The organism is Candidatus Viridilinea mediisalina (assembly GCF_002532535.1).
Taxonomy (GTDB): Bacteria; Chloroflexota; Chloroflexia; order Chloroflexales; family Chloroflexaceae; genus Viridilinea; species Viridilinea mediisalina.
In genome coordinates this window covers 1-56,705 of the sequence record NZ_NQWI01000015.1, presented here as the reverse complement: position 1 = coordinate 56,705, position 56,705 = coordinate 1, and the positions used below count along the sequence as shown (strand labels likewise).

The window sequence follows — 56,705 nt, the reverse complement described above, 5'->3', positions numbered from 1 at the left end:
CTGCTCATCAAAGCGGGCGCGCAACACCTCCTGCTTCTTGCGATCAATCTCCTTCGCCTGATCGGGCGCACCCACAGCGAGCAACAACCGCTGAATGCTATCAAAGGCCCGATAGGTATCATCAAGCGTAAAGCCATGCTGATGCGCCCAGCGATTACGAATATCGCGGCACTCATGGATCAACGTGCGGTCGGCATTCCCCAACTGCCGCCGAAAAACCTGATCCCAATGGCCAATCATCACCCCAAGAATAGCCGTCGTATCCCAATTACTACTACGCCCACCCTGGCGCTCACTCAAATGCCCACGCACCGTCTCATCCCACGTATCGCCGTAGGCACTCTGCAACTCGCGTTCAAAGAAGGGCCGAAGGCCAGCATTCAGTAACTCAAGGGCTTTGCCGACGCGCTCGTGGTTGGAGGTGGCCATGGAGGACTCCTTATTTTATAATGGAAGAAAGATTACATTGTTTTTGATATCTGATTCAGTGCCGATTTGAACAATCATGCTCAAAATAATCCTCGTTGAATACGAATACGCTCATGTAAAGTGGTTTGCGGAGTCTGTGTGCGAATCTGATCCACTAAAGCTAGACGCTGTTTAATATCCTGATCAAGCTCTTCTTGATGGTCAGCATAGTAGGCAAGTGCAGAGTAGATCTGTCCGAGTGAAAGATAGGGAAACTGAAAGTGTAGCTCTTCGGCACTCCAGCCATTTGCCTGTTTTTCAAGTACCAATTCGATAACCTTCATTGTAGTACCTACAATAAGAGGCGTCTGTTCTTGGGTAAGCACGATATGTTCATAGCGGGTTTCTACTATGATCATGGCGAAAATCCTTTCAGGTTGACAATTATACATGTCATGATTGATGATGATTCGTTTGTTTTACGTAAAACTTCTTCGCACTAATAAAAGACGTAAACGCTGTTCAAAACAACTCCGCTTGCACGGTGCCTCCCCGCCGCGCTTCCGCCGCGAGGTGGGCGATCTCTGTCCAACTGATGATGAGGCTGTTGTAGGCCAGGGCTTCGCTGGCCCATTTTTTGCGCTCGCAGGTGGTGTAGAGCCGGTAGGCGAGGTCGCGGGCGATGGCGGCGGTGTCGCTTGGCAGTGCCGCCAGCAGCGCGGCGGCCCCCGTTTCGCCCCCTTTGTCGAGTGCGTGAACCAGGTGTTGCGTTGCGTGCCAGACGGTGATGCGCCGCTCGTGCGCGATGTTCCAGGTGGCCGGGAGTTCGCTGCGGCTGATTAGGCGCACGTTGCCGCTCCGTGCGACGATGATGCCCGCTTCGACCATGCCCGCTACGGAGCTGTTTTTGGCTTTGCTGAGGGTTTCGGCGACACCGTACTGCCCCTCTTCAAATTGGTACTGCTCGAACCACGCAATGGCCCAGCGCGTCTCGTTGTCGTAGTCGCCCTCTTGTTCGGCCAATACTTCGTCGAGTGCGGCGTTGATCAGTTGGAGCGCCGTGCGGACGCGCATGGGGGTGCCGTCCGCCTCCAAGACCGCGTTGTGGCGCGAGTAGATCGCCATGCCAGGGCCAATCGAGGCTTGGGCGAGGTCTACCGGCGCGATGTTGGCGCGCTGGAGCGCCCGCAACGCATCCGGTAGTTCGCGGCGGAGCGCACGGATAAATGCTAAACGGCTGGTACTCGGGGCATCACTGGGTCGCGGGCGACAGACGAGGACGATGGAGGTGGCGAGGGCGTTGCTGCCGATGCCGCGCATGCGATTGCTTAATTCGGTACGCATCGGCCATGTGCCATTGATCGCCAAGCCCGCTTGTACCAAACCCTCCAGCATGGTCTCCCAGCCGGTCGAAGAGGATACGCCATTGCCTGCCTGTTCGCCATCCGGCACCTCATCTTCGCTCTCGGCCTGCTTGAAGGCGTAGTAGACGGTGAGCGGATAAGCGGGGTTCTGCACTGCTCGGATGCGCTCAAAGACCTTGCGGAGCCCCGCTTCAAAGAAGTGTTGTGCTGCCTCGCGCCCGCCGTGGCGGAAGGGTTCGGCGACCAGTTCGGCGGCCTTGGGCACCAGCATGGTGCTAAAGAGTTCCGGGTAGACCCCGCGCAATGCGCCACGGAGCCAGACGTAGAAGAAGTCGCTGAGATCGGCGTAGGGTACGTTGTCGTAGTAGGGTGGATCGGTGGAGATGATAACTGTTTGATTATTTGATGCAACTTCAGCGGCATCTTTTTGATTTACTTTGCCCATTTTTGTTGCTGGGGTTTGATCTAGGGCTTTGATTAAATTACCAAGACTTATATTATAATCTCCAGCCGCGTTTGCAAATAAACTGTTCTCACCAAAATCCCACAACATGGAAATAGCATGACGAGTAAAAAGATGTCTAACCTGTGTTTTTGTATTTTCCCAACAACACAAAGCATTAGAAATGTCGCTAAGTCTACTCACACCCAACGCCAAATAGGTCGCCACCGCATCAGCATAGGCACTGGCCGTAGCGGCGTCCAGTCCGGCTTCCTCGGCATCGTGCCGCACCCGCTCGCGCGCTTCGCCCACGAGATCGCTGAAGGTCGTCAGGGCCACGAGTTGGCGTGGGGTGAAGAGATCACGATGCATCGTCAAGCCATAATTTTGCACCCGAAAGCCGAGCGCCTGCTCAGGCAAATCCGTCTCTGGGGCCCAGGCGGGCGTGGCACTGGCCGCGATCTGCTCATGGGCGGCATTGGGCGGCAGGTAGATGCGCTCGCGTTTGCCCTCAGCGACAATCGCCAGCATCTGAGCGCCCATGCGCCCGGCGCGGCCCTCGCTACGCACATAATCGAGGCCCACCGGCGTCTCACAGCAGAGACAGCGCGCCCCCTTGCGCCCAACCGTCGCCTCGGGCGGTGTGGCGCTATCCGCTTGGATCGTGAAACGCACGCGGGGCGGCGTAGTGCGCTCGATCACCGGCGCAACCCACGCCTCCTTGCCCTTCTTTTTCGACAAGGCAAACGAGCGCACCAGCGGCATCTGGGCGCCACAGGCCGGATTGGGGCATGTGACCGTGCGCGCCCAGAGCCACGCAATCACCGTCGCCTCGCCGCCGCCATAGGCTTTGGGTAGCGCCACTTTGGGATAGAGGTGGCCAATCCGCCGCTCGGCCTCAGCACGCATCCACTGACCATAGGAGCGCACATCGGCGGCTAGGCCGGCAGGGCCTTTGTAGGAAATAGAGGGGAGGAAATAGGAAGTAGGGGTTGGGCCTCCTGGCTTATGTTCGCCTACTTGCCCTCTCCCTCTTCGCGACGACGGCGGCGCATCGTCGTCAGGATACGCCCCACCTCGTTCATCAAGCGATGCAGTTCCTCCGTCTCCTTCACCGGAAACCATCCTATCTGCTCGCAGAGCATCAGTAGCGTCTCCAATTCCGCCAGCGAGCCCTGGGCCACAGCTAGAAACTGCGCCTTCTCCCGACTCGATTCGCGTGCCCATCCCTCCGCAATGTTCGCCGGAACGGAGACTGCTGCCCGTGTAATCTGCGAACGCATTCCGTAGGTCTCCTCGCGTGGCAGATGGGGAACGAGGCGATAGACCTCCCGTGCTATGCTCATCGCCTTCTGCCACACAATTAACTCCTTGAAATGCATCATCTTCCCCCCTATTTCCTAACCCCTCCCCCCTATTTCCTCTCTCCTCTTTCCTATTTCCTAACCCCTCCCCCCTATTTCCTCTCTCCTCTTTCCTATTTCCTCCCCCCTCCCCCCTATTTCCTCTCTCCTCTTTCCTATTTCCTAACCCCACGGGTGGCAGATTCGCAAACGTGGGTGGCAGTTCAATCAGCGCCTTATTGATCAAGACGGCAACGGGGTTGAGGTCGCTGGCGTGGGCTTCAAGGCCGAGGCGCTGGGCCTCCAGCGGAATGGAGCCACCACCAGCAAAGGGATCATAGACGGGCGGCGGATTGCCGTTGGTGGCCGCAAGGATGAGGCGGTGGGCGGTCGCAAGCACCCGCTCATCGTTACTACTCTCCCACTGCACCAGCAGCTTAATGAAACGGAAGAGGCGCTGGCGGCGCTGTTCGGCAAGGGGCAACCTGGCCCAATCGGGCAAGGCGGGGGCCGGGAGGAGATCAATCTCGGCCAACAGCGCCTCCGGCACACCCTCTTGGTCGGGATCATCAATGAGTGACGCAAAGAGCACCGCGCGGCATGCGGCCAACGGGCGGCGCGCCCACCAGAGGTGCAGCGTCGAAGGGTGACCATGGCGGATTGACTTTTCGCGGGCCGAGGCCGCGTTAATATCATCCAGCGGCAGCGCAACCTCAATGAGCTTCTTGGTGGGCATGGTGAATCCTATGGTGGATTGTAGATTTTAGATTTTAGATTTTAGATTTTAGATTGTACCATTTTTTCCCTTAGGGATGGTTTCAGGATACTTGACCGTTTGCGCCATAGGTAGTGCCGACTTTAGTCGGCTTCCCATCGCTGCCAAAGACCTCAGCCGACTAAAGTCGGCACTACGATGCCCGCCCATGGACTATTCAGCATGACAGGCTGCTGGGATACGTAACAATTTCTGCTTCCCTAAAGCCGGCACTCCAACGTGTGCCCACTAGCTTTTCAGACAGCCTCTTATACCAACTACCCTTGAACATGCCGCATAATCAAGAACGCGAAAGCCCATTGGAACGCCATGTTCGGCAATCTGCAATCTACAATCTACAATCTACAATCTACAATCTCCTCCCCCATAGCCCACAAATCATCCCAGTTGTAATTGACACTCTCAGCAAACGCTTCTGGCTCACGGGTAAAGGGGCGGCGCACGTAGCGCAGGGTCGGGCTGCCGCCTGCGGTTGGGGCTGGAATGGCAACGAGAGCGAGGATGAACTCGTCTGGTTTGTTGAGTGCCGTGAGAATCTCGTTGCGGCTTACGGTGACGGTGCTTGCTCCCACGCTACGCCCCTTCACTTCGATGAAGCGGAGCTGACCAGTCGCAGGGATACGTGATTCGATGTCGTAGCCTACTTTAGCTCCACTCACGTCGCGGGGCTGAAAACCAAGCGCCTGCTCGCTCTGCATGACCAGAGCCATGGCGCTGAGTTCGATCCGCCGCCGCGCTTCGGGGCTGCTGCCGTCGGGGCTGGTTGTTGCGGTGCCTAACCATTGGGTAATCAGGCCAACCGGAATGATCAACGCTCGTGCCAGCAGCGTTGGCGCACTAGCGACAACGTGGCGCTCTTGCTCCAATTCCGCTTGACGCTGGCGCAGGCGCTCCTGAAGTTCATCCGCCCGCCGTTCGGCTACCAGCGCATGCATGCGTGGACGCTTGCCCGCCCGCTCTTGTTCACGGTACTTCACCGCCTGACTGTTCCAGTAGATAATCTCCTTGGTGAGCCGCTCTTGCACCGCCTGCAATGTCTTCGTGACCAGCGCATCGCGGCGTTGACGCACGGTGGCAAGGTGATCCGCAGCCATGGAGGCTTGAAGCGTATGTATCGTAGCCTCTAGCTTGTGCGCATCGAAAGCCGGAGATTGAGCCAAAAGCAGCGCCTGCTCCGACGGCGTGGCACTACGGTAGTCCAGATGCGGCGCATAGCCTGCGGGGCGGGCCGCGCCCGTCGTGTCAACTTCTACACATTGGAGTTGCTGCGCCACGATGCGCTGCTCGCCATTGGGCAATGGACGGGCCTCCTGGATGCGATGTTCCATAATCAAGAGCATCCGTGGCAGCGTGGAAGTGTCGGCTGGATCGATCAGCAAAGCCCCCTGCTGCAACAGATCACCCGAGCGGGCGAGTAGCGCCGCTAGGGTCGCTTCGAGCAGGGGATGGCCTGGTGCAAGCAGGGCAGCCTCGGGCTGGCCCCGTACCAAGCGCAACTCCTTGCTAAAGGTCACCCGTGCGTACCGTTGGGCTACCGGACTCTTACCCACTGCGTCTGGTTGGCGTAACAGCGGCGGCACATAGGTCAACTCATAGCGCCCCCGCTCCCGCTCATAGTACCTGCCGCCCAACTGCTGAAAGGCCGTCAGAAAGAACGCACCGATAAAATAGGGTTGAAGGCGGCGCGCTTCGGCCCGTTCCAAATCCTCACGCAGGGCAAATACCTGAGCCACATCCAGACTCGCGTGGGCCAACGCTCGTTGCTGCAACAATGCACGCAGTTGCTCACGATCCAGCGTCGTCTCTACCGTCTGGCTCAAGCGTGCCCGCACCTCAGGCTGATCGCCATAGCGCACCGCCTCAACCAGCAGATCGCGCAGTGGGCGGTTCTGGAAACTCAGACGGCCCAACACATCAAAGACCTGGCCACCAAGTGCGCTGCGTTCAACCTCCAGCTTTTGCAGCAAACGGGCATAGACCTCACCCTCGCGGGTTTCGTGGGCCACAAGGTTCCAGAGATGGCACACCTCAGTCTGACCAATGCGATGGATGCGCCCAAAACGCTGCTCCAGCCGGTTGGGATTCCAGGGCAGATCGTAATTGACCATCAGGTGGGCATGTTGCAGATTGATCCCCTCGCCAGCCGCATCGGTAGCCACCAGAATCTGCACGGCAGGATCAAACGCAAAAGCCTCCTCAACCGCTTGGCGTTCACGGCGATCCATCGTGCCGCAGATGCTCACCACCGCCTCAGCGCGGCCCAACAGCGTCGTGATGCGCTCAGTGAGGTAGTGCAGCGTTGCAAGATGTTCGGTAAAGACAACCAACTTTGGGCGTTGGTGGCCAGCCGTAGCAGGCGTGGGGATCACGAGTTCGCTAACCAGCGCACGCAACTGCTCCCACTTCTTATCCGTGCCACTGCGGCAAAGTTGGGCCGCAAGCGCCTCCAGATCGGCGAGTAGCGCAAGCTCACGCAGCAACTCATCAATCGTCCGCGCAGCGGTCGCTTGGTCGAGGAACTGCGCTTCTGGGCTCTCGAATTCATACTCGTTCGCCTCATCAAGCTCTTCGTCATCAAGTGGCACCGTGGATTGCTGGAAACTCAGCAGCGGATGGGGGCTGTCATGGCTATGCCCCGTCCCAAGCAAACGCGCTTCGGCCAGACGCTGCTCCAAGCGCTTACGGCGGCGATGCAGCGACTGGAAGATCGCAGCGGGCGACGAGGCGAGCCGGCGTTGCAGCATAGTCAGCGCAAAGCCAATCGTTCCCCGCTGCCCACGTTCGAGCGCATCAGCCCGATTGAACTCTTGACGCACATAGTGCGACACCTGTTCGTAGAGCTCCTGTTCTTCTGCCGAAAGCGCATAGGGCACGGTTGTGGCAATCCGTTCCGGGAAGAGCGGCCTACCCTCAAAGGTAAGCAACTGCTCCTTGGTCAGCCGCCGCATCAAATCGGAGACATCGGCAGTATGCACGCCATCACGAAAGCGCCCCGCAAAGCGGTCGGGATCGAGCAACGCCAGAAAGAGCTGAAAATCCTCCTCCTTGCCATTATGGGGCGTCGCGGTCAGCAGCAAGAGGTGGCGCGTACTGGCACCCAAGCGTTGTGCGGCGCGGTAGCGGCGGGTATAGCGCACCTCACCCCCAAAGAAGGAAGCCGCAAGCTTATGCGCCTCATCAAAGATCACCAAGTCCCATGCAACGGCACAGAGCTGCGCTTGGAACGCCTCATTGCGCGCCAACTGATCCAAGCGCACAATCCAGAACTGCGGTCGAGTCGGCGTACTCGGCATGGCCGCAACATCCACAGAAGCAGCGTCAATCAATGCAAACGGCAACTGAAAGCGCAATGCTAACTCCGTTTGCCACTGCGCCACAAGGGCACCAGGCGCAACGATCAGACAATGCTGCACATCGCCACGGATGTGCAACTCCTTGGTAAAGAGCCCCGCCATAATCGTCTTACCCGCACCGGGATCATCGGCAAGCAGATAGCGCAACGGCTGACGTGGCAGCAACTCCTCATAGACCGCCGTAAGCTGATGGGGCAGCGGATCAACCAGCGACATACTCACCGCAAGCAGAGGGTCGCAGAGGTGCGCACGGCGGATGCGCTGGGCCTCAACCGCCAAGCGAAACGCCTCGCCATCGTTGGATAGCAAGTCGCGGGTAGTAATATGGCACCAATTACTATTGAACATTTCACATAATCATTTGGTACATGGCCAATGCCGTCTCTTCTCCGTAGGGGCAAAGAAATTTCTCAAGAAACTTTTTCAAGTGGTGATGCGTATATACCATAGAGTGTGAGACTCATCCGACAACGCCCAGTAACTTGCGCACATTTGGTCTGTTGGCAACCAAGCCGCTAGAACGGGCCAAAAACCCTCATGGGGGAGGTTTTGCCTTCTTCGTTGCAATCATCGCTAATAGCAGACAAAGGAGCAGCATGATGCGTGCCAATTACGTGCTGATTGATTATGAAAATGTACAACCAACTGAATTCTTAATACTAGACCATGAAAACTTCTATGTACGCCTTTTCCTTGGCGTCAATCAAAATAAAATCCCCTTTGAAGTGGCAGTAGCACTTCAAAAGATGGGTACACGAGCAGAATACATAAAAAGTTGCAAAAAGGGATCAAATGCCCTTGATTTTTACATTGCATTCTATGTGGGCCAGATAGCCACACAAGAACCAGATGCCTATTTTCATATCATCTCCAGTGACACTGGGTTTGATTCACTTATTCAACACCTACGCGACAAGAAGATACTTGCCCAAAGGTTCTCGTGCATTAAGGACATCCCTGTATTGCGTAGCCTATCGGCATCTTCGCTCAATGAACGTGTTGACGTTATAAAGACACGTTTTAATCAACCGAGGATAACACTTCCTCGAACAATAAAAACGTTGTCGAACACAATATATCATACCTTCGCAAAGAATCTCTCATCAGAAGAGGTTATTGACATCATTAGAGAATTGCACAAGCAGAATTTCATTGTCTTGAAAGAGAACAAGATAGAGTATAACCGCTCTGCGTCGTACTAAGAGCCCTATGCCCATGAACTAAGGGAAGCAGAAATTTTTAAGTACCCCAGCAGCCTGTCATGCTGAATAGTCCATGAGCGGTCATCGTAGTGCCGACGTTAGTCGGCTGAGGTCTTTGGCAGCGATGGGAAGCCGACTAATGGTCTTCCAGTAAATAATCCGCTAACCAGACCTCGCAAATCTGGCATATCTATCAGGTCTAGCCCGTGCCGCGACACCGGATTAATTTCTGGAACACCATAAGTCGGCACTACCTACGGCCTCTCAGGGTGGCAACGCAACGGAGCAATCAACAACATCCGCTTCCCTAAACCTGCCAGGTGTGCGCCGTGGAGATACTTGCCATACCACAAAGTCGCTGTACGGCGCCTCCCCGCGTCCCCGCGTCCCCGCGTCCCCGCGTCCCCCTTGCCATCCAACCAAAAATACTGTACCATATCCTCAGCGTAGCCTCATGCAAGAATAACGCACAGCTTTTGTTACAAATCATGCAAAAGGGGTTGCTTGACAGCGCAGCGGGCTTGTCATAAGGTTGGTTGAGTGCGTAGGCGCAAAGCTTGCGAATTCTTAACTCAAGCGCCAGATTGAAGTCGCTTGGGCTAAGATGGGGGGGAGTAAGTGAGGTGCGTTTTCGCTGATTGTAGTGGGATGACAACTATTCAAAAGAGTTTGTTTATATAAGCCACTTTTATTGACACCCCCCGCCATTCATGGTACTATTCCCACACATCCATGGATAGTCTTGAATGAGTTTAACGGCTACGAACTTTGCTGTTTAAGCAAAAAGCGCCGGGGCCGAAATGCCTCGGTTCCCCTGTGAACAACCCGCTTGCCCGCTTGCGCACTCTGTTGAGCGCTCCGCTCCTGGAAAGGTACCGATGCGAACCCTTATTTTCACGGGCAAAGGCGGCGTCGGCAAAACTAGTGTCGCCGCAGCTACTGCGTTGCGCGCTGCCGACTTGGGCATTCGTACACTGGTTATGAGTACGGATCCAGCCCACAGCCTAGCCGACTCGCTGGATCTTGAGGGGCCACTCGGCCCCGAGCCGGTGCAGATTGCCCCCAATTTGCACGCCCTTGAGGTGAGCATCCACCACGACATTGAGTCCAACTGGGGGATCGTGCGTGAGCACTTCGCCCAACTCATGGCGGAACAAGGCGTCGAGGGTATCTTGGCCGATGAGATGAGCATCCTCCCTGGGATGGAGGAGGCGTTTCCGCTCATCCGGATCAAGACGCACAAGGATCAGGGCGATTACGACCTGCTTGTGATTGACTGTGCCCCGACTGGTGAGACGCTACGCCTCCTATCGGCCCCCGAAACCTTCAAGTGGGCAATTAATATGCTCCGTGGGGCCGAGAAGTTTGTGATTAAGCCCCTGCTTCGCCCCATGGGTAAGCTCAACCCGGCCCTCGGCAAGATGATTGCACCAACCGAGGTCTATGATGCGGTTGATGATATGTTTGCCCAGATGGTTGGTGTCACTGAGGCACTGACCAATCCGCTTGAAACGTCGGTGCGCTTGGTCATGAACCCCGAAAAGATGGTCATCAAAGAGAGCCAGCGTGCTCTTACCTACCTCTCGATGTATGGGATGACTGTTGATACGGTGGTGGTTAACAAGATTCTGCCCGTGGATCAAGATAGCGGCTATCTGAACCACTGGAAGGATGTGCAACAGCGCTATTTGCAGGATGTTGAACACTCCTTCACCCCGTTGCCGATCTACCACGTACCCTACTATGCAGAAGAGGTCGTGGGCCTTGATAAGTTGCGGGCGATGAGCCGTGATATTTATGGTGATGCAGATCCGACGGAGATTGTCTACAAAGAGTCGCCGATGGATCTGGCCAAGCTTGATGATGGAACCTACCGCATCAAGATTAAGCTGCCCTTCGCTGATGTGAACCAGCTCGACCTGTTCCAGAATGGCGATGAGTTGGTCATTCAGATTGGCGATTTCCGGCGCATCATGACACTGCCTGTCAGTTTGGCAGGCCAGGAGGCCGGTCAGGCGGAGATGGAGGGCGATTGGTTGATCGTGCCCTTCTATGCCGTGGATCGGGTGAGTACGTAGTCGGTGTGTACCTATGGGGTCTACCGGGGTATTTTGCCCCGTTAACCTAAATATTGGTTCGTCTAGGTTAAGGAGGTGTACGGATGGCCGTCACACGAGGTTGGTTCTCAGAGTCGGCTGGGCAGGTGGCGCAGATTGGCGACATCATGTTCCAGGGACACTGGCAGTGGGTGTCGAACGCCCTGCAGGCCACGTCGGCTGCGGTCGAGACCATCAATCGCAACGCCTACCCGGGCATCGCCCGCAGCGGCAGCGGCGAGGGTAGCTTCAGCACCCCCGACGTGGGCTTCCGCCCGAAGCGCATTCGCTCGCGCTTCAACCGCTAGGTAGGAAGGTAACAGGTTTCAGGTCGCAGGCTCAAGCTCCTTCGCTGGAATCTGCGACCTGGAACCTGAAACCTTAAAGCCTGGAAAGTCTCCTGATGATCAGCCTGCTCTACCACAGCCATACTGTTGTTCCAGCCCACCTTGCTGAGTTAGAGGCTCTGGGTCTCATGGAGCCCGATGAGCAGATCCTGGTCGCTCTTGATGGTGTCCTGCTTGATGGCGACGGTCGTCGCTTGAGTGGCCCAACGCTCTATGACTATTGTTTGATTAGCAGCCTACGCCTGATCCTCTGGGCCCGTGACTACGGTCGCCATGTCTGCTATGCCTTTCCCCTTGCTGAGTTGACTACCATTGAGGGTGCCGGGATTGATCCGCTCCATGCCCAGCTCGACCTCTCGTTTACTGCGCCGGAAGAAGAAGAACAACACTTTACGTTAGCCCTTTTGCCCCTCGCAAGTCTCCACCCTGCTGTACAGTTGCTTCAGCTTGCCCGTGATACCGCTCGTGCGCTCGTTGGCCAAGAACTTGATGCCTATGAGGCTGGCGCTGAGATTTTGGCTGTGCTGAGTGAGCAGATCTATGGCGATGCTGATGGCTTGCGTCCCAATGAAACGCCCTATCGCTGGCCGGGTGCCTCGACAGCCCAAACGATTGTTGCCCCCGCGCCTGCTTTTAATGTTGATCCTAATAGTTTGCCTCCTGGTCAGGTTTATACTGCAAGTCGCATTGCTCGCTCTGCTTGGGATACCCTGCGCCGCTCGATCCGTGAAGCTGATCTCTCGATGCCTTTTGATGTGAATAGTGGTAGTCTGCGTGAGTTGACCGATGCGGTGCGGGCGATTAATGATCTTGTCCATACGGTTGCGAGTAATCCGAGCGCACAGCAGATGGCAATGGCCTTTCTCAATCGGCAGGGCGGGCAGCCCGGCTTCGGCGGTGGTTTTCCACCCGCTGATCCCGCTGCAGCACCGGCTGATTATGCGTATAATGAAGCAGCGGATGCTGAACAGCCTGAACGCGCTGAACCACCGCCTCCCGCCGCTTCGAGTTATCACGAAATTCCGCTGCGCCGACGTGGTGATGCGCCCGCGCCTGAGGCTGCTCAAGAAGCGGTGGCCTCTCCCTCTCCCTCCACTGGTGCCCGTCAACCCCCTGACCCGGAATCGTCCGATTCTGAACATATTCCTGACCGCCGCGAAATTCCACTGCGTCGCCGTAGTGGATCAACTGTTACCTCGAAGCCCTTCACCCATAACCAGTTCAAAGCCTCGATGAGTGGTTCGGGTGACGCTGGGGCCGATGACCGATCACCGCTGTAAGGACGGACGACCGCCACCCGTAGCCGTTGTGTACGAGGATCGCGCTGGTGGTCACTGTAGACCCGCAGGTAACCCTACACTCCAGCGTAGCCTTACCTTGGGGTTACCAGCTATCGCCACTAGATAGGGAACGACTATGAGTACTCGCCCGTATCTCGGGATCAACGTCAATGCGGCCAGCGTCGATGAGATGCTTCACCGTGGCCTGATCGAGGAGGGCGAGACGCTGCTCGCGCTCTTTGATGGGGTGCTGCTTGATGAGCGGCGTCGCCGCGTCGGGGGCTTCTCGCTCTCCGATTTTGTCGCCCTTACCGACCGCCGGGTCATTACGTGGGCCCGTGGCTTCTTTAACGATACTGTTGATGGCTTTGAGTGGAAGGATATGGACGTTGTTCAGGCCGAGACGTGGGATCCTTGGCATGGCCGCGTTGTCCTTGCCTTCCGCCTCCCTGCTGTTGCGCCCCGCAAGCGCCGTATTGCGGTGAATGGTTCCTATGAAGAGCCTGGTAGCAGTGAGCGAGTGGTCACCAATACCTTCGATTTCATGCCCGCCGATGATGTCAACACCTTCTCCCATATGGTTGAGGTGATTGGCGATCAGATCATGGCTGGTGTGACGGGTGAGCCGCTGGTTGAGGCCTTTTTTGCTGAGTTTCCGCCCGTTGAGCGTGAACAGCTTCAGCCCTTCTTTAATCCGCCTGAGCCGCCTGCTCCTGAGCCGGAGCCGGAGCCTGTCGTTGAAGAGAAGCCGCGTAAGCGCCGCTGGTGGCCCTTTGGCAGTGCTGAGGATGAGCCCCAAGAGCAGGAACAGGTGGTTACCCCCGGTAATCTGATTGCTGCCTATGAGCATCAGCGCGTGGGTGTCCCTGCCGGCAGTGGCATCTCGCCGCTCGCTATGCCTACCCCTGCGAGTTCGTTGGCCCATATGTCTGAGCAGCCCAGTATGTACCAGGTGAGCCGTTCACTGCGCTTGGCTCTTGAGGTGCCGCGCAAGATGATGCGTGGTGTCCGCCGGGCTACCGATGCGGTCAGTGGGGCTACCGAGATGGTTGGGAATATGCAAGACCCGCGGGTTCGCCGCAATGCGATGCGTGGTATCTACCATGCGGCTTCGCAACACGAGGCCCAGGGGGGGCCCTTTGCCCCCGTGGTGCCGGTGGTGCGGGCGGCGGTGCGCCTCGCAGAACCCGATGAGGACACTTCGAACCAGAAGCAGTCCAAGCGTGTCTCGGTGCGCTCCAATGTGCGCCGTGGGAACGCTGAGGCCCCTGCTCCGGTTGAGCCGATGGGCGCATCCTTCAATGCAGCAGCCCACGCTGAACGCCCTGATCCCCAGGTGCGTCGCTCCGTCTCGGTGCGTCGCGCACCGCCCTCAAAGATTGTCACTGCCACTGGCGAAACGGTGGAACCCCCCGCCGCACCCGAACCCCAGGTGCGCCGCTCCGTCTCGGTGCGCCGGGTTGAACCCGCTGCACCTGCCGCCGCACCCAGTGACGCCTCTGAACCCCAGGTGCGCCGCACGATTGCGGTGCGTCGCGTTGAACCCGCTGCGCCTGCCGCTGAACCCACTGACACGCCTGAACCCCAGGTGGGGCGCACGATTGCGATGCGCCGCCGCGAAGTTCCGGTTGAAGCTCCGGTTGCCTCCGAAGCGAGCGCAGAGGCTGCCAGTGAACTGGCCGAGGTTGAGCCGAGCGCAGTGCCCGCCACAACTGAACCTGTCGCCACTGAAGAGCCCGCAGAGGGGCAGCGTGGTGCGCCGGTACGCCGGATTGCTGTTGGACGCCCGGATCGTGTCTCTAGTGAAGCGGAACCCGCTGGCGCACCGAAGGTCGTTAGCTACAATGGTAATGGTATGCACCAGTCCGATGATCAGGCGTAGAAGCCGTCAGCGGGCGTGGCATGCCTTGCCCTGAGTACTCAACCTATGACGCGTGTCATTATCTATTCGGGTAAGGGTGGTACGGGGAAGACGACCATTTCGGCGGCTACGGCTGCGCTTTTGGCACAGTCGGGGCGCCGTACCCTTGTCCTCTCTAGCGATCCGGCTCACTCGCTCGCCGATGCCCTTGGGGTGGCGGTGAGCCGCGATCGCCCGACAACGATTGCGCCCGGCCTCTATGCCCTCGAAGTTGATACGATCTATGAGTGGCGCCATAACCTTGGTGGCTTTCAGCAGTTTGTCGCTTCGACCTACTCGAGCCGTGGGATTGATCGCTCGACTGCCGCTGAGTTGGCGAATCAGCCCGGCCTTGATGAAATCCTTGCACTCCAACGGGTCATGAGTGAGGCCCAGAGCGGTCGCTGGGATGCGATTGTGCTCGATACTGCGCCCACAGGCAATACGTTGCGCCTCTTGGCCTACCCTGAGATGATTATCGGTGGCGATGCGGGCAAGAAATTCTTCCGTGTCTATCGTGGCCTTGCCAACTTTGCGCGCCCCTTTAAGCGCGATCTGCCCGATGATCGCTTCTTCGATGAGGTCGGTGGCTTGCTTGAGCGCATGGAGCAATTGGCCAACTTCTTGCTTAGTCCCGATATTTCTCTGCGTTTGGTGCTCAACCCTGAAAAGTTGCCCCTGCTCGAAACCCGACGGGCCTACACCTTCCTCAATCTCTATGGCATGATGGTTGATGCCGTGATGGTCAATAAAATCCTGCCGCAGCGTGAGGATCTGGGCCCCTACTTTGACTATTGGGTGAGTCTGCAACGCGACTATCTGGAAGATATTGAGCATAGCTTTGCGCCCACGCCCATCTTCCGCACAGTTCTGCAAGGCGGTGAGCCGATTGGTCTGCCGGCCCTGAGTTCGGTGGGTCAGTCCACCTTTGGCCTTGCTGATCCCGGCGCGATGCTCTTTGATGAGCGCCCGATTTGGCTTGAACAGTGGAATGATGAGGGTCAACCCGGTCAGTATGACCTCTGCCTCAAGCTGCCCTTCATGGATGAAGAGCAGACGATGGATTTGACCCGCAGTGGGCCAGATTTGACATTGACCGTAGGACGAATTCAGCGTACTATTGCGCTGCCACGTATTCTCTACAATTGCACAATGGGCGATCATCGCTACGAAGATAATGTCCTGCGCTTGGAATTCCGCGAAGGTGTGGAATTGAACGATGATGATTCGCAGGTCAATGCGACCGACGAATTCAGGGTTGAGGCCGCTTAATATGAATTTGCTGATCTTTTCGGGCTTTAGTCAAATCCTCCAGAGTGCTGCGGCACTCGCTTCAGCATGCCACGCAGCCCGTCGCGGTCAGCGTGTCTTGCTTGTTTCAGTTGGTCCGGCCCATCTCAGCGGGGCGTTGCTGGGCCAGAATCTTGGCCCGCGCCCGCTGGAATTGGAATCCCATCTGGCCGCAGTTGAGGTGAATCCCCTTGATGAGATTGGCTCGCGTTGGGATGAGATTCGCCCTTCGCTACGCAGTGGGATTACCGCCCGGCTGCGCGATCTTGGGCCTGAAGAGATTCCCTCCTTCCCCGGCATGGATGCCATCGGAGGGCTCTTGGTGGCCGAGAAGGCGCGCCAGATGGGCCGTTTTGATCTGGTGATCCTTGACGGCCCCTCAGCCGAAGGGCTGATTCGGACCGTTTCGCTGCCCGATGTGCTGCGCTGGTTTACGCGCCTGATTGTGGGCCTCGACCGTGGCCCAGGCCGTTCGCGCTCTTCGCAGGATGCGGCGATGATCCCAGCCGCTCTGCTGCCGCCAAGTGCCTTTGCACCGCTCCAGGATCTGCGGGTTGAACTCGAAGCGCAACGCGCCCGCATTGATGCCGCTACCGGCTCGCGGGTGCGCCTTGTGGTCACGCCTGATGAATTGGCGATGCCTGGGGTTGCCTCGAGCCTCACCTCGCTGGGGCTCTATGGTATGGCGGTGGATGAGTTGATCGTGGCGGGTGAACTGGCTGATGTGCCTGAAAGTCTGCGTGAAACCTATTCGCTTGAGGCCAGTAATGTGCGCCCGCAGTTGCGGATTGGCCCCTTAGCGGCGAGTATCACCGACCGCGATACGTGGGCGTTGCGTGGGGCGCATCTCTACGATGATGGCGATGTCTGTGATCCCGCCATTAAGCCCCTGCCACCAGCGGGTGATCGTGAATTGAAGCTCTACATTCCCTTCCTTGATCCCAAGACCCTCGATATTGCCTTGACCAACGAGGAGGTTGTGGTGCAACTCGGCCCGTTGCGCCGCCATGTGCTACTCCCTGGGATTGTGACCGGCGGGCGACTACGGGCTAAGGTTGATCCGGTTGAGGTGCTTCGCCTCTGGGTCGAATAGTCGCAGCATGAACTGTGCTGCGTAAGGGAGGTGCCGGGATGGCTGGCCGCAATGATGAACTTGTGGATGCTACCCTACATGGGTCTGATGCCCTTGGCTCGCCCCTGGCTACCGCCAAGTATCGTACCTACTATGCTGAGGTTGCCGCCAAGTTGGACGGCAAGCTCAGTGCGCGTGAGCGTCGTCGTTTGGAGGCGGAACAGCGTCTGATGGATCGGGCGCGCTTTATTGAGGCCAATGGGGTGGTACACCACTACATGGATCTTGGCCCGCCTACTGGTGAGCCCTTGGTGCTTGTCCATGGCTGGGATTGCTCGGCCTATTGGTGGCACCATATCCTTGAGCCGTTGGCCGCTGCAGGCTATCGCGTGATCTGCTACGATCTCAAGGGTCACGGCTTCTCCGATAGCGATCCAAATGAAAATTATACCGTGGCGGGCTTTAGCGACGACCTCTTTGCCTTTGCGAATGCCCTCGAGTTGGCCCCGCACCACGTTGCGGCCTTCTCGCTGGGGGCCTTCGTCTCGTTGCGCTATGCCGACCTCCACCCCGAACGGGTGCGTTCGCTGGTCTTCTTCAATTTTAGCCTGATCCCCTACAACGCCCTTGCCTCAGCCATGACGCCCGGTACGCTTAACTTCGTCTTCAACAAAGTGTTGCGTCCGATTGAACGGCGGGGTCTCTGGTGGATTCCCTACATCTACGCCTTGGTGGTAATGTCCAAGAATACCGCTTCGGTTGGTGATGTAAAATTGGCAAACTTGAGTTTGCGCTGCTGTGACCCGGCAGCCGTTCGTGTTTCGGCCAAGGAATTAGCGCGCCGCGAAGTCCTTGATCTCGTTGGTGAACAGATGGCCCGCGTACAGCAGCCAACTCTCTTGGTCGCTGGCTCCGGTGATCCCATTATGCGGCCCCAAGGTGGCCGTGCATTGATGGAATTGGCGCCCAATGGGCAGTACCTTGAGGTACCGCGCTGTGGTCACCTCATTCTCTTTGAATTGCCTGAACAGGTGATCCAGATTCTGCGGCTCTTTTTACGCAGTGTGCGTTAAGCAAACCTAGAGGAAAATGACGTATGCAGCTTGTTCTTCGTGCTAATGGCCAGCAGGCGACCATCAATATGGATAATGCTGGTAGTCAGGTGTTAGCGGTTGGTCAGTACCGCTATCGCCCGGCCCAGATGGCGCGCAAGGTGCGTCGTTTGGCGAACGCCATGTGGGGCAGTGAACTCTCCAGCGATGTCCTCAATGAGCGTTTGACCTTTGAGGCACTCGATGGCGGGCGTACAAGTGGCCCCTGGGTTGATAGTGGTAGCTTCTCGCCGCGCAGCGGCTCGTTTGTGAGCTTAGGGCGTTGGGACGAAGATGGCACGATTGGGATCGCGTTGCACGAATTGGCCCACGAGATGCACATGCGCCGTGGCGGCTACGATGAATCTGATGGCGTGCTGCGCGAGGCGGTTTCGCTGCTGGCTGAACGTGAAGCCGGTCTGCAACGCCTCTTCGAGCGCGAACCCTACTATACCGCGAGTAATCTGATCAATCAGTTGATGGAGTTGAAGGCCTTTAGTCGCCAGCCTTTCAACAAGCGTTGGAATGAGTTGATGGAGCTGACCAACGATGTAGCGCTCTCCGACCTAGTCAATTTCTACCTTGATAAGAGTGACCGGATTGGGTTACAGAAGTGGCTCAAGCGCTTTACCGATGATCTCGAACTGCGCGATGCGCTCTTGGGGAAGCTGGCAGTCGTTTCGCTACGCTACAGTCTCGATTTGCGGCGCAAACTGCTTGGACGCCTCGTGCGTTGTAGCACCTCTTTGCCCGCTGATCAGGTAGCCTACGTGCTTGATTCGATTGTTACCCTTGACCGGCGCTACCCAGGCGACGATCTGGGACGCATCATTGACTTCTGTTTTGCGCCCCATACACGTCAGCGTCGTCGCTTCTTTGCTTTTGGGTAGGGCTGGCTAACATATGGTTTGCGCGCTTGGCCGCGCTTTGCAACGAGAGGATACGGTTATGTCCGCCCCACAATCGTACAGTTGGATGCCCGACTGGCTACGCAAGTTTCTCAAACTCGACTGGGAGATGCCTGCCAATCAGTCGTCGTTGCGCGAGTTTCCTCGTGCGCCCGCAACCAGTACACGCCCTACCCAAAACCTAGAGGACTACGCACCTGCCCAGACGGCGGTGGCAAGCTATGAGCCTGCCCAAGTCGCGGCTGCACCGAGCTATACGCCGCCCGCGCAGCCCGCGTGGAAGCCGGTGCGTATGGATGGGCCGATCAATTTCCGTACGTCGCAACCTAAGCCCAAGGATGCTGCCAAGGGTGAAGCGGCTGAGGAGCAGAGCGAACCGGCAGAGGTGCGGTTTGTTGGCCCGACCTCTAGGGCCGAGCCACCGACACGCCTCGATACGAATGGCAATCCGGTGCCGGTTGAGGGCTATGTGCAGCCCGTTAGCTACATGGTACGCGGCTTTGTGCGGGGTGCGCTGCCACCCCAAGGGCTCGAGCAGTTTACCCGCGAAGTGCGCGCCACCGCTACCGATGTCTGGAACTTCTATAGCTACTGGACACGCTTTCAGACCGATGACTTTGTGCGCTTTGGCCGCTCGGTGGTGACGAACATCGTTGAGAGTCTGCCGAGCCCCGCTGGTATCTCGGCACCTCACGCTGGGCGCATCCGGCGGGCGATTAAAGTCAATGCTCCCAATGGCAATGGTGGCGATAAGAAGCATAAGCCCGCTGCAGAGGAATAGTTGAGCGAGGATGCGAGGATGCGAAGGCGCGAGGACGCGAGGGCGAGAAGACGTGAGGGCGTGAGGACGCGAGGATGCGAGGGCGCGAAGACGTGAAGATGCAAGGATGTAAAGACGCGAAGCTCGCGCATCCTCGCAAGATGGTAAAGCAACCTTAAGGAGCAAGGATGGCCCAACCGATCGTCCTGCTAGGCGGCTGGCTCTCGTCGCCCAAAGACTATGTGGGTATGGCGCGTACCCTGGCCGCCCCGCCCTACAATCGTATCGTCTATATTACCGATTTTACGCGCATCGAGTGGGCGAAGGTGCGCGATCCCGATTTTACGCCGGTGCTCAATGTGTTGGCCCGTACCGTTGAATTGGCCCTGCAAGAGACCGGGGCCGAACGGATCGATCTGATCGGCCATAGTGCGGGCGGGCGTGTGGCGCGAGCCTACCTTGGTCATCTGCCCTACAATGGGATAACGTATGATGGCCAGCGCCATGTGGCCAGCCTGACAACCCTGGGCACGGCCCATACCACCTATGAAGTCTGGGTCAAAGGCTTTGGGGCGCTGATCAACGAACGCTATCCGGGTGCCTTCTACGAGCACATACGCTACACCTCGGTGGCTGGGCGGAGTGTGCTGGGGCGGCGCTTTTTTGGCAACGGAGAGCAGATGTTGGCCTTTCGCTCCTACGAAACCTCGTTTGGCGATGGGCGTCAGATGGGTGATGGGATCATCCCGACCCACTGCTGTTACTTGGAGGGGGCTGACAACCTGATGCTGGAGGGGGCGCGCCACGCACCCTATAACGCACCACGCACCTGGTATGGTGCGCCCGCCGTGATTCCCCTCTGGTTTGAGAGTGTGGCTGAGCCGCTTCCGGCTTGATGTTTTACATATACGCGTTTTGTACTATAATACAAATCCAAAGAGCGTGAGCGTCCATCTCCCAGGCGTGCCTGGGCGTTGCAGCAGAAGGAAAGACGGCAATGACGACAGAGCAGGCGCAGTTTCGCTGTAATCCGAACTGCCGCTGCATGGAAGATGATGCGGAGTTGTACCGTGCGACCGAACGGGCCTACGAGATGGTCTTTAAGGGCACGGTGGATTTCTTTGTCATTAAGGCAGCCTACGACCTAGGGCTATTCGAGGCTATGGCAAGTGGGCCACGCGCCCTCAATGATCTGGCTGAAACGACGGGCAGCGTACCGATTCGCCTAGAGCGCCTACTCATCACCATGGAGAAGGTGGGCTTGGCACAGCCGGTTGAGGGGGCTTGGGCGCTCACACCTTTTGCCGAGCAGTTCTTCACTGCGCCTGATGAGCATCGCAATATGACCATGTTGCCCTTTGTGAGCTACATGGTCGATCTGATTCAGAGTTTCTACGCCAACCTGGCCGATGTTACCCGTGGGAAGATGGATTTCACCAGCCATGTGCCGCACCCGCCGCGCACCCGCGAGGATAGCATCTTCTACGAGACGATCCATCGCAGCAATATTCACTTTGTGCTGAAGCTGCTGCGCGATCATGCCGATCTCAGTGGTGTGAAGCAGTTGATTGACGTTGGTGGTGGGATTGGCGACATTGCCGCATCGCTCTGCCAGAAGTATCCAGACCTGAACGTCAAGCTGATCAACCTGCCTTCGGCCCTTGATCTGGTGCGTGAAAACGCAGCCGAGAAGGGCTTGGAGGGGCGGCTTGAGCCGGTGGCGGTGGATATGTACCGCGAGCCCTATCCACAGGGCGATGCGGTGATGTTTGCGCGCATCCTCTACCCCATGAACCGCCAGTTCTGCACAATGATGCTGCAGAAGGCCCATGCTGCACTTGAGCCGGGCGGTAAGGTGATGATCATCGATATGGTGATTAGCGACAAGGATAAGCCCAACTACGACTACTTGACCCACTACGTCTGTGGTATTGGTATGAACTTCTCGGTGCTGGAGTTCAAGGATCACGCACTCTACAAAGAGTTGCTGCAAGAGCTTGGCTTCCGCGACATCACGGTGACTGAAGGCTACGACCACGTTCTTTACCAAGCCGTAAAGGCATAGCACGGCGTATGGTTTCTACTACTGACAAACAGGTGCCACTCGGCAAAAAGATACGGGCTCACCTTGAGCTTGCCGATCCAGTCACGTGGTTTTCGCCTGCGATTATTACCATCTGTGGTGCGTTGGCTGCCGGGGCCGCGTTCGATTGGACAAGTGGCGTCGCTTGGGCTTGGATCATGTTGGGGGCACTGATGACCGGCCCTTTGGGGACGGGCTTCAGCCAGAGTATTAACGACTACTACGACCACGAGTTGGACGCGATCAACGATCCGAAGCGTCCCATTCCTGCCGGTTTGGTTACACTTGGTGAAGCGCGGATCAATTGGATCTTTCTTGGCACGGCGACCTTTTTGGTCTCTCTAGTTTTTGGCAATCCCTGGATCGTCTTCTTGGCGGTGTTGGGGCTCTTCATCTCGGTTATCTACAGCAAGCCACCGATTAAGCTGAAGAAGAACTTCTGGTTTGGGCCAGCCTCGGTCGGTTTGGGGTATGTAACCATGAGTTGGTTGGCGGGGCACCTCATCTTTGCTTCGTTAACATGGCAATCGTTTGTGGTCGCTGTGATCAATGGCACGATTGCTGCAGGCATGCTCTTCCTCAATGACATCAAGAGTGTTGAAGGGGATCGGCGGCTTGGCTTGAAATCGCTGCCTGTGGTGATTGGCCTGCGGCCAACCTTGATCATTGCTTACACAACTATTGGAATCTCGCAAGTTCTGCTGGTAGTCTTGGCCTTTATCTGGGGGTACTACTGGGCGGTCGGCTTCTTCCTACTCTCGATCATTGCGCCGATTTACAGTCAAGTACAACTATACCAAGACCCATCACAGCGCAACTATATTCGTTATCTCGTCGCAAGCAACCCATTCATGGTCTTGACACAAGTTGTGTCGGCATTCATTGTGGGGGGCTACTTTAGGTAGAGGTGTTTCCGGGAGGTATGACAGGGAGAGGCTGGCCCTTCCTGCGCCGCCCCGCACACATCACATAAGGAGGTTGAACATGACGGAACCCACGGGTGAGGTGCGGGTGCGCAGCGTCCGCACACCGCAGAGCAGCAACGTGTTGGAGCAGGTCGCTGACGTGGCCGGTGGCGTCTTACGGGTCGGTTTTGCGGTCACCACGCTACCTTTGGCACTGTTGCCGGTTGCCAGTCAGCAGCACATTCGCACTGCCGCTCAAGAGATCATGCACGCCGTTGTCAGCCTGCCGGGCGAGTTCTCGAACATCGTGAGTGAGTCGGTTGAGAAGTGGGCGGCGGAGCAGGATCTTGGTACGCCCGAGTCCGGTAAGGCACCGAAGGACGAGCTGTCTGACAAGTAAGAGAAGGGGAAGAGAAGTATGAGCGACAACCCGAATGCGAGCGTCACACGTGACGGACCGTTCGAGATTGCGGCGGCTGTTGTGGGCGGAGTGGTGCGTACGGGTCTGACGGTGGCCTCGGTGCCGCTGGTGCTGTTGCCGCGTGGCCCGCGCCGCCGCGTGCGCCGTGCGATGGTGGAATTGACCCGTGCGGTGATTGTGCTGCCCAAAGAGCTGTCGAACCTGACCGAGCGGGTGGTGGATGACATCTTCACCGGCCCGCCACCGACGTTGAGCCTGCCCAGCCCTGATCGCTTGGGTGAGCGCGCCCGCGCCTTCACCGAGCGTTTGGCCCGCGCCGCCGATGAGTTTGGCACCAGCGTGAGCCGCGCCACTGGCCGCGCCGCCGATCAGGTCGAGAAGGCTGCTGCCAAGGTTGACGAGTGGGTCGAGAAGCCCCCGACAACCCCCAAAGCATAACGAGAACGGGATGCTGCAAAGATTGACCTCACAGGTTCTTAGACCTGTGAGGTCTTTTCGCATCCTGAGTTAGCGTGGGTGCCTACTCTATGGTATGCTAGAAACGTGGCAGCAAACGATTGGAAGAGCAGCACCCCTATGCAAATAGTCATCCTCGGCGCGGGCTACGCAGGGTTGCGTACCGCCATTGACCTTGATCGGCTGTTGCGCCAACGTGGGCGCGATGATGAGGTAATTTTGGTTGATCAGCATCCCTACCACCAATTGATCCAGGTGATCCATTTGGCTGCAACGGATGCTATCCCAGATAAGAAGGCGATCTATGAATTGGCGCCACTGTTGTGCAATAGTACGGTGCGCCTAGAGCAGGGGCGGGTGACGCGGATTGAGCCGCTTGAGCGCCAGGTGCGCTTTGAGGATGGGCGTAGCCTGGCGTATGATCGCTTGGCCATTACGCTGGGGGCCGAGACTTCCTATGCGGGGGTTGCCGGCGCCCGTGAGCATACACTGCCCTTGCATACGTTTGAGCATGCCTTGCGACTGCGTGATCATGTCGTGCAACAGTTTGCCGCTGCGGCGCAGGAGCGCGACCCAAAACAGCAGCGCATACTGCAGACGATAGCGATTGTCGGGGGGGGCTATACCGGCTGCCAGTTGGCTGGTGAGTTGGTCACTTGGGCCGATGATCTTTGCCGTGATAGTGGCGCACCCCGCTCAGAGGTGCGGGTAGCCCTGATTGAGCGCAGCAACTATCTGTTGCCCCAATTTGGCGATTGGGCTACACAGGCTGCCGAGTTGGTGCTGGATCGCCAAGGGGTGAGTGTCTACCGCAATACCCTGGTTGAGGCGGTGGAACCGCGCATGCTGCATATCCAGGGGGAGCGTGTGTTGCGGGCCGCCACGATTGTCTGGGCGGCGGGCATTGCTGGCCCGGAGCTATTGGCCGCATCGGGGTTGGCAGTAGAAGAGCATGGCCGCGTGATGGTGGATCGCTACCTGCGCGTGCATGATCAAGCCTTGATCTTTGCGGCTGGCGATTGCGCGGCTGTGCCCAATAGCCTTGATGGCGGGACGGTACCGGCAACGGCGAGCTATGCCATGCGTCAAGGGGCGCACCTCGCTACCACCCTGCTGGCTGAAGTGGAGGGACGGGCACCACGCTCCTACGAGCCGCTCCGCTTGGGCGAATTGGTCTCGTTAGGGCCCCATTATGCCGTTGGTAATCCGTTGGGCTTACCGATGACGGGCTACCCGGCGCTGTGGATGAAAAAGAGCGTTGAGCAATACTATCGCTCAATCCTCGAAGAGGCTCAGAAGTAGGCGGCAACAAGGATACATTGGTTACGAACCATGTCTATGAGCAACTAGGTTGGGAGGAGCTTTGATGATCGTCCAAGAGGAGTGGGTCTCGATACGAACAACGCCGGATGTGGTGGAACGCCACCTGACGCAACCTGCTTTGATGGTGCGCTGGCGTTCGCCTTTAATTCAACTGGACCCGATTGAGGGTGAACTAATGGCCTTAGAGAGTACGCACGATCTGCGTATTTTGCCCCTTGGTATGGTGAGTTCAAACTATAAGGTGATTGAACGTGATGATCAGCATATATTGATGAATATCAAGGGCGTGTGGGAAGGTCAAGAGCTATGGCGTTGGTTTGTTGATGGCCCACGGGTGGTGGTACAAAATCGGGTTGAGTATGAGGTAAACAATCAGGGCTTGCGCTTCTTGGTGCTGGGCCTGGGGCGCTTCATTGCGGATCTCGATATGCGTGTCCAGCTCTTCCGTCTACGTGAGTTGATTGAGGGGCCGCCCGCTTTCCGTTATACCGAGACGCGTGGCCCGCAAAAGATCAATGTGGAGGATTAAGCTGTGCCACGTATTGGGCTTGCTGCTGCCCTTGAACAGTTCCATCCGAATGAATTGCTAACCCATTGCACCCTAGCCGAGCACCACGGCTTTGAAGGGGTCATGGCGGCGGATCACTTTCAGCCCTGGGTGCCTGCACAGGGCCATAATGCGTTTGCCTATAGCTGGATGGGTGCGTTGGGCATGGTGACGCAGGGCAATTTTGGGCCAGGGGTGACCTGTCCGAGCTTCCGTACCCATCCAGCGGTAGTGGCGCAGGCAGCGGCGACGCTGGGGGCCATGTTTCCTGGGCGCTTCTGGTTGGGCCTTGGCAGTGGTGAACTGCTCAATGAGAATGTGGTTGCTGGCCCATGGCCCGATGCGCTCGTGCGCTTTGAGATGCTTCAAGAGGCGACCGAGATCATTCAGCGGCTGCTGAGTGGCAAAGCGGTGCGCTATCGTGGGCGCTATTTTTCCATGAACAAGGTGCAGCTTTGGACCTTGCCTGAGCAGCGCGTGCCGATCTACATTGCGGCAACCGGGCCGCAGACGGTGCGCTGGGCTGGTAAGGTCTGTGATGGTTTGATTACGCCTGGCGCAAGCCACGAGAAGTTGCGCGGGATTCTGGAGAACTTTGCCCAAGGCGCACGCGAAGCGGGCCGCGATCCGGCCCACATGCCAAAATTGTTGCAACTCCATGTCTCATGGGCCACAACCTATGATGAGGCGTTGCAGTCTGCCTTGGTTGAGTGGCCCAATGGGGGCATGAACTTCCCTAAGCAGGATGTGCGTGGCCCAGAAGACTTTGCGGCCATGGCGCGCCTCGTGCGACCTGAGCATTTTCAGGGGCGGGTACTCATCTCCCCCGATCTGGAAGCACATCGCGCCCACCTCCAGGGCTTCTTTGAGCTTGGCTTTGATGCGATCTATGTCCATAATGTGGGTCGCAACCAAGAGCAATGGATCAAAGCCTATGGTGAGCATGTGCTGCCGAAGCTGAAGTAGGCTTAGGGAAGGTTTCATGCCACTTTACAGTTTGGCCTCCGACGGAGTGCCGACTTTAGTCGGCTGAGGTCGCCGACAACCTCTGGATGCCGACTAAAGTCGGCACTCCAACTGTAAAGCTGAAAGGCTGTTTCTGAAACCATCCCTTAGAGAGAATACCTTGCAAATACGCAGGGTTTCTTGACGCAAAGGCGCAAGGGCGCAGAGTTTTTTGCATATGAGCGCCAAACCTTTGCGGCTTTGCGCCTTTGCGCGAGCTTATTTGCAAGGTATTGGGCTTAGAGGTTGTCTGAAAAGTCTATCAACTGACGTTGGAGTGCCGGCTTTAGCCGGCTAAAGCCGGCACTCCAACACCAACCCATAGACTTTTCAGACAGCCTCCTAGTACGCTGGAAGATGGGAGAGTACCAACGGTTCATAGGCAAATGAGCGGCTTTGGGTTAAAATAGAGTTGAGACTGAGCCTGATCAAACCTTGTGGGGAGTATATAATGGTGACAAGTAAACCTGTTCCAGGAGCGAATAGTTCGGCTGCTGCCCGTCCGAAGAAGCGCGGTATGGGTGGTTTTGGTTTTAAGTTTTTACTCATTATGTTGACGTTGGCCATGCTTGGCTTAGGGGGGATTGGCATCTTTGCGCCATCGCGCCTTGCCATTTTCCAAGAGCAAGCCTTGGGCCTGTTGCATGGTGGGATTGCAGATAGAAATGAAGAGACCTTTGTTGATGGTTGTGTGCGTGTTGCGAACTCAGATGTACCACAGGCAATTACCCGTACCAAGCGCACCGTTATCTTTGGTGATGGTACGACCTTAGAGATTACCTTTAGCGGTAGACCTACGGCAACCAATGCGTGTCGCTGAGAGGCGGTTTGAAGAGTCGGTAGGCTGAATCTAGCGTTCCTTTCAGCCGGCTAAAGCCGGCACTCCACGGCGTGGCAGGTCGTGCGGAACAGTACCGATAGCCTTTTCAGGTAGCCTCTGAGAGTATTGATGGCGCTTTTTCTCCGCTTGCAACCTGCTATGCTTACCTTGCCGCCTCGTGCAGAGGCGCAGCTTTGCTATGCGTTGGTGAGCATTGAGGCGGATGCGGGGGGCGCGGCTCTGCCGGTGAGTTGGGCAGTGGTGGCGGATGCAAGCCGCTCGATGCGTATTCCGATTGTGAGCGATGAGCAGTTCCGTGAATTGGTGCGCCAAGGTGGGGCGCAAGAGGTGCTGGTTGATGGCGTGCCGGTCTGGCAATTGACCGGGCCAGTGCCGGAAGAGGTGCGTAGAACCTCGCCAAGCGCCTTGGAGCATACGGCGCGGGCGTTGCACAGCATCATTGAACGGCTCGATCGTGAGGATCGGCTCTGTCTGGTGGCCTGTGCCGAGCATGCGCTGCTTCTGGCGGCGGCAAGTGGTGAACGGCGTGCCGAGTTGGTGGCGGGGATTGCGCGCCTGCCCGTTGTGCATCTGGGTGAAGCGACCAGTCTGGCGGCTGGCTTGCGGGTGGCCCTAGCTGAACTGGGCTACACAGAGACGACTGAAGTTAGTCGGGTGATTCTGCTGACTGATGGTTTTACCCGCGATGCTGCGGGTTGTCTGGAGTTGGCGCGGACAGCGGCGGCCCACGGGATTAGTATTAGTACCCTTGGCTTGGGCGGAGAGTTTCAGGATGACTTGCTCACTGAGATGGCCGATCTGAGTGGCGGGCGGGCGACCTATTTGCGCCATGCGGATGAGATTCCTGCAGCGGTGGCCGCCGAGTTGGATGCTGCGCGTGGAGTGCAGGCGCGGGCGTTGCAGTTGGAATTGAGCTTGCCCAAGGGGGTAACCTTACGCCATGCGACGCGCCTCAGCCCGGCGTTAGCGCCGTTGCACTGGCAGACGCAGCCGGAAGCCCGTTGTGTGAGCCTTGCCTTGGGCGATTTGGAGCGGGGCACGCCGATCCGCTTGCTCTTGGAGCTCCTAGCCCCACCAACGCCAGTCCGTGCGACGAGTGAGGGCACACGGCTCCGTTTGGCTGCACTGCGGGCGGTGAGCGGCGCGGCGGTAGCACAGGCCGATCTGGTGGCCCACTACAGCCCGCAGGCCCCCGCGCCAGCAGCAATGATCCTCGCAGCGGCAGCGCGTGCAAGTGCCGTGCGGATCCAGCGGCGCGCCCGGGCCGCAGCGACAGCGGGAGATGCCATGGGGGCAGCCAAGTTGTTGCGTGCCGTAGCCATGCGCATGGGAGAATTGGGCGAAACCGAATTGGCCCAGATCGCCCTGCGCGAGGCCGAAGCGTTAGCCACAACGGGCCATGGCACAGCAGGGGGCGGGGTCGCGCTAACCTATGCTACCCGCAGATTAAGGGATGGGTAGCATGCTCCCATAATGCCTAAGCCCAACTACCCGCATAGGTAGTTGACGCTTCAAGCAAGATTCGTTACACTCGAATGTACACTTATTCACAAACTCGGCTCGATTTGGCGAAAGGAAGACTACGTTATGGATCGTCTGGTTGGCGAGGTCATGCATCACGGCGTACTAACATGTCGCCGCGATACCCCGATTCAAGATGTCGCCCGTTTTATGGCTGATAACGACGTGAGCGCGCTCGTAGTCGTTAACGATGACGACAACATGATCGGGCTGATCTCGCGCACCGATCTGGTCAACGCGCGCCTCTACGAGCAATATTGGAAGCATTGGCGCGGCCTGACTGCTGGTCACATCATGATTACCGATGTGGTTGTCGTGAATCCGAGTGACACCATGCAACATGCCAGCAAGCTCATGATGGAGCGCCACATCCACCGCGTGGTGGTTGTCGAACCGGGTGAGCAGGGCGGCAAGCCGGTTGGTGTCCTCTCGGTCACCGACGTGGTACGCGACATTGCCCGCGATGAGTAGCATGGAGCTTGTAGCATGCGTTGAGGTGCAACGGCGGGGCTTGTAGCCCCGTCGTTTTCTTATTTGGTGGGGGTTTGGGGAAGGCTTTGCCTCCCCCAAACCCCTTTTTTGTTCGGTTTTGGCGGCGAAGCCGCCAAAACCGAACAAAATATAGGGTTTGGGGCTTGCCCCTAAGAGACACTACCCATGTAAATAATCGCGCACCTGCGCGACCCACTGCTCAAACCCGAAGGTGAGGAGCGAGGCAAGGATCAATGCGGCGATAAGGCGTCCGTTGCGCCCGCGTTGCCAGAGGGTGGTGAGTAGGATGCCTGCGCTGAGGCAGAGGGCTGGGTAGAGGAAAAGACCCCAGCGGACGCCTTGGGTGGCGATGAGCAGGAGTGCTTGGGTGATGCAGGTTGCCAACCACCAGGCGGTGAGCAGGAAGCGTAGGTTGGCGGTGTGTGGGTTGGAGCGATGGCCTGCCCAGAGTAGGGCTAGGCCGGCTAATGCACTGAGGCTTAAGAGGGTTGGAATGGGGCGTGCGCGTGCCCCTGGTGGGATCAGCCCCAATAGCCCCAGGCTGGTTTCGCGCAGAATCTCGCTTAGGCTGCGCCCCCCTACGCTGCTGCGTTCGCCCGCGAAGACCCGTTCGATGTAGACGGGGGCGGAGTAGTAGCAGAGCAGTACAAACCCCAGGCTCGCGCTGATTACGAGGCTGAGGCGGCTTATGCTGATGGGGCTCGGACGGCCCATGAGCATCGCGGCTAACCCAAGGCTCCAGAGTGAGCCTACGAGGGCGCCGAGCGATAGGGTGACGCCTGAGTGGGCTACGAGGGCGAGGCTGAGGGTTGCACTGAGGAGGACGATTGGCCATGGGCCCTTCACGTTTGGCCCGGCAAAACCAAGGGCGAGGAGGGTCAGGAAGGGTATGGCGAGGGCTTGGCCGCCTACGTTGGCCAGTTCGCCAATCGAGAAGGACTCTAGGGCGGTGAGGGGCAGTAGGTAGGCGGCAGCCGCGAAGAGAGCGGCGCGGTTGCCGAAGCCGCAGCGGCGCAGGATGAGCCAGAGCATGGCGACGACGAGGCTATCGAGTAGCGCACTGCCCGCCTGGACTAACGCAATGCGCTCGTGGTGGCCAATGGGCGCAAGGAGTTGCAGGGGCATGAGCACTAGGAACATGGCGGGCGGATAGGGGGCCACCCCTCCGCCGGTTGCACTCGGCAGGCCCGCAGTTAGAAAGACATTGCCTAGACTGGCGGCAAAGAGCTTGTTGGCCTGCATTGCCGAGTCGCTGTAGATGGCGTGGGGGTGCAACATCCCGGCTACGCGCAGTGCCCATGCCAGCATGACGAGCGCCGTGATTGTGGCCAACCCATTGGTTTGGGGCCAGCGCCGCTGAAGCCAGGCTGCTGCGATGGTGGTCGTGGCACCTAAGCAGCTTAGAGTGGCAATGAGGGGCGTAAAGAGGGTTAAGACGGGCCGTTGGAAGGCAAGGGTGTAGGTGGTAGCGAGTATGGCTAGGCTAACCATGCCTACGGCCCCAAGGGTGCCACCGCCTGCTGCCAGGGTACCCAGATAGAGCGCCCCAAGGCTCAGGCTGAGCCAGGCTAACTGCGGCCAAGCAGGGGCACGCCAGCCAGCATCGAGGCTCTGGCTCCGCAACCCATAGAGCACAAAGCCTAGCTCGCGGGTATCGTTGGGGGCCACAAAGGGGGTTGCACGCAGCGTGAGTTGCAGGTCGCCTGCGGCATCGGCATAGGCCAAAATCCGGTAGCGGCGCGGATCGCCTGCGGGGATGTTCAAGTTATAGACGGGCCCAGCGGCACTCGCCCATGTCACTGCGGTGCCATCGGGAGCCCCACCAGCGCGCAATTCGAGCAGATAGCGCCCTGGCCCAACCCCCGGCACATGAAAAATCGTCTCGGCGCTCGTCCAGCGATAGGGCGACCTGCCGGTGCGTTCAGCCCATTCTGTCCACCAGATGTGGCAGCGCACGCCTGGGGGGGGCGGCTGCTGCTGACATGCGGGCAGACTAGGATCAACCATGATCCCTGGCGGCTCTGCGCCATTGATGCGGATGAAGAAGGGGGCTTCATCGTGACGGCGTTGGCGTTCCAGGTCGCCGCCGACATGGAGGGTTTGGCTAAAGGGCAATTGGTAGGCTGCCAGCCAGAGCAAAAGTGCCAGCAACCAGAGCGCGAAGGGCGGCCAGAGGTGCGCCGGTTTGAGCATCATCCCTGCTTACTCGCTGCTCCCCAGGTAATCACAATCACCCCGATCACCACAATGATCGCACCGATAATCTTGGTGGGGGTAATCGTTTCATTGAGGATCACACGCGAAGGGATCAGGATGATGACATAGTTCAAGGCGAGGAGTGGGTAGGCAAAGGAGAGATTGACCCGCGAGATGACCCCTAGCCAGAAGAGGGCACCGCCAAAGATCAGGGCAAACCCCAGAATGACGCGCCACTCGGTGAAGGTGGCCCAGAGGACAGCGGGATTGAGCGAAAAGGCTCCTACGCGCTGACCTACCAGATTCACGCCAAGCTTCAACAGAATCTCACCAATCACCGTAAGCGTACTCGCGGTGAGTAGCATGGCGAAGACCAAAGCCATAACGGAGCCTCGTTGGATGCGTGGGTGGAGTGACACCGACGCTTGGGTTGAGTGCTGTTCACAGATGCTCATGGCAACCTACTCAGCACATAGACAGCATAATCACAAATGCCACTGCGGATCTGGTAGTGATCAATCACTTGAAACCAACCTCCGAATAGTGCAAGATAATCAGCATCGCTACGGATATAGCCCCCACGATCAAGTTGGTGCATCAGGTGTCCAGCGGGATTGGTGCCACTGGGCGGGGGAATATCCTCCATGACCAGCACGGTTGCCTCAGGGCGGAGAACGCGGGCCAGTTCGCCCATGAGTGCTTGGGCGCTACCATCGGCGAGGTGGTGCAGCACCCCACAGATCAGCGCGGCATCGAAACTCGTGTCGGCCAGGGCAAGTTGCTGACCAGTCGAGACCAAGTAGCGTCCAGGGCGGTGGCGTCCGGCAAAACGCAGGTAGCCCCGTGCTGGATCAGCGCCCACATAGCGTTCTGGTGGAAACTCGGATGCAAAGGCACCTGTGCCACAGCCGAGGTCGAGGAAACGCCGCTGATCACCAGCCCATGGGCGCAACTCACGCGCAATAGCGAGACGTTCGCCGCCATAGCCAGCCTCAGCCAGCCAGCGCAGCCCATTCCAGAGGCGCGGTGCCGCACTGATTTGGTCGAGTAGATTGTCGGTAAGTGTGTGCATGGTGAGGAACAGGGGAACAGCGGAACAGGGGAACAGCGGAACAGGGGAACAGGGGAACAGGAGAACAGCGGAACAGGGGAACAGCGGAACAGGGGAACAGGGTGAGTGCCATGTTTCTATGCACGCCCCCTTGCCATCAGGCGCGAGCCAGAGCGACAATTGAGAGCCCAAAGGGAAAGCTTCCGCCGCGCCTGAGCCAGGCGGCTTCGAGGGCCATGGGGAGACGCAGGGCTTGGTTGAGTGGTGCGGGTGGTAGGCCCATGGCTGAAGCTTGTGCGGGGGGCGGCTTTAGGCGTTCAAGCAGGCGCGAGGCTGCGGGCAGGGGAAAGAGCAGACTGAGTACATAGGTCAGGTGAACAGGCTGAAAAGCTGCCTTGTGCAGCATCGTGGCAACTTCACGGGCGGTATAGCGGCGCCGGGTATGCACCTGACGATCATGGTGCGAACGCAGCCACTCATAGGCTGGTAGGCGGATCAACAGATGGCCTGCGGGCGTTAAGACGCGGCGCACTTCGGCTAAGGCACTTGCCTCATCGGGGACACCGGCGTGGTAGAGTACATCGTAGGAGGTGACGAGATCGAAGCTGTGATCAGCAAACGGGAGCTGGAGCACACTTCCACGGGTAAAACGTCCCGGCAACCGGTCGCCAATGATCGCAGCCGCTTCAGGGGCATAATCAAGGCCCACGACATGGCCATAGCGTTGCAGAAAGAGCGCATCGCCGCCGGTACCGCAACCGGCATCAAGGATACGGACATCCTGCCGTCCATGATAGAGCGGATCGAGCAGGGCGGCGCTGATCGCACGCATCCCGCCATACCACCAGTGCCGCAACTCCACGGCGGCCATTGTTGTATACTCTATTTTCTCCATTCCAACACCTAACTATACCAGATGCTTGGGGGCTGTGCAAATGAGCAGGTAGCTGTTCGAGTTCAGCAATGTTTCCGAGTTCTTGCATCCTGCCTTAATTGTCATCTTTCGCAACTATCGGATAGGAAGTTATAACAAAATGCGGGTGGTTTTTCGTTTATGCATATGGTATGCTCCACTATGTGGAGCAACGAAAAGAGAACGAATACATCTATGCTTCAAGCGCATGTGTCGTCGCTGGTCTTTCCGCCGCTCACCCTGTTATCTGCGCGGGTGCGGTTGCGCTTGCTGGAAGCGGTACATCTGCCGATCTTCATTGGAGCGCTGTTACGTGGTGGCTTTGGCTATGCCTTCCAACGCGCCGCGTGCGCTTCCGCGTGTTGGGGGCGTGCCGAAGCGTGTACGGCAACATTGCTCTGTCCCTATCGCTGGGTCTTCGAGACACCCCACCCCGAGGGGGTAAAGCATCTGCACGATTTGCGTGACGTGCCGCGTCCCTTTGTGCTTGAACCGCCCCCGCCTACGCAGCGCTTTTATGCGGCTGATGCGCCATTGGATTTTGGCTTGGTGTTGATGGGGCGAGGCATCGATTTTCTGCCCTATTTTCTACATGGCTTGGCCGGTTTCGCTGCTGCTGGCTTGGGGCGTGATCGTGCCAAGGCGCGCCTGGAGCGCGTGGCGGTGGTTGCCCCCTTGGGTGCAGATGGTATGCGACCCGTTCAGGATGTGGCACAGCCCGGTGTGGTGATCTATGAAGAGGGTCGAGTTTTGAACTGCGCCGATCTGCCGTTGCTGAACCTCGCCGAGCTGCCGAGCCGGGCGACTGAGTTGGCGGCGGATCTGCGGTTGGAACTCTTGACGCCGCTGCGCCTCAAGGCGCAGGGGGCATTGCTGGATCGGCTCGATCTCGGGGTGTTGGTGCAGGCGGCATGTTGGCGGCTCAACGCCTTGGCGACCTTTCACGGCCAGGGGCCGTGGGCGGCAGACTATCGGCCCGTGGTGGAGGCGGCGCGCCGCGTGCGTGTCGAGCAGAGTGATCTGCGTTGGGTGGATTGGGAGCGCACGAGTACGCGGGGGGGCGGGCAGCGCTCGATGAAAATGGGCGGCTTGGTGGGGAGCGCCACGTTACGCAACGTTCCCGTGGAGGTGCGGGCGGTGCTGTTGGCGGCAGCACTGCTCCACGTCGGTAAAGCGTGTGTCTTTGGCCACGGATGGCTTCATCTGTCGCATTTGTGACGGGGTGGGGTGGTAGAGTGAGATGCGGGAGGCGGGGAGGCGGGGATGCGGGGAGGCGGGGGGGCAGTGTTCAGTCCCATCTTCTACCCCCTACTTCCTATTTCCTATATGGAGGCACAGAGTTGGCTACTGATTTTCCCAATGTCATTGCACGTTGTCTGACCTACCCGCAGCTACCAACGCAACCGTTAGTTGATCTGGTGGCTGAGGTGTTGGCTATGCCGACGCCGCTGGATCGTGCTATGTTGCAGCGGATGCAGGAGCGTATTACGGAAGTGGCGGGCGCTAACAGCCAAGTGGCGCTCGTCTATGGCGGGGCAACCAAGATTAAGGGTTATGTCTTTGAAGCGCCGAAATTGCCCGAAATCCGCGGCGCGAGTGCGCTGCTCGATTGGGTGAATGAGGTGGGGGTGAATGATCTCTGGCAGCAGCATCTGCCGATGCCGGAGTTGGCCACTGCTTCCCATCCCTGTATCATTTATGCGAGTGGCGGTTCGTTCCTCGCGTTTGCGCCAGCGGCACTGGGGCCGACGCTTGCGACCGCAGTGGAACGCTGCTATACCGAACAGACGTTGACGGCCAATAGCGCGGCGGTGAGCGCCAGTTTCTCACTGCTTGAGTTGCGCTTCGGGCGCAACCCGCTGGCCTACTGGTGTGAAGATTTTGTGCGCGATTGTGCAGATGCAGCGCACCGTGACGCCCTCTTCACCTACTACTATCTGCCTGAGGGTGCGGCGGCAGATGATCACCAGCAACGCTTTCTCAATCGGAAGAGCTTTGGTGAACTGGTGACGCTGCTGGCGACCATGTTCAACCAGCGGCGCGACGAGCGGGCGAGCCACGGTGAGGTGCGCTACCTGCCCCACTATGCGCTGCAGCCGTGGGATGTCAAATGCGCCAGTAGCGATGTGCGCCCTGCGATGCTCGCAGCAAAAGTGGGGAGCGACGAACGGCGGTTGAGTGAGCCTGCGGCGCGTAAGTTGGCTGCTGGCCGGGCGGTGAAGGGCAAACCGGTGAGCGAGAAGCTGGCCCAGAGCTTACAGCCGTGGCAGGTGCCTAAAGCCTTGAGTAGGGTTTCGTGGAACCAACGGTGGGAAAAAGAGTTTCTCCGTAGCGCAGAGGGGCGCACGACGCCCTATGCCGATGCATTGCGCCAAAAGGGGGTGACGGAGATTGCCCCTGCCGACGATCTTGATCAAATTGGTGCCGCATCAGAGCCCAAGCGCTACATCGGCCTGATCTACGCCGATGGCAACAACATTGGGCGGCTAATGGCAACCCTGCCTAGCCCAGCGATCTACCAGTGCGTGTCGCAGACGCTGAGCGACATTGCGGTAGATGCGGTCCTTCACGGTTTGGCCCAACATCTTACGCCTGCCTATGTGTATGATCAGGAACATAGAGCGAAGGTCTGGAAACATCCCTTTGAGATTTTAGCCATCGGCGGCGACGATCTCTTTATTGTGGTGCCTGGTGATCGAGCGTTTGCCGTGGCCCTAACCATTGCCCAGATCTTTGAGCAGCGGTTGACGGAGCGTTTTCAGCAGATTCAAAAGGAGTTTCCTGCTTTCAAACTGCCCGACCCGGCACGCCTAGCGGAACGGAGTCGCTACGCTGGCTCTGACGAATCTGCGGCAACCTTCCAAGCCCATGCGCCGCTGGTGGGCCTCTCGGCGGGGGTGGTGATTGCCCAAGAGAGTACGCCCTTCTTCTTCCTGCGCGATCTGGTTGAGGAGTTGCTGAAGCGAGCGAAGGGTCTGGCGAAAGAGCATGCGAAGAAGGTTAATTCTCAAGGACAAAAACAAGAACGCTTCTACGGTGGAGCGGTAGACTTTATGGTACTCAAGTCTACCTCGATGGTAAGCGACAACATTGCGGCCTTTCGCAAGACGGCATTGCAGGATCACCAAGCGAGCCAACGGCGTCTCACCGCCCGCCCCTACACATGGGCCGAGTTTGCTGGGTTACTGGCGAGCGTCCATGCGCTCCAGCAGGCGGGGATGCCCCGTTCACAACTCTACCGCCTGCGCCAAACGCTCGATGCGGCGGCAGAGGGCGGCATCCTCACCAGTACAATGGAGTACCTCTACACCCGCGCACGGCTGCGGACGCAGGTGGCCACTGCGTTGGTTGATCATATTGAGCATGCCTGGTGCTACGGACGACAGATCGGCTCAGGGGCATCGGTAGCAACCCCGCCATGGTCAATCTGGCCAGGGCATGGTCACGAGACGATCTGGCCTGATCTGTTGGAAGCCTATGATTTTGCTCTAGTCGGTGAGGCAAAGCATGCTGAAGGGGCGGGGCACGGGGAGGGCTGCGCCCTCCCCGAAACCCCCTCACCCCATCCCCGAGGCACCAAAAACACCATCTAAAAGACTATAACAAATGAAACTACAGATTAGTATGACCATCACGAGCCATTCGGCGCTCAGCGTGGGCGCGGGCGGCAGCAGTGGCACATTGGCCGACAAGAGCATTGTGCGCGATGGTTGGGGCCGTCCGCTCATCCCTGGCTCGCAGCTCAAGGGCAAGTTGCGTTGGGCGGCGGAGCAGTTGCTGCGCGGCATGGGCGAGGATATTCCGACACCCTTTGCGGGCGCGGCGCGCGAAGAGTTGGCAACGGCGGTACGTGCGCTCTTCGGCAGCCCGCAGCAGCGTTCGCCGCTCCATTTTGCCGATCTGCCCGGCGTCGTTGGCCCACTCGATCAGATCGCGGCGCTACGCGACCAGGCAGAGCAGCGCCGCAGCCAGATCCGCCCCTCGGTCACTATCAACCGCCACCGTGGGACCGCCGCAGATCAGCTTCTCACCTTCCAGGAGGTTGCGCCAGAGTATCTGCGTTTCCATAATGAGCGGGCGATCATCGGGCAGATCGTGAGCATGGAGCATGCGGCGCTGCTCTGGGCCGCTGCTCGCCTGACGACGCGCTGGGGCGGTGCCAGCTCGCGGGGCTTGGGTTGGGCTAGTACAGCGTTGGTGGTTCAGGTGGATGAACAACGCTGCGCTGATGACGCGCTCCTTGCGGCGCTACGCACGCGCCTGGAGCGCGGAGGGGATAGCTCATGAAACTGCTCACTTTTCAGATCGAAGCCCTCGCCCCGTTAGCTTTCCCGGAGCGTAAACCGGGGGTGCAGTTCAACAAGAGTCTGCCTTATGTGCCTGGCGCGGCGATCTATGGCGCCTTGGGGCAGCAGGTGGGTGAGGAGGGCTTTGCTGCCGCCTGCTTCCGCAGCCTGCGCTGCCACAACGCCTACCCATGCCACCCCGATGATGCGTGGGTGCGCCCGCTGCCCGCGACGGCTATGCAGCCTAAGGGGGCAGAGAAGGGGGTTGCACCACATGACACGCTTGTCGCCCGTGTCGCGTGGGAGCATCAGCAACCCACGACGCTGATCTATGCACCGACTGACGACGATGGACGGCCCTACGAAGCGACGGGTACGAAGTTCTACACACATGCCGCCGACCGCGTGGCCTACCGTGAGGTGCAGCAGCGCATCTTGACCCGCGTGGCGATCAACCGTGAGCGCGGCACGGCACAAGCCAATCGCCTCTATTCACCCTTGGCGATCAGTGAAGTTGCGGATGACCGCAGGCCGACATGCTTCTTGGGGAGCTTGTTGGTTCGCAACGAGGATGTTGCGCCGATCACGGCGGCGCTGCTGGCAATCACCCACCTGGGCGGGCGGCAGACGAGCGGCTTGGGGGCGGTACGCATTGCGCTGCGGCATGAAGCGCCACCCGTAGATAATGCGACGGCGGTGCGCCAGCGGGTGGCGGCGTTGACCAGCCGGTTCCAAACGCAAGCTGCATTCTATGAGCGGTTGGGCGGATGCACATGGCCCATCGCCGAGTGCAGCATCTTCACGATCAACCTGCTCGCTGATGCGATCCTGCTTGAACATGGCTGGTTGCCCACCCAGAGTTTCACGCCCGCAGCGCTGGAAGAGACAACTGGCATCAAAGCACGCCTGTTGCGCTCCTTCACTACCACCAAACCCGTTGGCGGCTGGCACACCCTCTGGCAGCGTCCCAAGCCCAACACGGTCGCAGTGAGCATGGGCGGCCTTTATCTCTTCCAAGCAGAGCATACGCTCGATGACAAAGCCTGTGCGAACCTAGCTCAACTGCAACACGAAGGCATCGGTGAACGGCGCAGCGAAGGTTTTGGTCAAGTGCGAGTTTGTGACGAGTTTCATGCGAGACAATAATGTGTAGCTAGGGGATGCGCGGGAACATGGTTCCCGCGCACATGCAGGTAAGGGTGCGCGCGGGAACATGGTTCCCGCGCACATGCAGGTAAGGGTGCGTGCGGGAACATGGTTCCCGCGCACATGCAGGTAAGAGTGCGCGCGGGAACATGGTTCCCGCGCACATGCAGGTAAGGGTGCGCGCGGGAACATGGTTCCCGCGCATCCCCCATACAGGGTATGGAGAGAACAATGACCATCCTTGACCCCCAGACGCTACGGCGTGAACTGTTGTTGGACGAGGCGATCAATCGGCAGATGGATGCGCTGGTTGCCCAAGCTACGGCAACAATGCTCATCTTGGGTTCAAAGACGAGCATGGAGGAGAATCAACTCCGCAATTTGCTCAATGTCGCTATTGCACAGCCTCATGTTGAGGTTATTGCTAACTTTATTCGCTACCAGATCGGTCGTAAAGAGCGTGATTGGGGTGTTAAACCCAACGATTTTGGTCATACTCTGCTGAACGATTTGTATGGCAGTGTCAAGGATCAAGCGACAGAAGCGATTCAGCATGTCAAAACCAAGATCGAGGATAACGCGACTCAAGAAAAGAGAAAGCTGGCTCAAGAACGACTTGAGCCGCAGATCAGAGAGCAGAAACTTGCACAGATTGATACACAGCTACAGCAAGATCTTGCTGCTGCCGATCAACTCTTTTACCAAGCCTACGCAAAGCTCATCCAGCTCTATCTAGGCTACCTGAATCGCTCTTTCTATTTCTACAAAAAGATGCAGGAAAAGAGCGCAAAGGAGCGCGATGAATCGTACCAACAGGAAGCGCTCAAGCTACTTCAACGTGTGACCAAAGATCGGAAGCAGGGGGTGAAGCTATGACCACTGAGGCCAACTACTCCTTTGCTGCGCTACGCAACCGCCTGACAATAGAGGGCTGGCTGGTGACAACCACGGCGCTACGCATCGGCGCGGGGCGTGATAGCAGCGTGATTGGCAATGATCTGCCGGTGCTGCGCGATGCCCTCGGTGCCCCCTTCATCCCTGGCGCTTCGCTCAAGGGGGCCTTCCGGGCGCGCCTTGAAGCCTTGGTGCGCGGCGTCGCCCCTGGGCAGGTGCGCGAGATTGAAACCGAGATGCGTAAGGGTTTCGCTGAACAACCTGATGAGGTCATCTGGCACGACTCTAGTCTGATCGAGTTGACCTTCGGTGCGCCCTGGCTGGCCGGGCGCATCTTCTTCAAAGATGCGTTGGTCGATCGTAGCCTCTGGTTTGGCCAATTCGAGATCCGCAACGGCGTCGCACTCAACCGTGACACCGAGACGGCTGAGGCGGGTCTGCTCTATGACTACGAGGTGGTTCCCGCCGGTATGCGTTTCGCTTTTGCCTTAACCATGGAGAACGCCGAAGCTTGGCAACTCGGCATGATCTTGCTGGCGCTCCAGCCCTGGGAACGGGGCGAGGTGCAACTTGGCGGCTTCCGTTCGCGTGGCCTCGGCTATGTGCAACTCACCGATCTCCAGCGCCGCTTCGTGGCGCTGCAACCCGGCGATGCCGACGCAGCCATTGCGCTCCTTGATGGCACTGGTGGAGTCGAACCCGATGCCACACAAATGCAGGCTTGGACAGCCGCCTTACGCAGCAAGCTGACTGCTCATGCAGAGCAAGCTACGGAAGCGTAGTCCGCTGGGGCGCGGGGGCCTGGCCTCCGCAAGAAGCCTCGTCCGGCGGGGGCGCGGGGGCCTGGCCCCCGCAAAGATCCCCCGTCCGGCGGGGGCGCGGGGGCCTGGCCCCCGCAAAGATCCCCCGTCCGGCGGGGGCGCGGGGGCCTGGCCCCCGCAAAGATCCCCCGTCCGGCGGGGGCGCGGGGGCCTGGCCCCCGCAAAGCCCCCCCTTCTGGTTCCGTTCATGGAAAACAAAGAAAAACAATGCATAAAGCAACCATCCTCGAAGGCACACTCGCTTTCACCATCGCCCCCGACGGGCCGATCCTGATCAAGGCGGGCGAGAGCGGCGGGGCCGATCCGACGCGGCCCGACATGGAATTTGTACGCACGCGGCGCAACGGTGTCGCCCAAGTCTACCTGCCCGGCCCGTCGCTCAAAGGAGTCATCCGCGCCCAATGCGAGCGCATCTGCCGTTCGCTTGATGGCCCAGAACGTTACGATCATGCCCAGCAACACCGCAGTACGGATGAATTTGTGCCTCCGCTTGCCGACAATCCACTCGTTGAGAAGAAGGAGTATCAAGAATATCGCAGGGGTGGTAATGACATTACGTTCTCATCTGGTATCTACTTCGAGCAATTGAAGAGCAAGGACACGGCACTTATCTACCGCCGCTCGTCGCTGGTCAGCCAGATCTTTGGCCACACCAGCCTTGCCGGGCGGGTACGCTTTGCCGACGCCTACAGCGACGATCTGAAACCGGATCAGCTTGAAGAGCGCAACGGTGTGGCGATTGACCGTATCTATGGCTCGGTAGCGGTAGGGCTAGGGCCATTCAACTATGAGACGGTGATTGGCGGCACCTTCAAGACCAAGATCAACTTCAAGAATGTCACCCTCGCCCAACTCGGGCTACTCGGCCTCGCCCTGCGCGATCTAGCCGAAGGGCGGATCGCCATCGGTTTTGGCAAATCACGCGGCTTGGGGCGGGTCAAGGTGCATTTCGACACGCTACGCATCACCTACCCGACCTGCGAACTGGCCAACGGCCACTTGCGCCTATTGAACGGCAGGCGCAGCGTGGCCGCAACAAAGCTCGCGGGCCTCGCGGCGCTCTGCGCTGATCAAGCGCAGTTCAAGGATTACGCCCTCCCCAAACCGGAGCATGATCAGGGTAACATGCCAGAGGGCTTGGCCTACAGCGCCGACCCATTGATGGGCGTCGAGCTGCAAGCGCAGGGCAACGACCAGGTGCAGGCCATTTGGCAGGCCTGCATGCCCGCCTGGCGGCAGGAGCTTGGCTTATGAAAAAGGGCTACCTCTACCGGCTGGTGCCGGTTGATGCCGAACGGCTGCGTGCACTCATCGCCGATCTAGTCGGCACGCCCTGCTGGAGCTTTGGCGGGGCGGCGCAGTGGGACTTTGAGCCCAAGGCTGGCACGGGCAACCTGCGCGCCATTACCCAGTGGGCGGAGATCGATCTTAAGGGCGACTTTGGCCATGCCTTTTCAGGCCAAGCCGAGGTGCGCTGGAAACGCCACGACGAAAAACACTACGATGTCTTGGTACTGACTGAGACCGTACGGAAGATTGACGGCGCGACAACGCTTGCCGCCGGGTGGGATGTTGAGACACCCACAGAGCGCGCCATTATCCAAGATGGCCAACGTCCATCCATCAGCTACAGCCTCTACCACGCGCCCAACGGAGCGGTGCAATTTCTGCGCTACCGCTCACAGGAGGGGAGCGAGGAGGGCGTTGCCCTCCCCGAAAACCCCACATAGAGAGGGGAGCGGGGAGGGCAACGCCCTCCCCGAAAACCCCTCCCACCATTCTTGGAGGCACCAGAGAGACCATCTAAAAGAATCACCGTGAGGTAACCCTTATGAGCTTTCGTGATCGACCGCGGCGTCCACAACTGCCGCCGCTACCCAAACCCTACGACTTCGTACCCTTACCGGATGCTCGGCCCAAGCTCGCACCGCCAGCGGGCCACCAGCGCTACCACGCAGGGCGGCTGAGCGGCAGCTTCAGCGCCAAAATCATCGTCCGTTCGCCGCTGCATGTCGCTTCGGGAACGCTTGAACCGCAGCCGCGCAACCGCGACTATCCGGTCGCGAAGGCCATGTTCCGCGTCGGCGGCGAGGTAGCTATTCCGGCTACATCGCTCAAAGGCTGCATCCGCAGCCTCGCCGAAGCGATCAGCCATTCCACCATCCAAGTGACGCGCGCACGCGAGATCGAGCGCGACTACCAGCCCTCGCGGCGCCCTGAACGTGACGGCGTGGATGTCGTGCAGAACATGTTTGGCACCCTTGGCTACCAGGGTCTCGTGCGCTTCAGCGACGCCCGACTGCGGGAGGGGCGCACCATTATCGTGCCGACACCGCAACTCTTCCGCCCACGCTCCGAGTCGGTAGAGACCTACTTTGACGGGCGGCGGCCCCACGGGCGCAAGTTCTACATGCATGGCAAACTAGCCAAGGGCAACCTGCCACTTGAGGCGTGCGACGTAGCGAGCGAGTTTGCTCTGAGCCTCACGTTCGAGAACCTGACGCCGGGCGAACTCGGGCTGCTGCTCACAGCGCTGGGCTTAGGCGAACCCAAATGGTGGCCCAAGCTGGGCGGGGCCAAACCGGCATGCTTAGGCACCATTGAGATCAGCGAGCCACACCTCGTCGCCTACACGCCGCAAGCAGCCTACCGCGACTTCGACGCACCAACGACGCCGGTGGCCCTCGCGCCACTGCTTGAAGCGGCGCACAACGAGAAGCTCATCGTCGGCGCAGCGGCGCAACAGCTCGCCGAGATCCTGCGCTGGCCGAGGGAGGAGCGGGAGTGTCCGGAGAGGAATTATTGAGGGTGCAGGAAGCAGGTAGCAGGAAGCAGGTAGCAGGAAAGCTGTCACGCGGTTCTTGTCAGCTTGAGCGCAGCGAGGGTCTCTCTTCAGCGCGAAGAGAGCAAAGGAAAAGCAACTGCTTGGGTATCCATACTCGATCTTCGCGTACTTCGCGGTGAGATGTAAGATTCTCTTGGTCACAGGGCGACTTTTGCGCTATTGCCTTAATATCTTCTTCTTCCCTCAGACCTGCCAGATACGCACCATCGGATGCGTGGGAATACCACTGGCGGCTATACGGTGCGCACCTACCTAGCTGGTCATCTGTCCGCTTTGTATGACTGATACCAATTACCATTGAGCATGCCGCATGCCCAATGACAATCTAGCGCATTGAGATGCCATGCTCGGCTATCAGCTATCGGCTTTGGTATGAGGTGTATTACCAATGAATACTTATCCACCCATTGTTGCAAATGCACTTGATACACTATCTCTATTTTGCCGCGAGTGGGGTATCATTGAGGTAGCTCTGTTTGGCTCAGTGCTCCGCGACGATTTTCATGCTGCTAGCGATATTGATCTCCTGGTGCGCTTTCATGATGATGTAGACTACAGCCTCTTTGATCTCGTGCGTATGGGCGATCAGCTCGAAGCGATCTTTGGGCGTCATGTAGACATCATTGACCGCAAAGCGCTTGAGCAAAGCGCCAATCCCATTCGACGCAATAGTATTTTTGATTCTGCTGAGGTGATCTATGCGGAGAGATGAAGCATTGTTGTTCGATATGTTAATTGCTCTTCAAAAAATCGAGCAATTTAGTAATTGCTTAACATGACGATAAGATGTCCTAAATCAACCGCAATTAACATTAGATATTTACTGGTGCAATCATGAACGAAAATATACTGTGACGTTTACTACGAGGACGTGAGAATCCAAAAGTTGAATTCAAGCAGCAATTTTATGCTCTAAATAGTGAAGGAAGAGATCGCCACTGGGGTGAATTTATTAAAGATATCTTAGCATTATCCAACGGAAATATTAACTATGCAGCAAATCCTGGTTATCTTATTATTGGTGCTTCAGATAAATCTGAAGAAGATGGAAGAAGGGTTTTGTACTCTTGTGATGCGGTCAAGATTGAAAGCTCACAAATTCTCGATAAAGTAAACAGCACTTGTTCTCCACCGATCTCAGATTTATCACTTGAAAGAATTACAATTGACAATCATATGCTCATTGTTATTACTATTCCACCAAGTCCATATCTACATGAAACCACAAAGAAGATAGAGACAAAAAAAGCGCCATATAATGAAGGAACCGTGTTTATTCGTCGAGGAGAGTCTATTTCTAACGCAACTCAAGAAGAACGTGATGCGATTAGACGTGAAAAACAACGTGTTTTTGGTGAAAATCGTGTCATGGACTTACTTGAACGTAGGATAAGTATGACTGAACAGCGTATTGAGCAGCTACAAGTAGATATCACTGAACAAAGATATCGAGGTGAAGTATCTGATTTCTCAATTATTGAAGATGATATTAAAATTGAAAAACTTACATTAGATTATCTAAAATCAAAGCGAATTTTTCGACAACAGAATACCCGATCTGGAAAGAGATTTTATGATTATGCTGTAAAATTAATTGAAGAAAAAATTCCAAATATAATAAAATTTTTGGCTTCTAATTCGATGAATACCAATGGGCTTATAGATGAGATTTACCAAGATGCAGAGGATGCGATTAGAAAAGCTTTTGAACTTGGTTTTATCAGGCCTAGAGGGTATTTATATCTGATGAGATTTTATGATTTTAAGCAGCAGATGCGAGAGGCATATGACTGCGGATGTGATGCTTTGGAGATAGATCATCATATCCTAGATTTATATCGATTTCATCTTCAAATATGCTGGTCAATTTATGATTTATACGAAGATGATCGTGAAGATGTTATGCATTACATCAACTTAAATAAACAAAACATCTGTCGAATCTTAGGTGTCACGGAAGTTGATGATAGAGGTGAGCCTATACTTGATGCCATTGAATTCAATCTTTAGGAGTAGCTTCATGCTACGTTACAGTTTCCTCCTTCCTCCTTCCTCCTTCCTCCTTCCTCCTTCCTCCTTCCTCCTTCCTCCTTCCTCCTTCCTCCTTCCTCCTTCCTTCCCTTACACCAACAGATAACGAGGCTTCCCCATGACCAACTTCCCCGTTGCCGAAGCGCTGGCTGCTGATCTCGCAGGGGCTGGTGTTGATCCGAATGAGGCCCAGAAGGCGCTGGCCTATCTGCGGGCGAAGCGCGATGCGAAGCGCTTCTTTGACTATTTGCAGATTTTGGTGAGTAATGGCCATGTGGTGATCCGTTCGTAGCAGACGCTCAACTACTACCGCGATCTCCAGCAGATCTGTCGGCGTCACCTGGGTGGGATGGCCTACGCTGAGTTGGCTCCGACGCTCGGTTGGGCTCTGCGCCTGTTGCGCTACTACCGGGTCGTGCCTGAGGCGATTCAGCGCCGCGTGGCTACGGCACCTGTGCGGCAGAGCGAGCTTGCCCCCGCTACGCGCCGCCAGACAGACGCCGCACCACCGCCTGTGGCGCAGCGAGTATTGCCAGTGGTGGGCGAGGGCTTTACCGGCAAGGTGGTGGATGGCGATGAGCAGGTCTTTGTGATCCAGATCCCCGGCTTCGCCGAGAGCCAGGCGGTTGCGGTGCTCAAGCGCGGGCCCGGAGTGCCTAACTTTAGGCTTGGTAAGGATAGCGCCAAGGTTGAGGTTGTCGCGGTGCGCCAAGCCAAGAGTGGCAAGACCATTCTGGAGGTGCAGCGCACGGTGAAGAAGGGGTAGTGCCAAATTCGATAGCCGATAGCCGATAGCTGATAGCCGAGCATAGCGTTTCAATACCGTGAGATTCTCTGCGTTGCTCTGCGCTCTTTTGCGGCAATTCCCATACTCTCTGGAGTCCCCCTATGTCAACCCCACGCCGCCGTGGTGGCACGAAGCGCGATTCGTGGCGTACCTTTCATCGGCGTCTTTTTCTGGTGCGCCGTCTGGTGCGTGGCCCGGCTGATGCGACGACGTTGATTGACGCTACGCGGGCGGCCTTTAATCAGAGCGATGATGTCGAGGATATCTATCCGCCCGATGCGCGGGCAGCGCTGCGCCATGATCTTGCGGCCCTGCGTGACGAGTTTGACTGTCGCATCGACCGCGTGGCGGGTTGTTATCAGATGCATGACTACGGGCGTCTGGCGCTGCTCGACCTGCCGAACGAAGACCTTGAGGCGCTGGCGTTTTTGCTCAGCACCTTCGACGACCAGAGCCTACCGAATGGAGACAGTGTGGCGGCGCTGCTCGACCGCATCGTGGCGCTCTTGCCAGCGGAACGGCGTGCAGCCATCGCCTCTGCTGGCCGCGCGGTGCAACTTGATCTGCCACGTCCCTCGCGTTCCGTTGAGCCCCATCTGGTGCGGCGTTTGCGTCGGGTAGTGGGGCGGCAACAGATCAGCTTTGCCTATCGCTCTTCATTCGTCAACGAAGAGACCGTAGTGCTTCACCGGGTCGCACCGTATGGCGTGATCTTCCGCGATGGCCACCACTATTTAGATGCCTACAGCCATGAATGTGGCGATCCGGCGATTGCACCGCGCTACCGGCTCTACCGGCTCGACCGCATCGTCGCCGATAGCTTGCACGTCCTGCCCGATGTCCTACCCCCCATTGCCCCGCCACGGCCCCGCTACCGCCTGCGCTACACCCTGACGCCTGCCGTCGCACGCCAGCGCGATATTGCCCTCTGGTTTCCGGCCAGCGAGGCGCACTTCCTGTCCGACGGCTCCGCCGAGGTGCGGGCCGAATGTGGCGATCTCTGGCAAGCCCGCCAGATCCTCATGCGCTACCGTGAATATTGTGTCGTTCACGAGCCAGCAGAGTTGGTGGCCATGCTGCGTGAGAGCGTGAGCCGTATGGCTGCGATGTATCATGTTGGTGACGAGTGACGAGTAAGATATACCACATAATGAATTCACCCTCACTAACCAAGCTCTTTCGCCCCTTCCTCGAGACGCGCGCCCCGCTGCTCTTTCTGATTGGCTCCATCGCCTTAGCGATTCTTGGCAATGCCATCTACGAGTTGTTGACGGCCACCTTTGGGGCTACGCCGCAGTTTCTGATTGGCTTGGTGATCAGTGCGATGCTGATCTTCTCCTTTGTGGCGTTCAGCTTCCAACGTCTGCTACGCGCCTATGAACAACGCCAAGTTAGCGCCCACAACCCCGTGGCACCTGATCAACAAGCAGATCCGCATCCTAGTTTAATCTTACCAGTAGGGATGAGTAAACCTGGTGCGGAGCTGGATATTATCGTGTGGCACTTGCGTAATACCACGCTCCGCCACTGCTGGCTCCTGGCCTCGCCCCAAGCGATGGAGCTTGAGAAATTTGGCGACCTCAAGCAATATCTGATTGAACACGATGTCACCTGGCATCTCGTCAAGATTGATGATGCGATGGGGGCGGATCAGGTCTATGCTACGGTGATGGCAACCATCAAGAAGGCCCAGAATGACGACGATGCGCTGCCTCTGATTGCTGATATTACCGGGGGCACCAAAGCAATGACGGTGGGCATTGTGTTGGCATGTCTTGATACCCATACCACCGTACAATACTGGTTGGCCCCCCGCGATCGCGCAGGCAACCCGCGCATGACCGATGCGAGCCGTCCGATGAAGGTTATGGTGCATCGCACATGGCGGCAACCAGAGAAATAGGTTATGGTGCGATGTCTCACCACCCTGGAAAGAGGGGATGGGTGGGTTATGCTAGAATGAAGGTAACAATGTGTAGGCTGGGGGCGCGAGGAAACTAGGTTCCCTCGCATCCTCAAAAGGCGTAGTGTACATGAAATCGACACTTACTATCGAAACTTTAATGCGAGAAGCGTCTCACTTTTCTCAGACACAAAGTATATGCGATGAATCGTCTCTATATGGCGTAACAGATGGCAAAGCCGTTGGAACTTATATAGAGCATAAATTCAAATTCTATCTTGCAACCCTTTATGTATATGAACAAGGAAATTCAGCCTCTGGAATTGATTTTCCAGAAATGAACACTGATGTCAAAGTAACAAGTATCACGCAACCACAATCTTCTAGTCCATTCAAATCTGCTCGTCAGAAAATTTATGGGCTAGGTTATCATCTATTGATTTTTGTATATCAGAAGATTGACGATCATGCTCAACGTACAAGTCGTTTAGACATAAAACATGTTGTCTTTGTCGACGAGGGCAGAACAGCAGATTATCAGATGACCAGAGGTATCTTAGAAATTTTAGAACGCGAAGGAAACATTGAAGATTTGGTTGCATTTATGCAAGACAAGAACTTACCTGTTGACGAGATAGCAGCCAAGAATTTGGCTGAAGAGATCATGAAGAGTCCACCGCTACTTGGCTATCTTACCGTCTCCAACGCATTGCAATGGCGTCTTCAATATGGTCGCGTGCTACAGCAAGCTGGTCTTATTGAAGGCATCTACCGAGTGAGATAGTATCAATGATTGCAAGAAAATCAAAAACGATTTGGGAATTCGGTGATTTTCAAACCCCTAGTGCATTAGCAATGGAGGTTGTAACTACACTACGTCGTTATGGTATCAATCCTTTCTCAATTATTGAGCCAACATGTGGTAAAGGAAATTTACTTATTCATGCTCTTCGTGTTTTTCATAATGTTGAGCATGCTATAGGGGCAGATATTAACAAACAATATCTTGAAGTATTACAAAAACAGATTGAGTTAGAGAATATTTCAATTTCTGTTACTTGCATCAATACCGATTTTTTTATCACTCAATGGTCTTCGATCATTGATCAACTCGTTGAACCAATACTCATCCTTGGTAATCCTCCCTGGGTCACTAGTTCGGATTTAGGTGCAATACAGAGTGCTAATGTACCAGAAAAGTCCAATTTTCAGGGTTATGCTGGTTGGGAAGCTCTTATGGGTAAGAGTAATTTTGATATATCTGAGTGGATGTTATTACAGAATATAGAATGGTTGCAATCAAGACATGGCACAATTGCCATGTTATGTAAGACAATGGTTGCGAGAAAGGTTTTGCTGGCGGCCTGGAATAAAAATAAACGAATAAGTAGCGCGAAAATTTTTCGTATTGATGCAAAGAAACATTTCAATGCTTCAGTAGATGCATGTCTTCTGATAATTAACATTAATCAAGGAGTTTCAGATCATCTTTGCCAGTTCTTTGCCAGTCTGTCTTCTTTGCAACCAGAAAGTTTTATTGGTTATCGTAATAAAACAATGATCCCCAATATTGCGACGTATGATGAACTAGCCCATCTTCTGGGTGGTGACACAAATTACATATGGCGATCTGGAATTAAGCATGATTGTGCTAAGGTTATGGAATTGGATCGCTCATCACAGGGCTTCATAGCAGGCGGTAATGCCATCGTAGACATTGAAGATGAGTTTCTTTTTCCGCTGCTCAAGAGTTCTGATGTTGGCAACAATCGTGTTGCAACGGTCAGAAAATGGCTTCTCGTGACACAAAAATGTATTGGTGAGGATACGAAGAAGATAGAAGCGTTGGCACCAAAAACATGGGAATATCTTCATTCGCATCGCCGTTCCTTCATAAAGCGGGGTAGTTCTGTTTATAGAAACAGACCGGATTTTTCAATATTTGGTGTGGGTGATTACGCATTTACAGATTGGAAAGTAGCAATCTCTGGCTTTTATAAGCGATTAGCGTTTGTCATAGTGGGGCCGGTAGCAGGAAAGCCTGTTGTTTTTGATGACACTGTCTACTTTCTGTCGTGTTTTTCACAAGCAGAAGCTGAATTTATAGCATGCTTATTACGTTCCGAACTTGCTACAACATTTTATAATTCATTGATTTTTTGGGAAGATAAGCGTCCTATCACCATAGATGTTCTTAAAAAATTAAATCTACGTAGCTTGGCTCGTGCATATGGTCAGGAAGATGTGTATATTTCGTTTGTACTTAAAAGAAGTGAGAGAACAGCGGCTAAGAACGTAGATCAATTACGATTGTTAGAGACCGAAGAACCGTATAATGCCAACAATGAGTGACAAGGAAGGACAGATCGCTATGACCATCCTCCTCCTCAACTATAGCCACCCGCTCACGGCAGAGCAGGAGGCGCAACTCGGCGCCATGCTTGCTGCGCCCCTCGTGGTGCGTAACCTGGCGACCCATGTGGATCGCACGCGCCCGTTAGCAGAGGTGGCGTGTGAGCTTGCTGATCTGGCTGAACTGAGTAGCACGGCGTGGCAGACAACGCCATTCGTACTGAATCCGCCCGCCTTAGCCCCCGTTGCCTTGGCGCTGCTTGCCGAAATCCACGGGCGCTGCGGCAACTTCCCGACGCTGCTCCATGTGCGCCCGGTAGCCGATAGTTTGCCAACGCGCTATGAGATCGCCGAGTTGCTCAATCTGCAAACGGTGCGTGATGCGGCAAGGATGCGGCGGTAGGCGTTTGGGCGAGGCAAAACATCTGCCCTCCTGCTTTTTTGCGCTGTGGCGACTTTATCGCCACAGACAAGGATACAGGATACTGGATATTGGATACAGGCATGAAGCATCAGGATGCGCTGAATACTGTTGAACTGTAAAGTAGCCTGAAACCTTGTCATAGCGCAAAAAAGCAGGGGAATAACTACATATGTGACGTATCGAGGGACTATGCTGGAGTTACCAGCATAGTCCTTTTTTGTTGATACGTCTTGGCAAACCATTGCTCTTCTAGCGTAGTTACGATTGCGAAGGAGGTGTGTGATGTTCTGGTGTCTCATCACGCCGGCCATACTCTTTGCCACGCTTGGCATGCTTAGTCTGACGTTTGATGTGGGCCGTATACGTCTGCCGCGCTTCTCGCTCTGTTGGCTTTTGCGCGGCTGTTTGTCGAGCGTGTTTCTTGTCATCGCCGCTGGCCTTGTCGGGTTGGCCTACCTCACCCATTGAGGAGACCCCCATGCCCATCTTTCCCCCCTATAGCGGCCCGCCGCTGCTCGACCAGGTGGTGAGTGTTGAGAATCTGACCCTCGCTTGGCGACGGGTGCGGGGTAACATTCATGTGGCGCGTCGTGCGCGGAGTGCCGGGTTTGATGCGATGACGGTGCGCGATTTTGAGGCCGATTGGCTCAATCAGATGCGTGGTTTGGCTGAGGAGTTGCAGACGGGGAGCTATCGCCCGTTGCCTGCCCGCCACGTCACTATTCCCAAGGCGAGTGGCGGCGAACGGGCGATTGCCATCCTCGCCATCCGTGATCGGGTGGCCCAGCGTGCCGTGCAGCAGGTGTTGCAGCCGCTCTTTGAACCCCTCTTTCTCGATTGTTCCTATGGCTGCCGTCTCTATGTCGTCGAAGCGGGACGCCCTTCGTTGGCGCTCGATATGATGGAGGAGTTTCGCCCGTTGGTGATTGATCGTCTGGTGCTGGAACTCTTAAAGGCAGGCGCATTGCGTCGTGATCAGTTTGAGCGCCCAGCCCACCGCCCCGACGCGGTCTACCTTGATGCAACCGGGCGGGCGCTGCTGGTCGAACGCTACGAAGCGGCCATGAGCGCCCCGACGCGCCTCGCAAGCGGCGAACAGACGCCAATGCGCCGGGTAGTCCTACTCCAAGCCCAGGCGGTCGCCCGCATCGTGCGCGGTGAGCAGGCGGAGTACTAAGAAGGGGGCGCGAGGAGACCTGGTTCTCTCGCATCTTCCCAGCCTCATTGCAACATGAAAGTATGAAATCATGTTCACCATCATCAGCTACGACATCGTCAACGACAAACGACGCACCAAAGTCATGAAGCTGCTCAAGGGCTACGGGCAGCGAGTACAGTACAGCGTCTTCGAGTGTCAACTCAATCCGACCGAACTAATCAATCTCACCCGCCAACTCTTAGCCCTCATTGATCGCAATACCGACAGCATACGCTGCTACCGTCTCGATGCCGATGCGGTGCAACGCATTGCCATTTACGGCATTGGCCGTGTAACGACGGAGCCGACTCATTGGTTGGTGTGACTGGCAAGGGGGTGTGAGGGAACCAGGTTCCCTCACACCCCCTTGCCGGAGGGCTACGTCACTCATCACTCCGCCAACCAGACACGCACCAAGGGGTGGCCTGGGGCGGGATCGGGTGGGGTGGTGAAGAAGCCCTGCGTGGCGCGCCGTGGCTTGTGTGGTCGGGTTGGGGTTACCGGGCGGGTGCGCGGGCCGGGGGGCCGCCGCGATGAGACTGTGGTTGCGGTCATACTGATGCTCTGCACACGATCGAGGCGGAAGCAGCGCTCGGCCTGGGCGCTGAGGCAGTAGGCGTGCAAATACCACCAGCGGGCGTGGCGTTCGATGCGGAGCGGGCGCACCACCCGCTGACGTGCTATGGCTGCTTGCGCTCCTTGGTAGCAGAGCACAACCGCTTGGCGGCGGCGGATGGCGGTCTGCAGTTGGCTGAGTAGGCTGGCGATGGTGGGTGGGGCATCTGTTTGCGCCTGCTCCACCATTCCTTCATGCCCAGGCGCATCAACCGCCGCATCATCACTGTTTGGCTGCCACGGGGCTGCGCTGCCTAGCGCGGCCAACGCCGCGTCGCTACGGGCCAGCAGATCGGGGGGCAGGCTGGCCCGTAGGCGAGCGATGAGATCGCTAGGTGGCCCGAGTGGTGCCCCACGCGGCGCATGCGTCTGGTAAAAGTGCGCCGCCACGAGGAGCGTTGCCACCTCATCGGGACGCAGCGCGAGTAGCGTTGGTTCTGGCGCGGGCGGCGGCGGGGCGACAACCGCTCGGCCATCGCGCGCCAAGGCGTGGCAGAGCGCGGTGACCGCAGCGGGCTTGACGAGCGCCACGCCGGGGGCCAACTGCGCCTGGATCGTCTGGCGCACCGCCCGACGGCGCAGTGCCAGGCGCAGATCGGCGGGACGGCCACTCAACAAGAGCGTCGCGGTGAGCAGTTGCAGATCGCCCGTTGGCGCAAAGAGTTGCGCCAACGTCGCGGGGAGCGCCGCACAACGTTGGCGCAACAGCACCAAGAGCGGGGCCGCGTCGTGGCCGCGTGATCGCCCGAGGGCCAACGTCTCTGCTGTGAGTTGATAGCAGGTCGTGGCCCCTTCACGGGCAAGAAAGGCCACAAAAGGGGCCAACGTCAACTGATCGGCATCGTCCACATCATCATCCACCGCGATCACAAAGGCCGCATCTGCCCCCTCTCCAGCAGCAAGGCAACGCCATGCTGACGCACTCGGTTGGGAAGCAGGCATCGGCGATGCCGCATCACCATGCTCTGCCAGAGCGTGTGGCTGGGGGGTAGCGACCGACTGCGCCTGCGTTGTTGCGCCAAGCCAATGCAACGGGCCATGCCATGCTGCCGCCCAGACATCAACCGCACGATGAGGCAACCAGGGCGCGCGGCGGGGCGACGCACAAAAGCCGTGGGTATCCGCATCGGCAAGCGGGCCAAGTGCGGCGGCCAGTAGTGCATAACTTTGACGCGGGTCTTGCGGCAGATAGGGGGGCAACGCGGTGGCCCAGGCCAAGAGGCGGCGGCGCAACGCGGGCCAATCGAGGCCACGGCGGTTCACACGCAGCGCAGCGAACCAGGGATCGGGGCGCGGAGCGCGCAGCCAGGCATTGGTCAGCAGATGCCGTCGTTGCGCCGGCGTCTGGGCCAAGAAACGGCCCGCCGCCGGACTCGGCAGCACCGCCGTGCCAGTAGCCATAAAAAGTCCCAAATCGCCCAGCAGCGGCAGCAACCAAACCACCAGCGCCTCCGCCTGGGGCGGCGCAAGGGGGGCCAAACGGGGAGCGAGCAGCCGTAACGCAGCGGTCGTAGGGTGGCCAGCGGATTGCAGCGGCAGCGGATGCAGCGCAGCCGCCACCAGCAGCGCCGTAGTCGCCCAGACGGCAGGCACCTGCGCCTCCAGCGACGCGAGCGACTGCGCTCCTGCTGCGGGCCGCGCGTCAGGAGGTGCCGCAACCAACGGTAGCAGTGTGGCGGGCGTAGGTGGCAGCGGCGTCGGCAACCAACGACGCAACTCAGCGGGAACGAGGTAGCGTGGCGGGCGCTGGCGCAACGCTGGGCGGGGCAAGAGCCACCCCAAGAGCAACAGACGCTCGCTGAGCGAACGGGGTTCACGGTCGGCAGCGAGCGCACTCAGCGCACGAAGCGGCCCCAAGCGCAACGCCAACGTGGGCGCATCCAGCCCGCCACGCAGTACACGCAACGCCTGCACCGCCGCCTGCTCCTCGGGCGTCAGCAAAAAATAGAGGCGCTGCACAGCAGCACGGCGACAGAGCGCCGCCCGCAGACGGGCCAAGCGCTCGGCAGCCGAACAGCCCCGTGGCAGACTAATCCGTTGGGCTGCCGCAATCAGACGTTGCAACGTCGGCGGCGTTTGCGCCAGCAGGAGCGCCCAGGTTTGCATGGATTGTCGCCTCTATAATAGTAGCGGGGAGGGCTTCGGGGAGGGCGAAGCCCTCCCCGAAAACCCCCTCCCACCATCCCGGAGGTTCCAAAAACAGTAACTGACGAACGATAGCTCTAGTTTGGCAAGCGGCGTAATTCAACCATTTGATCGAAGTGTTGATCAAAAGCAAATACCTCTACGATCTTCAAGCGACGTGCCACAGCCAGCACCGAGCAATCAACATAACTCCAAGCTTTATCGCGGTAGCGTGTGAAGATGTTCCAAGTCTGCTGGCGGTCAAGCTCACTCAGTGCTAGGAGGCGAAAATTTCGGCTCTGCAGCATACGCTCACCAAGGGTAATCGCAGCCGACGCACCTAAACGCGCCTTAGTAAGCGTCATGGTTTCGGCAAAAATCGTTTCTGGAACGACATAGAATACGGCGCTCTGGGCATGAAAAAAAGCGGGCTGCCGCAGCGTGATGCTGATCTTGCCGATCAATCAACGCCAGCAGAGCCCCTGAGTCAATCATCAATTGCGTCACGACTCACCCTTTGCGTAGCGGTCGGCCATCATGCCCGCGCATGTAGCGCGCTGGAGCAATCTCCCATGCGTGCAACTCAGCCGCTTTTGAACCCAGCGCCTCGGCTGTGATATAGAGATCTGGATCTGCACTTGGTGCAATATCGTCAATGAGTGGAATATCATGAGCATACGCACCAATGATTTCCAACATTGGATCAGATTCTACGTCAAGCACATTATTTGATTGAGAATCTAGTGTTTCTTGAGCCAAAGCAGCCAATGTTTGGATGAGTTCTAGTTGCTCACGGGGGCTTAATTGCCGCACCAGGGTAAGCACCTGCGCCACTGTAGCCGTCATGGTTCACCTCGTTTGGTTTTGGGTGTGACCAAAATGTGTAGGTAGGGGGTGCGGGGGAACCTGGTTCCCCCGCAGTTCCCCCTTCCCGGCGGGGTTGTAGGACACCGCCATCGTCATCGTGGTTCACCCTCCGATACGCACCTAATCCATGCTGTACCCCATTCTAGCATGTCCCGCCCTTGTGCTACAATAACCATGCTCAACGTCTGTTCGCCGCAAGATGCAACCATCCCCTACAAAGAAGTATCCGCTCATGGTCACACAAACAATGGTTCAGCCCTCCTCTTGGATTGAAACAGGGATAGAACTGCGCAAAATTCGCGGACTCAAGCTCTTTACGTTTAACCATGACCTGCAAACACGGCTCGAGATGCTCATTGAACGCCAAAAGAACTACCTGTTGACGCCAGAAGAGACGACAGAATTGGCAGGACTGACTGAACTTGATCGGATTTTCACCTTAATGAATGCACGCATCATTGCTGAGTCATGACCATCAACCAGGCTCTGCGTCAACGCATTCGTAGACGCGCTCGCTTCTTGTGCGAATACTGCCACTCATCTGAAGAAGCCAGCGCTGCGCTCTTTACCTTCGACCACCTTCTCCCTCAATCGTTGGGTGGCACTGACGAAGAAGAGAACCTTGCGCTTGCCTGTCATCGCTGCAACGGTCGTCGCTATCATTTCGTTGATGGCATCGATATCTGAAAGCCCTTGCATCCCGCTCAAACACCTGCTATACTGCGCTCAGTTGATCATGGCGACACGATTTTACCAGATTCACGAAATCGCAACAGTATACACGGTCATTCACCAAGCAGCGTTTTGCGCTTACCAATCGCCTGAAACCATAGTGTATCTGGTGCGACCCTCTTCGATCTACTGCCCCGCTATGAAGGGGTTTGAAACCTCGTGGTCTAGAGCTCTCCAGAGCCCTAGCCAATCCTTCGATCTACTGCCCCGCTATGAAGGAGACTGTTGCATAATCCCCCCACTGCCCGTCTCGCGGCGGTTCGGCGGCGGCGTGCGCGGGCGGTGGCCGCGGCCA

At 57.4% G+C, this 56,705-nt stretch carries 56 protein-coding genes and 2 pseudogenes (1 of these 58 running past the window's edge); 45 read left to right on the top strand and 13 right to left on the bottom strand.

Annotated features, from left to right (window positions below; translation table 11 throughout):
• The 4 genes from CJ255_RS05405 to CJ255_RS24360 all read right to left on the bottom strand — a co-directional run.
• Positions 1-429 carry the start of a Swt1 family HEPN domain-containing protein gene (locus tag CJ255_RS05405; protein ID WP_097643072.1) on the bottom strand. It extends 2,958 nt beyond the left edge of the window, so only the first 429 of its 3,387 coding nucleotides appear in the window; the start codon lies at positions 427-429; its stop codon lies beyond the left edge, outside the window.
• A gap of 80 nt (positions 430-509) precedes the next feature.
• Entirely contained in the window at positions 510-827 is a 318-nt protein-coding gene (locus tag CJ255_RS05400) for a DUF433 domain-containing protein (protein ID WP_097643071.1), read from the bottom strand.
• A 103-nt stretch (positions 828-930) separates the two neighbouring features.
• Positions 931-3,144, bottom strand: coding sequence for a DUF1156 domain-containing protein (locus CJ255_RS23360; RefSeq protein WP_165774576.1), 2,214 nt, complete (start codon positions 3,142-3,144; stop codon positions 931-933).
• Between the two features lie 86 nt (positions 3,145-3,230).
• Positions 3,231-3,599: a four helix bundle protein gene (locus CJ255_RS24360; RefSeq protein WP_097643066.1), complete on the bottom strand. Its 369-nt coding sequence runs from the start codon at positions 3,597-3,599 to the stop codon at positions 3,231-3,233.
• 232 nt (positions 3,600-3,831) lie between these two features.
• On the opposite strand from CJ255_RS24360, the gene CJ255_RS24355 reads away from it, so the two are divergent.
• Positions 3,832-4,137, top strand: coding sequence for a hypothetical protein (locus tag CJ255_RS24355; RefSeq protein WP_245863208.1), 306 nt, complete (start codon positions 3,832-3,834; stop codon positions 4,135-4,137).
• A gap of 30 nt (positions 4,138-4,167) precedes the next feature.
• Here CJ255_RS24355 and CJ255_RS24350 read toward each other — a convergent pair.
• A pseudogene (locus CJ255_RS24350) lies at positions 4,168-4,293 on the bottom strand (DUF1156 domain-containing protein); the annotation flags it as partial.
• 374 nt (positions 4,294-4,667) lie between these two features.
• Positions 4,668-8,033 carry a helicase-related protein gene (locus CJ255_RS05365; protein ID WP_097643065.1) on the bottom strand — a complete coding sequence of 1,122 codons (3,366 nt, stop codon included), beginning with the start codon at positions 8,031-8,033 and terminating at the stop codon, positions 4,668-4,670.
• Positions 8,034-8,281: 248 nt separating this feature from the next.
• Here CJ255_RS05365 and CJ255_RS05360 point away from each other — a divergent pair, with 248 nt between their 5' ends.
• The 21 genes from CJ255_RS05360 (at position 8,282) to CJ255_RS05260 (ending at position 29,204) form a co-directional block, all read left to right on the top strand.
• Entirely contained in the window at positions 8,282-8,887 is a 606-nt protein-coding gene (locus CJ255_RS05360) for a PIN domain-containing protein (protein ID WP_217352404.1), read from the top strand.
• An 878-nt stretch (positions 8,888-9,765) separates the two neighbouring features.
• Complete coding sequence (locus tag CJ255_RS05355) at positions 9,766-10,965, top strand: ArsA family ATPase (RefSeq protein ID WP_097643063.1); 1,200 nt, start codon at positions 9,766-9,768, stop codon at positions 10,963-10,965.
• 83 nt (positions 10,966-11,048) lie between these two features.
• Positions 11,049-11,291: a bacteriochlorophyll c-binding family protein gene (locus CJ255_RS05350; RefSeq protein ID WP_097643062.1), complete on the top strand. Its 243-nt coding sequence runs from the start codon at positions 11,049-11,051 to the stop codon at positions 11,289-11,291.
• Between the two features lie 95 nt (positions 11,292-11,386).
• Positions 11,387-12,610 (top strand): hypothetical protein, encoded by a 1,224-nt coding sequence (locus CJ255_RS05345; protein ID WP_097643061.1) that lies wholly within the window; start codon positions 11,387-11,389, stop codon positions 12,608-12,610.
• A 136-nt stretch (positions 12,611-12,746) separates the two neighbouring features.
• Positions 12,747-14,492 carry a hypothetical protein gene (locus CJ255_RS05340; protein WP_097643060.1) on the top strand — a complete coding sequence of 582 codons (1,746 nt, stop codon included), beginning with the start codon at positions 12,747-12,749 and terminating at the stop codon, positions 14,490-14,492.
• Between the two features lie 45 nt (positions 14,493-14,537).
• Complete coding sequence (locus CJ255_RS05335) at positions 14,538-15,782, top strand: ArsA family ATPase (RefSeq protein ID WP_097643059.1); 1,245 nt, start codon at positions 14,538-14,540, stop codon at positions 15,780-15,782.
• 1 nt (position 15,783) lies between these two features.
• A complete protein-coding gene (locus CJ255_RS05330; RefSeq protein ID WP_097643058.1) occupies positions 15,784-16,893 on the top strand; it encodes an ArsA family ATPase in 1,110 nt (369 codons plus the stop codon).
• Between the two features lie 38 nt (positions 16,894-16,931).
• On the top strand, positions 16,932-17,945 hold the full coding sequence (locus tag CJ255_RS05325) for an alpha/beta fold hydrolase (RefSeq protein ID WP_097643057.1): 1,014 nt from the start codon (positions 16,932-16,934) through the stop codon (positions 17,943-17,945).
• Between the two features lie 23 nt (positions 17,946-17,968).
• Positions 17,969-18,853, top strand: coding sequence for a hypothetical protein (locus CJ255_RS05320; RefSeq protein WP_097643056.1), 885 nt, complete (start codon positions 17,969-17,971; stop codon positions 18,851-18,853).
• A 58-nt stretch (positions 18,854-18,911) separates the two neighbouring features.
• A complete protein-coding gene (locus CJ255_RS05315; RefSeq protein ID WP_124681823.1) occupies positions 18,912-19,652 on the top strand; it encodes a hypothetical protein in 741 nt (246 codons plus the stop codon).
• A gap of 167 nt (positions 19,653-19,819) precedes the next feature.
• Positions 19,820-20,527 carry an esterase/lipase family protein gene (locus tag CJ255_RS05310; RefSeq protein WP_097643054.1) on the top strand — a complete coding sequence of 236 codons (708 nt, stop codon included), beginning with the start codon at positions 19,820-19,822 and terminating at the stop codon, positions 20,525-20,527.
• A 101-nt stretch (positions 20,528-20,628) separates the two neighbouring features.
• Positions 20,629-21,696: a bacteriochlorophyllide d C-20 methyltransferase BchU gene (gene bchU / locus CJ255_RS05305; protein ID WP_097643053.1), complete on the top strand. Its 1,068-nt coding sequence runs from the start codon at positions 20,629-20,631 to the stop codon at positions 21,694-21,696.
• Between the two features lie 8 nt (positions 21,697-21,704).
• Positions 21,705-22,619, top strand: a complete 915-nt coding sequence (gene bchG / locus CJ255_RS05300; RefSeq protein WP_097643052.1) for a (bacterio)chlorophyll synthase — start codon at positions 21,705-21,707, stop codon at positions 22,617-22,619.
• A gap of 79 nt (positions 22,620-22,698) precedes the next feature.
• On the top strand, positions 22,699-23,019 hold the full coding sequence (locus CJ255_RS05295; RefSeq protein ID WP_097643051.1) for a hypothetical protein: 321 nt from the start codon (positions 22,699-22,701) through the stop codon (positions 23,017-23,019).
• An 18-nt stretch (positions 23,020-23,037) separates the two neighbouring features.
• Positions 23,038-23,478: a hypothetical protein gene (locus CJ255_RS05290; protein ID WP_097643050.1), complete on the top strand. Its 441-nt coding sequence runs from the start codon at positions 23,038-23,040 to the stop codon at positions 23,476-23,478.
• A 138-nt stretch (positions 23,479-23,616) separates the two neighbouring features.
• A complete protein-coding gene (locus CJ255_RS05285) occupies positions 23,617-24,798 on the top strand; it encodes an NAD(P)/FAD-dependent oxidoreductase (RefSeq protein ID WP_097643049.1) in 1,182 nt (393 codons plus the stop codon).
• 64 nt (positions 24,799-24,862) lie between these two features.
• Complete coding sequence (locus CJ255_RS05280; RefSeq protein WP_097643048.1) at positions 24,863-25,348, top strand: SRPBCC family protein; 486 nt, start codon at positions 24,863-24,865, stop codon at positions 25,346-25,348.
• Positions 25,349-25,351: 3 nt separating this feature from the next.
• Entirely contained in the window at positions 25,352-26,332 is a 981-nt protein-coding gene (locus tag CJ255_RS05275) for a TIGR03557 family F420-dependent LLM class oxidoreductase (RefSeq protein WP_097643047.1), read from the top strand.
• Between the two features lie 490 nt (positions 26,333-26,822).
• A complete protein-coding gene (locus CJ255_RS05270) occupies positions 26,823-27,191 on the top strand; it encodes a hypothetical protein (protein WP_124681822.1) in 369 nt (122 codons plus the stop codon).
• A 159-nt stretch (positions 27,192-27,350) separates the two neighbouring features.
• On the top strand, positions 27,351-28,673 hold the full coding sequence (locus CJ255_RS05265; protein ID WP_165774578.1) for a vWA domain-containing protein: 1,323 nt from the start codon (positions 27,351-27,353) through the stop codon (positions 28,671-28,673).
• A gap of 126 nt (positions 28,674-28,799) precedes the next feature.
• Positions 28,800-29,204, top strand: a complete 405-nt coding sequence (locus tag CJ255_RS05260; RefSeq protein WP_097643044.1) for a CBS domain-containing protein — start codon at positions 28,800-28,802, stop codon at positions 29,202-29,204.
• Between the two features lie 180 nt (positions 29,205-29,384).
• On the opposite strand, the gene CJ255_RS05255 is transcribed toward CJ255_RS05260, so the two are convergent.
• From CJ255_RS05255 to CJ255_RS05240, 4 genes are all read right to left on the bottom strand, one after another.
• Positions 29,385-31,421: a hypothetical protein gene (locus CJ255_RS05255; protein WP_124681821.1), complete on the bottom strand. Its 2,037-nt coding sequence runs from the start codon at positions 31,419-31,421 to the stop codon at positions 29,385-29,387.
• Complete coding sequence (locus tag CJ255_RS05250; RefSeq protein ID WP_097643042.1) at positions 31,418-31,804, bottom strand: EamA family transporter; 387 nt, start codon at positions 31,802-31,804, stop codon at positions 31,418-31,420. Before CJ255_RS05250 ends, CJ255_RS05255 begins: the two co-directional genes overlap by 4 nt.
• Positions 31,805-31,872: 68 nt before the next feature.
• Positions 31,873-32,493 carry a class I SAM-dependent methyltransferase gene (locus CJ255_RS05245; protein ID WP_097643041.1) on the bottom strand — a complete coding sequence of 207 codons (621 nt, stop codon included), beginning with the start codon at positions 32,491-32,493 and terminating at the stop codon, positions 31,873-31,875.
• A gap of 136 nt (positions 32,494-32,629) precedes the next feature.
• A complete protein-coding gene (locus CJ255_RS05240) occupies positions 32,630-33,367 on the bottom strand; it encodes a class I SAM-dependent methyltransferase (protein ID WP_097643040.1) in 738 nt (245 codons plus the stop codon).
• 213 nt (positions 33,368-33,580) lie between these two features.
• On the opposite strand from CJ255_RS05240, the gene cas6 reads away from it, so the two are divergent.
• The 21 genes and pseudogenes from cas6 (at position 33,581) to cas2 (ending at position 52,397) form a co-directional block, all read left to right on the top strand.
• A complete protein-coding gene (gene cas6, locus CJ255_RS05235; protein ID WP_097643039.1) occupies positions 33,581-34,603 on the top strand; it encodes a CRISPR system precrRNA processing endoribonuclease RAMP protein Cas6 in 1,023 nt (340 codons plus the stop codon).
• 122 nt (positions 34,604-34,725) lie between these two features.
• Positions 34,726-36,978: a Cas10/Cmr2 second palm domain-containing protein gene (locus tag CJ255_RS05230; protein ID WP_097643038.1), complete on the top strand. Its 2,253-nt coding sequence runs from the start codon at positions 34,726-34,728 to the stop codon at positions 36,976-36,978.
• A gap of 13 nt (positions 36,979-36,991) precedes the next feature.
• On the top strand, positions 36,992-37,672 hold the full coding sequence (locus tag CJ255_RS05225) for an RAMP superfamily CRISPR-associated protein (protein WP_097643037.1): 681 nt from the start codon (positions 36,992-36,994) through the stop codon (positions 37,670-37,672).
• A complete protein-coding gene (locus CJ255_RS05220) occupies positions 37,669-38,817 on the top strand; it encodes a type III-B CRISPR module-associated Cmr3 family protein (protein ID WP_097643036.1) in 1,149 nt (382 codons plus the stop codon). Before CJ255_RS05225 ends, CJ255_RS05220 begins: the two co-directional genes overlap by 4 nt.
• 231 nt (positions 38,818-39,048) lie before the next feature.
• Positions 39,049-39,693: a hypothetical protein gene (locus tag CJ255_RS05215; protein WP_097643035.1), complete on the top strand. Its 645-nt coding sequence runs from the start codon at positions 39,049-39,051 to the stop codon at positions 39,691-39,693.
• The gene (gene csx7 / locus CJ255_RS05210; RefSeq protein WP_097643034.1) at positions 39,690-40,493 is read left to right on the top strand and encodes a type III CRISPR-associated RAMP protein Csx7; all 804 of its coding nucleotides are present in this window, start codon (positions 39,690-39,692) and stop codon (positions 40,491-40,493) included. The genes CJ255_RS05215 and csx7 overlap by 4 nt, the downstream gene beginning before the upstream one ends.
• Positions 40,494-40,739: 246 nt before the next feature.
• Positions 40,740-41,786, top strand: a complete 1,047-nt coding sequence (locus tag CJ255_RS05205) for an RAMP superfamily CRISPR-associated protein (RefSeq protein ID WP_097643033.1) — start codon at positions 40,740-40,742, stop codon at positions 41,784-41,786.
• The gene (locus CJ255_RS05200) at positions 41,783-42,262 is read left to right on the top strand and encodes a hypothetical protein (protein WP_097643032.1); all 480 of its coding nucleotides are present in this window, start codon (positions 41,783-41,785) and stop codon (positions 42,260-42,262) included. The genes CJ255_RS05205 and CJ255_RS05200 overlap by 4 nt, the downstream gene beginning before the upstream one ends.
• A 101-nt stretch (positions 42,263-42,363) precedes the next feature.
• The gene (locus CJ255_RS05195; protein ID WP_097643031.1) at positions 42,364-43,338 is read left to right on the top strand and encodes an RAMP superfamily CRISPR-associated protein; all 975 of its coding nucleotides are present in this window, start codon (positions 42,364-42,366) and stop codon (positions 43,336-43,338) included.
• A gap of 427 nt (positions 43,339-43,765) precedes the next feature.
• Positions 43,766-44,089, top strand: coding sequence for a nucleotidyltransferase family protein (locus CJ255_RS05190; RefSeq protein WP_097643030.1), 324 nt, complete (start codon positions 43,766-43,768; stop codon positions 44,087-44,089).
• A gap of 173 nt (positions 44,090-44,262) precedes the next feature.
• Positions 44,263-45,387 (top strand): annotated as a pseudogene (locus CJ255_RS05185) (ATP-binding protein); the annotation flags it as partial.
• Between the two features lie 139 nt (positions 45,388-45,526).
• Positions 45,527-45,700 carry a hypothetical protein gene (locus tag CJ255_RS23355; protein ID WP_165774577.1) on the top strand — a complete coding sequence of 58 codons (174 nt, stop codon included), beginning with the start codon at positions 45,527-45,529 and terminating at the stop codon, positions 45,698-45,700.
• Between the two features lie 57 nt (positions 45,701-45,757).
• On the top strand, positions 45,758-46,174 hold the full coding sequence (locus CJ255_RS05180; protein ID WP_097643028.1) for a hypothetical protein: 417 nt from the start codon (positions 45,758-45,760) through the stop codon (positions 46,172-46,174).
• Positions 46,175-46,296: 122 nt separating this feature from the next.
• Positions 46,297-47,325 carry a helix-turn-helix transcriptional regulator gene (locus CJ255_RS05175; protein WP_097643027.1) on the top strand — a complete coding sequence of 343 codons (1,029 nt, stop codon included), beginning with the start codon at positions 46,297-46,299 and terminating at the stop codon, positions 47,323-47,325.
• Positions 47,326-47,345: 20 nt separating this feature from the next.
• Positions 47,346-48,098 (top strand): hypothetical protein, encoded by a 753-nt coding sequence (locus CJ255_RS05170; protein WP_097643026.1) that lies wholly within the window; start codon positions 47,346-47,348, stop codon positions 48,096-48,098.
• Between the two features lie 130 nt (positions 48,099-48,228).
• Positions 48,229-48,882 (top strand): type II restriction-modification system restriction endonuclease, encoded by a 654-nt coding sequence (locus CJ255_RS05165; RefSeq protein WP_097643025.1) that lies wholly within the window; start codon positions 48,229-48,231, stop codon positions 48,880-48,882.
• 5 nt (positions 48,883-48,887) lie between these two features.
• Entirely contained in the window at positions 48,888-50,450 is a 1,563-nt protein-coding gene (locus CJ255_RS05160; RefSeq protein ID WP_097643024.1) for a class I SAM-dependent methyltransferase, read from the top strand.
• A gap of 19 nt (positions 50,451-50,469) precedes the next feature.
• Complete coding sequence (gene csx15 / locus CJ255_RS05155) at positions 50,470-50,853, top strand: CRISPR-associated protein Csx15 (protein ID WP_245863205.1); 384 nt, start codon at positions 50,470-50,472, stop codon at positions 50,851-50,853.
• A 303-nt stretch (positions 50,854-51,156) separates the two neighbouring features.
• Positions 51,157-51,342, top strand: coding sequence for a hypothetical protein (locus CJ255_RS24345; RefSeq protein WP_097643023.1), 186 nt, complete (start codon positions 51,157-51,159; stop codon positions 51,340-51,342).
• Between the two features lie 10 nt (positions 51,343-51,352).
• Complete coding sequence (locus CJ255_RS05145; RefSeq protein WP_097643022.1) at positions 51,353-52,051, top strand: CRISPR-associated endonuclease Cas1; 699 nt, start codon at positions 51,353-51,355, stop codon at positions 52,049-52,051.
• A gap of 70 nt (positions 52,052-52,121) precedes the next feature.
• Entirely contained in the window at positions 52,122-52,397 is a 276-nt protein-coding gene (gene cas2, locus CJ255_RS05140; protein WP_097643021.1) for a CRISPR-associated endonuclease Cas2, read from the top strand.
• 65 nt (positions 52,398-52,462) lie between these two features.
• Here the strand turns inward: cas2 and CJ255_RS05135 are convergent, their stop codons facing one another.
• The 3 genes from CJ255_RS05135 to CJ255_RS05125 form a co-directional block, all read right to left on the bottom strand.
• The gene (locus CJ255_RS05135) at positions 52,463-54,793 is read right to left on the bottom strand and encodes a WYL domain-containing transcriptional regulator (protein ID WP_097643020.1); all 2,331 of its coding nucleotides are present in this window, start codon (positions 54,791-54,793) and stop codon (positions 52,463-52,465) included.
• Positions 54,794-54,909: 116 nt separating this feature from the next.
• Positions 54,910-55,275 carry a type II toxin-antitoxin system VapC family toxin gene (locus CJ255_RS05130; RefSeq protein WP_097643019.1) on the bottom strand — a complete coding sequence of 122 codons (366 nt, stop codon included), beginning with the start codon at positions 55,273-55,275 and terminating at the stop codon, positions 54,910-54,912.
• Positions 55,276-55,321: 46 nt separating this feature from the next.
• Positions 55,322-55,657, bottom strand: a complete 336-nt coding sequence (locus CJ255_RS05125) for a hypothetical protein (protein ID WP_097643018.1) — start codon at positions 55,655-55,657, stop codon at positions 55,322-55,324.
• Positions 55,658-55,910: 253 nt separating this feature from the next.
• On the opposite strand from CJ255_RS05125, the gene CJ255_RS05120 reads away from it, so the two are divergent.
• Together CJ255_RS05120 and CJ255_RS24815 are read left to right on the top strand one after the other, a co-directional pair.
• Positions 55,911-56,150, top strand: a complete 240-nt coding sequence (locus tag CJ255_RS05120) for a hypothetical protein (protein ID WP_097643017.1) — start codon at positions 55,911-55,913, stop codon at positions 56,148-56,150.
• The gene (locus CJ255_RS24815) at positions 56,147-56,365 is read left to right on the top strand and encodes an HNH endonuclease signature motif containing protein (protein WP_217352403.1); all 219 of its coding nucleotides are present in this window, start codon (positions 56,147-56,149) and stop codon (positions 56,363-56,365) included. The genes CJ255_RS05120 and CJ255_RS24815 overlap by 4 nt, the downstream gene beginning before the upstream one ends.
• Positions 56,366-56,705 lie beyond the last annotated feature (340 nt).

Excerpts from the sequence above, each read along its gene's own strand:
- CJ255_RS05400 (WP_097643071.1), bottom strand. The coding sequence starts at position 827 with ATGATCATAGTAGAAACCCGCTATGAACATATCGTGCTTACCCAAGAA.
- CJ255_RS24360 (WP_097643066.1), bottom strand. The coding sequence starts at position 3,599 with ATGATGCATTTCAAGGAGTTAATTGTGTGGCAGAAGGCGATGAGCATA.
- CJ255_RS05365 (WP_097643065.1), bottom strand. The coding sequence starts at position 8,033 with ATGTTCAATAGTAATTGGTGCCATATTACTACCCGCGACTTGCTATCC.
- CJ255_RS05360 (WP_217352404.1), top strand. The coding sequence starts at position 8,282 with ATGATGCGTGCCAATTACGTGCTGATTGATTATGAAAATGTACAACCA.
- CJ255_RS05355 (WP_097643063.1), top strand. The coding sequence starts at position 9,766 with ATGCGAACCCTTATTTTCACGGGCAAAGGCGGCGTCGGCAAAACTAGT.
- CJ255_RS05350 (WP_097643062.1), top strand. The coding sequence starts at position 11,049 with ATGGCCGTCACACGAGGTTGGTTCTCAGAGTCGGCTGGGCAGGTGGCG.
- CJ255_RS05345 (WP_097643061.1), top strand. The coding sequence starts at position 11,387 with ATGATCAGCCTGCTCTACCACAGCCATACTGTTGTTCCAGCCCACCTT.
- CJ255_RS05340 (WP_097643060.1), top strand. The coding sequence starts at position 12,747 with ATGAGTACTCGCCCGTATCTCGGGATCAACGTCAATGCGGCCAGCGTC.
- CJ255_RS05335 (WP_097643059.1), top strand. The coding sequence starts at position 14,538 with ATGACGCGTGTCATTATCTATTCGGGTAAGGGTGGTACGGGGAAGACG.
- CJ255_RS05330 (WP_097643058.1), top strand. The coding sequence starts at position 15,784 with ATGAATTTGCTGATCTTTTCGGGCTTTAGTCAAATCCTCCAGAGTGCT.
- CJ255_RS05325 (WP_097643057.1), top strand. The coding sequence starts at position 16,932 with ATGGCTGGCCGCAATGATGAACTTGTGGATGCTACCCTACATGGGTCT.
- CJ255_RS05320 (WP_097643056.1), top strand. The coding sequence starts at position 17,969 with ATGCAGCTTGTTCTTCGTGCTAATGGCCAGCAGGCGACCATCAATATG.
- CJ255_RS05315 (WP_124681823.1), top strand. The coding sequence starts at position 18,912 with ATGTCCGCCCCACAATCGTACAGTTGGATGCCCGACTGGCTACGCAAG.
- CJ255_RS05310 (WP_097643054.1), top strand. The coding sequence starts at position 19,820 with ATGGCCCAACCGATCGTCCTGCTAGGCGGCTGGCTCTCGTCGCCCAAA.
- bchU (WP_097643053.1), top strand. The coding sequence starts at position 20,629 with ATGACGACAGAGCAGGCGCAGTTTCGCTGTAATCCGAACTGCCGCTGC.
- bchG (WP_097643052.1), top strand. The coding sequence starts at position 21,705 with ATGGTTTCTACTACTGACAAACAGGTGCCACTCGGCAAAAAGATACGG.
- CJ255_RS05295 (WP_097643051.1), top strand. The coding sequence starts at position 22,699 with ATGACGGAACCCACGGGTGAGGTGCGGGTGCGCAGCGTCCGCACACCG.
- CJ255_RS05290 (WP_097643050.1), top strand. The coding sequence starts at position 23,038 with ATGAGCGACAACCCGAATGCGAGCGTCACACGTGACGGACCGTTCGAG.
- CJ255_RS05285 (WP_097643049.1), top strand. The coding sequence starts at position 23,617 with ATGCAAATAGTCATCCTCGGCGCGGGCTACGCAGGGTTGCGTACCGCC.
- CJ255_RS05280 (WP_097643048.1), top strand. The coding sequence starts at position 24,863 with ATGATCGTCCAAGAGGAGTGGGTCTCGATACGAACAACGCCGGATGTG.
- CJ255_RS05270 (WP_124681822.1), top strand. The coding sequence starts at position 26,823 with ATGGTGACAAGTAAACCTGTTCCAGGAGCGAATAGTTCGGCTGCTGCC.
- CJ255_RS05265 (WP_165774578.1), top strand. The coding sequence starts at position 27,351 with ATGCTTACCTTGCCGCCTCGTGCAGAGGCGCAGCTTTGCTATGCGTTG.
- CJ255_RS05260 (WP_097643044.1), top strand. The coding sequence starts at position 28,800 with ATGGATCGTCTGGTTGGCGAGGTCATGCATCACGGCGTACTAACATGT.
- CJ255_RS05255 (WP_124681821.1), bottom strand. The coding sequence starts at position 31,421 with ATGATGCTCAAACCGGCGCACCTCTGGCCGCCCTTCGCGCTCTGGTTG.
- CJ255_RS05250 (WP_097643042.1), bottom strand. The coding sequence starts at position 31,804 with ATGGCTTTGGTCTTCGCCATGCTACTCACCGCGAGTACGCTTACGGTG.
- CJ255_RS05245 (WP_097643041.1), bottom strand. The coding sequence starts at position 32,493 with ATGCACACACTTACCGACAATCTACTCGACCAAATCAGTGCGGCACCG.
- CJ255_RS05240 (WP_097643040.1), bottom strand. The coding sequence starts at position 33,367 with ATGGAGAAAATAGAGTATACAACAATGGCCGCCGTGGAGTTGCGGCAC.
- cas6 (WP_097643039.1), top strand. The coding sequence starts at position 33,581 with ATGCTTCAAGCGCATGTGTCGTCGCTGGTCTTTCCGCCGCTCACCCTG.
- CJ255_RS05225 (WP_097643037.1), top strand. The coding sequence starts at position 36,992 with ATGAAACTACAGATTAGTATGACCATCACGAGCCATTCGGCGCTCAGC.
- CJ255_RS05220 (WP_097643036.1), top strand. The coding sequence starts at position 37,669 with ATGAAACTGCTCACTTTTCAGATCGAAGCCCTCGCCCCGTTAGCTTTC.
- CJ255_RS05215 (WP_097643035.1), top strand. The coding sequence starts at position 39,049 with ATGACCATCCTTGACCCCCAGACGCTACGGCGTGAACTGTTGTTGGAC.
- csx7 (WP_097643034.1), top strand. The coding sequence starts at position 39,690 with ATGACCACTGAGGCCAACTACTCCTTTGCTGCGCTACGCAACCGCCTG.
- CJ255_RS05205 (WP_097643033.1), top strand. The coding sequence starts at position 40,740 with ATGCATAAAGCAACCATCCTCGAAGGCACACTCGCTTTCACCATCGCC.
- CJ255_RS05200 (WP_097643032.1), top strand. The coding sequence starts at position 41,783 with ATGAAAAAGGGCTACCTCTACCGGCTGGTGCCGGTTGATGCCGAACGG.
- CJ255_RS05195 (WP_097643031.1), top strand. The coding sequence starts at position 42,364 with ATGAGCTTTCGTGATCGACCGCGGCGTCCACAACTGCCGCCGCTACCC.
- CJ255_RS05190 (WP_097643030.1), top strand. The coding sequence starts at position 43,766 with ATGAATACTTATCCACCCATTGTTGCAAATGCACTTGATACACTATCT.
- CJ255_RS23355 (WP_165774577.1), top strand. The coding sequence starts at position 45,527 with ATGACCAACTTCCCCGTTGCCGAAGCGCTGGCTGCTGATCTCGCAGGG.
- CJ255_RS05180 (WP_097643028.1), top strand. The coding sequence starts at position 45,758 with ATGGCCTACGCTGAGTTGGCTCCGACGCTCGGTTGGGCTCTGCGCCTG.
- CJ255_RS05175 (WP_097643027.1), top strand. The coding sequence starts at position 46,297 with ATGTCAACCCCACGCCGCCGTGGTGGCACGAAGCGCGATTCGTGGCGT.
- CJ255_RS05170 (WP_097643026.1), top strand. The coding sequence starts at position 47,346 with ATGAATTCACCCTCACTAACCAAGCTCTTTCGCCCCTTCCTCGAGACG.
- CJ255_RS05165 (WP_097643025.1), top strand. The coding sequence starts at position 48,229 with ATGAAATCGACACTTACTATCGAAACTTTAATGCGAGAAGCGTCTCAC.
- CJ255_RS05160 (WP_097643024.1), top strand. The coding sequence starts at position 48,888 with ATGATTGCAAGAAAATCAAAAACGATTTGGGAATTCGGTGATTTTCAA.
- csx15 (WP_245863205.1), top strand. The coding sequence starts at position 50,470 with ATGACCATCCTCCTCCTCAACTATAGCCACCCGCTCACGGCAGAGCAG.
- CJ255_RS24345 (WP_097643023.1), top strand. The coding sequence starts at position 51,157 with ATGTTCTGGTGTCTCATCACGCCGGCCATACTCTTTGCCACGCTTGGC.
- CJ255_RS05145 (WP_097643022.1), top strand. The coding sequence starts at position 51,353 with ATGCCCATCTTTCCCCCCTATAGCGGCCCGCCGCTGCTCGACCAGGTG.
- cas2 (WP_097643021.1), top strand. The coding sequence starts at position 52,122 with ATGTTCACCATCATCAGCTACGACATCGTCAACGACAAACGACGCACC.
- CJ255_RS05135 (WP_097643020.1), bottom strand. The coding sequence starts at position 54,793 with ATGCAAACCTGGGCGCTCCTGCTGGCGCAAACGCCGCCGACGTTGCAA.
- CJ255_RS05125 (WP_097643018.1), bottom strand. The coding sequence starts at position 55,657 with ATGACGGCTACAGTGGCGCAGGTGCTTACCCTGGTGCGGCAATTAAGC.
- CJ255_RS05120 (WP_097643017.1), top strand. The coding sequence starts at position 55,911 with ATGGTCACACAAACAATGGTTCAGCCCTCCTCTTGGATTGAAACAGGG.
- CJ255_RS24815 (WP_217352403.1), top strand. The coding sequence starts at position 56,147 with ATGACCATCAACCAGGCTCTGCGTCAACGCATTCGTAGACGCGCTCGC.